The following is a 47228-nucleotide window of genomic DNA, read 5'->3' on the forward strand; positions in this document are numbered from 1 at the left end:
TGATAAAGCTATGATGAGCCAAAAATCCTCTCTTCTTAATTAAACCAGTTTTGTCTCAAAGGCGCTGATGTCGGACACTTGCATCATATGAAGCCTCTTCCGCCGCATTGAAACCGGCAAAGGAAACCGAGCGTCCGGTGTCGATATTGTACCAGCTATGGGTTGCGCCAAAGCGAAGCCCGACATCGCCTGCGCCGACCTTTTCGACGACCGTTCCGGCATAGGCCCCGAGCGTATAGGTATCGACCGAAGCGCTTGAGAAACGGTCATCGGCATCGAAGGAGGAATGGCCATAGCCTGCCATCAGGCCGGTGCGCCAGTTGCCGACCGGAATGTCGGCACCAATGAACATACCGCCTGCCGAAGTTGAGAGCTTGGCGGCATTGCCGTCGCCGTCATTGGAACCCCAGGCACCATAACCTTGCAGCCAGAAGGCGGTTTCAGCGGTATTGGCACAGGCCTGACCATAGACACCAGTGCTGCCTTTGCCGGTCCACACCGGATCGCCCGCTTTGCAATTTGCATCGAACGAAGCGCGCAGGCGGTCGCCGATGGCGTCACGTGCAAATCGATTTTCGTCGATCAATGCACCTTTGACGCTGGCGTGGATTTCGCCCGAAAGCGCATCGAAACCAGCGCGCGCCTCAGCGGCAGTCAGGCTGACAAGCGCATTATAAACTGCGCCGCTGCCCAGCCCGTCGGCAGCAAAAGCCACCGCTTTCTGGTTTCGCGTCTCGCCGACGCTGGCAAAGCTGGCATCGTTGCGCTCAAGACGGAGATCGATCGTCGTCGCACCGTAATTCAGGCTCGGCGTCAGAAACGCCAGATTGCTGTCGATTGTTGCAAAGGTTCCGCTAATACCGCCTGCCGAAGTCAGGATCGTATAATTGGTCTGCGGCGCCCAGCCGCCGTTTTCGCCAATAATCGAAAGGCCACCGCCAAGCTGTGCCGAACCGCCGACCACGAGCTTGCTGGCTTCTCCCGCAGGCGTCGTGTCGATCTGCAGGACACTGTTTGCCGTCTGCACCAGATTGCCGTCGATGGTCAGCGTTCCGACGGAACCACCGGGACGCAGCACACCGTCATTGGTGACCGATCCGAGAATTGCGCCGTGACCGCGCAAGGTGCCGCCTGCCCTGATGGCGACATCGCCACCCAAAACCGCAGCCGATGGATCGGCATCGCCGACCTTGAGCATACCGTTTTCAATGACAGTGGAGCCTGTAAAGCTCGCACCGTTGCCATTGAAAACCAGCATGCCCGAACCCTGCTTCACAAGGCTTCCGCTGCCGGAAAGGCTGCCTGCGAATATACCATCGTCCTGCTGGTCGAAGACAAGCCGCGCATTATTGGTGATGTTGCCTTGAAGGCTTCCCGCATCGCCTTGCAAGATGCCGCCGCCGACAAGCGTTCCGCCACTATAGCTGCTGATACCCGACAAGGTCAGCGTGCCGCCGCCCGATTTGACCAATGCGCCAGTGCCGGCAAGGTCGCCTGCAAATGTGCCGTCGCTCTGCTGGTCGAAGACGAGCCGTGCATTGTTGGTGATATTGCCCTGCAAGCTTCCTGTATCGCCCTGCAAGGTGCCGCCGCTGACGAGCGTGCCGCCGCTATAGCTGTTTGCGCCGGACAGGACCAATGTGCCGTCGCCCGATTTGACCAGAGCGCCGCTGCCCGAAAGAGCCTGCGAGACCGTAAAGCGTGCTGCCGCATCGGCAATGTCGAAGCCGCCGCCATTGCTGGTCATGGTCACGCTACGGGCGGTTTGCGAAAATCCGGTTCCTGTGATCCGCAGCGTGCCGCCGTCAAGGATGAGACCACTGATGGGAAAGCCAAGATTGCCGTCGTTCGATACGGAAAGTGTGCCGGCACTGATCCGTGTGCCGCCATTATAGGCATTGAAGGCATTGAGAACGAGCGTTCCCGCGCCGGTCTTGGCGATGCCCTCCGTGCCGATGATGACGTTATCGATGGTTGCAGCCCAGTTTGCGCTTGCAGCCGAACCGTCCCCCACGCGAATTTCAGATGCATTTCCGCTGCTGCCTATGAGGATCAGAGCACCGCCATCAAGCCGATAACCGTCGCTGGCAAACTGCATTCCAAGCGCGCTCACCGCACCACCGGTATTATCGACCCGAACGGTGCCGGGCGCGCCGCCGAATATTGCAAAGCCCGGCTGCGGGATCATGGGCGCGGTTACACTACCCTGCGAATCAGTCCAGTTACTACCGGCAACAGACCAGGTCCCACTGCCACCGCCCATCTGCGTCGGACTGGCTAAACCGTTTGCATTCCAGAAATTGAGCTGAAGTCCAGCCATCTTGATCAGATTGATCTGTTTGCTACCCGTAAGCGTCTGAATAACATCGCCCCCCGTAGACAGAGCAATCCCACCATTTGTTTCGATTAAGGCGCCACCATAACTGAATAGATTATACAGTCCCGGTCCCATGCCACCACCATCTATGATGTTAAGGACTACGCCATTCAAAGAGAGATTCCCTCCGACCCGGACACTATCGCTCTGGCCGAAAGTCGAGAAATTCGCGCCGGGTGCACCGATCTCGAAATCCAGTTGGCTGCCTTTCTCTGCCGTGAAGTCACCGCCGACCTTAAGCGTGCCGATGCTGGCGCCGGGACTCAAATGACTGCCCGAGGCGAGGGTCAAATCACCGCCAATGCGACCATGCCCGCCGATTGTTGCGCCGGCGGCAACAGTGACATCACCGGCAACTGATGCATAACTGCCGCTTGTATCTCCTATGATGAGACTACCGGCATTGACATTGGTAAGCCCCATATAGGTGTTGATGCCGTTGAAAATCTGCTGTCCGCTGCCCTGCTTGACGATACCGCCCGTACCGCTGATCGTCCCGGCGAAAATCCGGTTGGTCGCATCCCCGAACGTCAACGTGTTGGCGCCCAGTGATACGCCCGTATCGCTGACGCCATTCAGCGCACCGATGGTCTGGTTGCTGCCTGCCCCGCTAATATCAAAACTGGCCCCCGCGCTGCCCAGATTTACAGAGCCGCCAGCCGCGAGTGCCCCGCCAGCGCCAAGCGCCAGCGTGCCTGCATTGATCGTCGTGCCGCCTGTATAGGTATTTGTGCCGGTGAGCGTCTGCGTACCGGAGCCCGCCTTCGTGATTCCGCCCGTGCCGCCGATTGTTCCGCCGAATGTGGAGCTTGCGCTATCGCCGAGTGTCAGGGAATTCGCCCCCAGCGCGACCCAGCTCCCCCCCACGCCAGCCAGTCCGCCGATCGTTTGGGCCGAACCGGCCTGGCTGATATCCAAACTCGCACCTGACCCTGCGAGGCTCACGGCACCGGTAGTTGCAAGCGACCCACCGGCACCAAGCGCCAGCGTGCCTGCATTGATCGTCGTACCGCCGGTATAGGTGTTGGGAGCACTCAGAGCCAGTACGCCGGCACCATTCTTCGTTAATCCGCCGATGCCTGAAATCGTGCCGCCCAGATTGAGACCTCCGGAGCCGTCAATCGCAAGCGTCGCGCCACCTGTAATATTTATGTTGTTTACAAGCTGACGAGATGCACTGCTGTCAAGACTTGCATCTCCACTGACGGTAATGCTGCCGGTTCCAAATGCGTTGTTGCTGCCGACGACAACTCGACCGGCGGCAAGGTTTGTGCCTCCAGTGAAAGTATTGACTCCGCCCAGCGTGAGCGTGCCGGAGCCGCTTTTGCCGAGCGACCCGACACCTGAAATGGCGCCGTTCAGGGTTAAGTCGTATATACCGGAGACCGCCAACCCTTCCACTCCGCCAGCTATCCCTCCTCTTTGGAGACTTATATCGTTGGCCAATGTCAGCGACGGACTCAGCGACGTCATCCGCCCGCCGTCGAATACAACCGTGCCTATACCCAGGGCGCCCGAATTGCCGAGATTGACGGCGGCACCATTACCGACCACTGCACTGACGACACTTGACGCTCCCGAAAGATTCCAGGTTCCGTTTCGAATGTCGAGAAGATTGAAATTGATGTATTTGCTGACGTCGATTGTGCCTTCTGGTGTTCCGCCGGATTGCTGAAGGGTCAATGTATTGTTCCCACCAGCTCCGCCATCGACATATCCCGTTGCGGCGAAACCGACATTGCTAGAGACAAGGTCTACAGCCGGGGCGGTTCCGCCGTCTGCATCGACCGATGAACCCGTGTTGGCGATGAAATGATTATTACCGCCGGCGCCCAGGGACACGCTGCCATTAATGGTTCCAGAATTTACGAATAAGTTGCCCCCTACTGACCCGCCAAAGCCGATACGACCGGTGATAGTTCCATTATTCTGAAAATTAACCTGCCCTCCGCCATAGACGGCAACGGCAGCGGTATCGGCTGCTGTCACTCCGGCACCCAGAACAGGGTTCGCCATGATCGAGTAATTATTGATAATATTGGTCGTACCGCTTCGGTTCTGCGCCGCGAGCGCTAGTCCATTAAGACTAACACTCGATCCTGGCGCGCCAGCCAGAATGCCATTATTGATAATAGTGTACACACCGGCAGCTGCCGGACTGCCAACCACCAACCCCGAAGACACAATGCTCAAGTCCCCCATAAGAGCCGGATCTATTGTGCCATTATTGGTGACGGTGACATTGTCGCCGCCAAGCCTCAGTGCATTACCACCAACACCTAACAGTACACCGAGAGGTGCACCGGGATTTATTACCACAGTCAGATTGTTGGAATTGTTCGAATAGTTGGGCGACAGCGGATTTGCTGCACCCGAACAGGCCACATGCGCCTCGCTTTCCGTGCACATCGCTTGAGCGGAAGATGCGGCACACAAACCCGCCACTGCCGTCGTCATCAACAATATGGATTTGCGACGCAATACGCCCGCCATGTGAATCCCCCCGGATGCCCGCCTGCAATGCTTAGATTTTTACTGGACAACGCGAATGCGCATCACCGCTTCTACATTGCAAATTACAGAAACAAAAGATGAAAATATCAGTTTTCTAAGAGGAATATTGGCGCTCTCAGAGAATCTCTACTACGCTTTATGCAACCGATAGCTGTATATACATACAACCCAAGCATTGGGAGCATTTGCCAGACATAGGTGAAAGACTAATGTGGCCTTCATCTGGAGGACAAAAAAAAGCGCGCCCTCCAGATGAAGGACGCGAAAGAGGTGCAAGCTCGCTCTGATCGAGGAACCCGAACGGCAGGTTCACAAGGCTCGACCAGATGCCAGTCGGCCATTCTTGTCCAGAAAGCATTCGATAAAGGCAGGATCGGTTTTTATTCGTAGCTCGAAACGCTTCGCTTCGAGAGTAACCGTTATCGCCGCTTCCGCGCTATCCGGACTGGTTGGCTGCCTATCGACCCCGACTCCCCGCGGTCGATAAGCAGCCCCCGCCCAATTTTTGCGCCAGCCTCCTAAGCCCCAACAGGCCGGCGCTCATTTAGTGAACGCTCTAGTAGCTAAAAACAATTCCCCTATTCAGGGGGATGCACCACAAAGAAGAACCGGCCATTTCATCCAAAAATGACTTGTAACCACCGGTAGATATTGAAAGATCTCGTGAATCAGTTTGATATTTATTTGGAATTGGACCAAAATTTTTTAATGTTATGTGTGAATTGACGCTTTTGAAGGGGAATTTCGCTCGGCAAGTTCAAGACAATCTTGAAATTGTGCGCGTCCTCCCGTTTAAGCTTGGATACATTCGCAATTTTTCGTTTCTGGAGAACCTCACGTGTCATGCGCAAACTGGATGTTCGCTTTCCGGCGTATTCTGGCGCTCCCGGCACTGATCGCGTTTTTCGCCATCTGCCAAATCACATATTTCACCGGCGCGGTTGAAGCTGCGCCGCCCGTCACGCTGACCATCGTCGCTCCGGACGGAACGACACGCGTGCTGTCTGGCGAAGATTTCACGAAACTGCCGCAGAGCACGCTGCAGACGAACACCGCCTGGACCGAGGGACCGCAGAGCTTTGACGGGGTTCTGCTGCGCGACGTGCTGGCGACCGTGGGCGTCGACGGAAAAGATGCCACCAGCCACTCCATAACCGTGCTGGCGCTCAATGATTACAGCATCAGCATTCCGCTGGAAGACGCCTATAAATACGACGTCCTCGTTGCACACAAGATGAACGGCAAGGAGCTGAACCGGCGTGACAAGGGACCATACTGGATCGTCTACCCGCGCGACCAGCATGAGGAACTGAACGATTCGCGCTATGATCATCGCTGGGCATGGCAGCTGAAGCAGATCGAGGTGAAATGAAACTCAAGCGGGGCTATATTCTTTCCGGCCTGGTCATGGTGGGTTTTGCGGCCCTGCTCGCTTATGCTTTCATTCAGCTTCTCGTCATCCAGAAATCGCTCGCAACCTATGTCGGCGAAAACATGGTCTGGGCGATTACCCAGACCGAGCGCGACGCCGGGCGGCTGGGCGAAACGGCGCTGACATTTCCGAGCGGTAACGCCAACACCGCCGATCTCTCGCTCCGTCTCGATGTGCTTTACAGCCGTTTTGCGCTTCTGGCCGATGCCCCGCAGAAAAAATATTTCGCACGCATTCCGGGCGGCGCCCAAACCATCCAGCGCAATGCCGACCGGCTTCCCGAGATCGAGGCGATGATCGACGCGGAGCCGGAAAAATTCGACCCGATTGCCATTTACGAAGCACTGGTCCCCATGCGCGAGGAGCTGACCAAAGTTGCCAATGATGCGATGATCCTGGAGCGCGACCGAGGCGGCGCGCAGCGCGACCAGCAATTGCAATCGATCTATCTCATCATGTTTGCGGTGCTGGGCATCATGGCCACCGGAGGTATTCTGTCATGGCAGGTATTTTCCAACATGCGCAAGGCCGAGCGCGCCCACAAGGCGCTGCAAGAGTACAAGCAGCAACTGGAACACACCGTTGCCGACCGCACCGCCGCCTTACGTGAAGCGCTGGAGAACGAACGCAAAGCCAAGGAGCTTTACAAGAGTTTCATCACCACGGTGTCGCACCAGTTCCGTACGCCCGTATCGATCATCGACATCATTGCGCAACGCTTCATCCGCCGCGCCGACGAGTTCACACCTGAAATCATCATTGATAAGGCCAAGCGCATGCGCAATGCCAGCCGCCGCCTGATCCTGCTTCTGGAGAGCACGGCCAATGCGGAACGTCTCGATGAGAACGGCTTTCAAATCAACCGGCAACCGGTCGATTTTTCGGAACTGGTCCGCAACACCTGCGCCTACCATCAGGAACTGCATCCCGAGCTGGAGCTGGTGACAGACATTCAGGACAGCGAGACCTTCTGTTATTGCGACGGTATTCTGGTCGAGCAGATTCTGGTCAACCTGCTTGGCAATGCCACCAAATATTCCCCTGCCGACAAGCCCATCGAAGTCACGACGGAAGAAGACGAAAACGAGTTCCGCTGCATCGTTCGCGATTACGGCATCGGCATACCCGCGGAAGATGCGGATCGTATCTTCACGCGCTTTTTCCGCGCCAGCAACGCATCGCATATGGCAGGCACCGGCCTTGGCCTCAGTCTGTCGCGCGCATTGGCCGAATTGCACGGCGGAACGCTTGTCTTCACTTCGATTGAAGGACAAGGTACGGTGTTCATTCTGACTCTACCAAAGGTGGCCCAGCATGCGACTGCCTGAAATCCTCCCCATGCCCACCGTCCTGTGTATTGAGGACGAAACACACATACTGGAAGAACTGATCGATGAACTGAGTACTTCGGGTTTCAACGCCGTCGGCGCCGCCAATGCGACCGAAGCGCTGCGTGTGCTGGACACGACGACACCCGACATCATCATCTGCGATATATTGATGCCTGGCACCAACGGGTTGCAATTTCTGGAACAGATTCGCAGCTCCCGCGCAGACCTTGCCGGCACGCCGTTCCTGTTCCTGACCGCACTTGCCGACCGCAGCCATGAGCTGACAGGCCGGGAGGCAGGCGCTGACGATTATCTTACAAAACCGATCGACTTCGACGTTCTCATCCTCACGATCCGGGCAAGGCTCAATCTGGTCGCGCGGGTGAAAGCCATATCCGCCCATCCGGCACCTACGGAGCCGGAAGGCGAGTTCATCCATCTTTCGCGCCGGGAAACCGAAGTGCTGAAGGAGATAGGAGCCGGGCACCGGAATGGCGAGATCGCCCGCAAACTTGGACTATCGGAGCACACCGTCAGCGACTATGTGAAGGCCATCTATCAAAAGCTGAGCGTTTCTTCTCGCGCCGAAGCAACCCGCGAAGCCATAAAGCGCGGTCTGGTCGATATGAGATAAGCCACCGCAACGGTTCAAGCATATTTGTTTGGGGATGACCGGCAATGATCTCGACAATCCGAGAACCCCAAATTACGGTTTGCTCATGAAGCAACCGGTTCGACGACGCGCTGTCTTCTTCATTGGCGGCTACGACCCGAAAACGCCGGAGGCGTTCTTCGGGCGATTGAATAGAGAAATCAAACGGTTCGAAGCGCTCTGGAGCGTTCGTTCCGTCGTTTCGCCTGTGGATGTATCGCCTGAGCGCGAGGTCGGCACCGTTTCCATTGAAACGGCGCCCGACGACAAGAGCTGGACCACAGAGACAGACTTCAATTTTCTCGTACTGGACAGAATAGTGCTGGCGGATTTCGACCGCCCTCTTGCTGTCAGGCTGGCCAAATATCTCGTTGCATTCGGCGATTTTGTCCTAACGGGCACAGCCTTTCGTTTTTTTGCCAAGGCGTGGCGCTTCGGGCTCTATTTCCTCTACCCGTTTCTCGTCCTCGCCTTGTTTGCTGCCGCGGGCTATGCAGTGGCGCGTTGGACGGTCCAATGGCTGGGCGTTATCAGCTGGCTCGTCGGTCTGGTGGTTTTCTCCGTAGCACTCGCCGTTCTGGGCAAGCGCTGGTCGACCAACCATCTGATGGATTTGTGGTCGTTTTCACTCAATTTCATTCGGGGACGACGGCAGGACGGCGAATCCCTGATGCAGCGTTTTGCTGCCGGTATCGTCGAGCGTGTCACCACGAAACATTATGACGAGGTCATTCTGATCGGCCATAGCACCGGCGGCATGCTGATGCTGGACGTTGCAGCGCGCTGCCTTGCCATCGATCCGGCATTCAGCAGCCGTGCATCCAAAGTGACGGTGCTCACCCTTGGATCGACCGCGCTCAAGGCGGGCTATCACCCCGCAGGCAAGCATTTTCGCGAAGGCGTGCAACGGCTGGTGGACGACGGCAAGATCGACTGGGTGGAAATCCAGTGCCTGACCGATGCCATCAATTTCTACAAGACCGATCCCGTGGCTGAAATGGGCCTGAAACGCGAACCGCAACGGCCCTTTCCTGTCACAAAGACCGTGCGAATAAAGGATATGCTGCAGCCGGAAATCTACAAGCGTGTGAAGCGGAATCTTTTTCGCGTGCACTATCAATATGTATTCGGAAATACGAAGCCCTATTGGTATGATTTCTTTCAGATTTGCTGTGGGCCGATTTCGCTGAGAGACCGGACAGACGACCGAATAATTGGTGCCTTGCCAACGAAGGAAACTATTGCCGAATGACACCGACACTGGCCGCAATCGTTTGGGGCATCGGGCTTGTCGCCTGGGTCGTTATCCGCATTCCGCACCAGCGACGTGCGCGCAAGATCAAGGTTGCCAACAATGCAAAAACGCTGGCTGACAGGCTGGCGCTGGGTGCGGCGACCGTCGGCCTGTCGCTGATTCCGATCGTCTATGTCGCAACCGGCTTTCCCGCTTTTGCCGACTATGCTTTCCAGCCATGGCTGGCCTGGATCGGATTGTTTGTCGAAATCGCTTTCCTTTGGCTTTTCTATGCAAGCCATCGACAGTTGGGCAAAAACTGGTCCGTCTCGCTTGAAATCCGGCGAGAGCACAAGCTGGTCACCGACGGCCTCTACAAATATGTCCGTCATCCGATGTATCTGTCATTCTGGCTGTGGGCGATTGCGCAATTCTGCCTGCTGCCAAACTGGTTCGCCGGTCTGGCGGGGCTTGTCGGCGTCGCTATCCTTTATTTCCATCGGGTCGATCACGAGGAAGCGATGATGCGCGCGGCATTCGGTACATCCTATGACGAATATGCCAGCCGAACCGGCCGGGTCATTCCAAAACTCAAGTTCTAGTGATTTGGCTGAAACAATCCGGCGCTCTAGATATCTGCCTTGATGCACCTTGTTCGAAAGCCTGTTCATGGTTCTCGAACGCGCTCCAACAGGTAGTCGAAGATGATTTCAAAACCGAATACATTGCGTTCGAAAGCCCTGACCCGTCGTGGCCTGCTGTTTGCCGGGATTGCTGTTGCCCTTTACGGCAGCGCCACACAGGCAGCGCCCAAAATAACAACACCGTCCAGAAACTCGCCGCAAGCCGATGTCTACCTCCTGCGTGGCTTCGGGGATATCTTCTCCGCTGGCATCGACGAGATCGGCAAGCAATTGCAGGCCAATGGCGTCGATGCACATGTCAAAAGCCACGTGGCCTGGCGTCTCGTATTGAATCAAATACTCGCTGATCAGCAACACAATCCCCGAGCGCCCGTTATCCTGATCGGCCATTCGCTTGGCGCGAATGCCGTCATCGATGTTGCCGAGGCCCTTGAGAAGAAGGGCATTCAGGTTGACTATATGGCGACATTCGCCGCGACGGGTCCCGATCCGCTTCCTGGCAATATCAAGCGTGTCGTGAACTTCTATTTCAAGCAGCATGGCTGGGGTCTACCGCTGACCGCCGGTCCGCGTTTCAAGGGAAGTCTCGACAATCGCGATTTCTCGGGCATGAAGGATATCGGCCATTTCAACATCGAGAAGCAGCGTCCGCTTCAGGACGAGGTAGTGCGCAATGTGCTCAGCATCGTACGCTCAAGATGACCTGAAAAGCCGATTGGCGGAAGAGAATGGGAGTCGAACCCACCAAAGACCGTCTATCGGCCCCTCCCGGATTTGAAGTCCGGACATGCCACCGGGCATGCATCCCTTCCTGATATTGATCAGCTACCGTAGCGGCAGGCGGTTTTCCGCCCGGTTGCTACCATTTCATTCCTACAGCACCAGCAATCAGAGCGTCAATCTGGACGGCTGGATTCCAGCCGCCGGTCACTGAATGATGCAGGTTCCCGGCCATTCATTGCACGGGCGATTAGCGCAGCCACTGACGGCGACAAGAACGATTATCAGGCAGATGGTTGTCGAAAGAGATTTCATTTCGTTTCTCCAGCTTGCGCTGTTTCCCCTTGCGCGAAATCGCCGAACAAGTCCAGCTTGCGGCGGTTCAGGCGGCGCATGTCTCCGCGCCTTATCGTGACACTGTTACGATCGAAGAATTCCAGTATCTGGATCGCCACCTTGCGACCGCTATCCACCCGGTCGCGAAACCGCGCCGCAATGAACCAGCCACTATCAAATGCCGCATCCATATCCGACAGGATGCCGATCATTTCGGCAATTGTCGCCCGCAGGAAAAAATGGTCGTGCGCCACTTCATGCACCCGGCCCATGCGCCCTGAAAGCTTGAGCAGGCGGCGAATATCTTCCTCCCGTTCATCAAGCAGACCTGCAATATCGCGCACGCGTGGCGGACGAAAACGGGCATCGCTTTCCAGCAGCGGCGCGATGCGTTGCCAGAGCGTCTCGTCGGCATCGCTCATCGTCACTTCATGATCGCGGAGGCGAAGCCAGGCACCGTCCAGCCTCAGCAGGTCGGCCTCGATCAGCGCAGCGATGGCCGCGCGAAAGGCTGGTGCTGGCAGGCGCGGCTTCAACAGCAACCTCAGCCGCTCTACACCCATGCCGATCAGGTCTGGATTTTCTTCGTGGAAAGTGCCGAGCCGCGCCAGAATATCCTCGCGCAGAGCATCCCATCGTTCTGGTAACAGCAAGAGCACGGAGTTCGCCTGCGGGAGCATCACGGCATCGAGCGCCTGCGTCAGATCTTGTGGATCGTCCGGCAAAGCGCGGTCGCGCAGGAATACTGTCGCATCAAGATAATAAGGCTCGACAGACAGAAGTGCGCGTGCCGCTTCCACCGGGTCGTCAATGGAGTGGGCGTCAAGCTGCGCCATGCGCTCCGGGCTACGGCGCTTGCGTTGCGGCGGGCGCAGATCGAGAAAACGTCCGCCGCCGATGGTGCGTTGCGCGGAAACATCCCGGATGACGAAACGATCTCCGGCAGCAGCCGTAACAGGACGATCCAGCACCAGCTGCACGCGGTTTTCGGTGCCAGGCCGAAGCTCTTCTTCCCGCAGAAGCACGATGCGTGCTCCGACCTCGGTTGCGGCATGGTGCAAGCGAACCGGGAACCACTGACCAAGCGGCTTTTTCTCCGAGGACAGGATTTGCAACGATGCATCGATGCGGTCCGTCGGGCGATGCAGGCTGGGCTGCACCAGCATGTCGCCGCGATGCACCGCTTCTTTCGATATGCTGTCGCCTGCCAGATTGAGCGCGCAGCGATCACCCGCCTCAGCAGTTTCGCTTGGCCTGTTCTGCGCATGAATGGTGCGGACGCGCGCGTCCTTGCCAGACGGGCTGATGACCAGATGGTCGCCAATTGCTACCTTACCGGAAAGCACCGTACCCGTGACCACTGTGCCTGCGCCCTTGAGCGTAAAGGAGCGGTCCACCGCGAGACGAAAGCGTCCATTTGCCCGCCGCTCGCCGAATGCATGGGCTTCGGTTTCCAGCATGGTTTTAAGATCGTCGATCCCGGCACCCGACACGGTCGAGATCGCCAGAACGGGAATGTCGGCAAGCCCTGTCAGCGCCAGTTCATTGCGGATAGCGATTTCAACTTCGGCAAGACGGTCAGGCTCGACAAGGTCGGATTTGGTGATGACGGCAACCCCGCGCCGGATGCCAAGCAGATTGACGATTGCCAGATGTTCGCGGGTCTGCGGCATGATCCCGTCATCGGCGGCGACAACCAGCATGACGAAATCGATGCTCGCCGCACCGGCCAGCATCGTATGCACGAACTTTTCGTGTCCCGGCACGTCGACGAAGCCGAGTATATCCTTTTCGTCACCAGACAAGGGCAGATAGGCAAAGCCGAGATCGATGGAAATGCCTCGCGCCTTTTCCTCCTTCAGCCGGTCTGTGTCGATCTGCGTGAGCGCGCGCACCAGCGAGGTCTTGCCGTGATCGATATGCCCCGCCGTTCCGACAATCATGGCTTTTCATTCAGCGCATTGCGCGCTGCCTCGATGAAAGGAGCGGCAAGCGCGCTGCCGCCCGCCTCGGCGCGCATGAGACATTCGTAAGCCGCCACCGGGTCGCGGTCCACGCCCATGCCAAGATGCAGCGCCGCACCAAGCATGGCTTCTCCATCCGGGTCGCCCGCGGCGGACGCCTTCCGCCACCAGTGTACGGCCTGAGACGGATCACGCGGCACGCCGAGAGCATTATGATAGATCATGCCAAGCCGCGTCATGGCGCTCGCAACGCCGCCTTCCGCCGCCTTCAGCGCCCATTTACGCGCCTCGACAGGATCGGCAGTGATTACCTCACCTTCCATGATCATCCAGCTCAGCATGTCCTGCGCCTGTGGATCACCCTGTTCTGCGGCAAGCCGGTACAGCCTTGCAGCTTCCGGATAGTCAGCCTCGATATCTTCGCCCTTGAACAGCAGCGAAGCGAGATTGCGTTGGCCGGAAGCATCGCCAGCCGCAGCAGACAAGGCCAGCCAGCGCTGCGCGAGGTCGACATTTTTCTCAACGCCCATGCCGCCTGCAAAACAGGCGCCGATATTGTTCTGCGCGCGCGCATTGCCTGCACGTGCCAGCGGCTCCCAGATGAAAAGCGCCGTTGCGTAATCGCCCGCCTTTGCAGCGGCAAGCGCCTTCTCCAGCGCTTGCGCTGTCGTATCCGGCTTCGGTTTGCGGGCGAAAAAATCAGCGAGCCGCATAGGATGACAGGTTCCGAACAAAACTATTCTCGTCATCAAGGCAGCGCATATCGAGCACGAATGCGCCCTTTTCGATTCGCCCGATGACCGGCAAAGGCAGTGCACGCAATGAACCGGCAAGTGCTGTCAGTGCGGAGCCGCTGCCGTCCTTCGGCACAATCGACAATCCAGCACTTGGAACGGTCGAGAGCGGCAATGCACCAGAGCCGATCTGGCTGGCGCAATCTGTCACCGTCACGATAAAAGTCGGGCCGAGTATTTTCTCCAGCGCCGGCTTGAGCCGTGCCGCCTGCGCGGCAATTTCAGCCTGCAGACGCGCCAGATAGCGAATGGTCGGCAGCTTTTCGGCAAGCCGTTCTGGATTGCGATAGAGTTTCAGCGTCGCTTCAAGTGCTGCGAGCCGGATCTTGTCGACCCGCAAGGCGCGCTTCATCGGGTTCTTGTTGATGCGGGCAATCAGGTCGCGCCGCCCGACGATGAATCCCGCTTGCGGTCCACCAAGAAGCTTATCGCCGGAAAAGGTGACAATATCTGCACTTTCGGCGACCGCTTCGCGCACCGTCGGCTCGTGTGCGAGACCGAAGGCAGTCAGATCGGCAAGCGTGCCGGAGCCAAGATCATTGACCAGCGGCACGCCCTTGGCTTGCGCAATTGTGGCCAGTTCCGGTGCCGTGACTTCCCGCGTAAAACCTTCGATCCGGTAGTTGGAGGTATGGACCTTCAGTACCAGCCCCGTATCCGGGTTGATTGCGTTTTCGTAATCACGCGGATGAGTGCGGTTGGTGGTGCCGACTTCGACAAGCCGCGTCCCGGCACGGGTCATAATGTCCGGCATGCGGAATGCGCCGCCGATCTCGATCAGTTCGCCGCGCGACACGATGGCCTCCTTGCCCGAGGCAAGGCTGTTCAGCACCAGCAGCACGGCAGCGGCATTGCTGTTAACGACGGTGGCGTCTTCCGCCCCGGTCAGTTCGCAGACAAGTGCGCGCAGATGGTCGTCCCGCTCGCCGCGCCCGCCCGACGACAGGTCAAATTCAAGCGAAATCGCCTGCCGCATGGCTTGCGTAGCGGCCTCGATTGCGACTTCGGCAAGGAGGGCGCGCCCCAGATTGGTATGCAGAACGGTTCCGGTCAGATTGAACAGCGGGCGCAGGCTCGATTGCCCCGACGCTTCAAGCAAATGGAGAACCCGTTCAGCCAAATGCGTGTTGCTCGAAAGCGGGGTGCCGGATTTCACCGCCTCCCGCTCATCGCCCAGCGCCTTTCGCACGGCCTCCGTCACCGATGCGTGGCCGAAACGCTCCAATGCCCCGGAAAGCTCCGGCATTTGCAGAATGGAATCCACGGATGGAAGATGACGCAGCGAAGCCTTGATCTGGTCCATGACACCTCACAGCCCGGCAAGAAGCGGAGAGAAGCCGCCTCGCCCGTAAGGCGTTTCGCGCATCAATATATCTAGACCGAGGCTCGCAATATCGTCGGTCATCGGATCGGCATCCGCCGAAAGCTGCTGATAGATGATTTTGACCCAACGCTGGCATTCGTCGCAGGTTTCGGCCTTGATGATGCCGCCGCCTTCCTCGACTTCCTTATAGCCGATGCCCTTTGTGGAGCCGCAGCACACGCATTTGACCCGCACATAATGCCAGAGCGTGTTGCAGACGGAACAGGAGCAGAAGCGTGCGCCATGCGCACCGTGCCAGCCTACGACCATCGAGCTTGACGGTACGCTGCCGCAAGTCGGACAGACGCCATCGGCAACGGGTTTCACCGATTTCGGATCAAGCGCCGATGCAAGCCGCGTGAAATAGAGCTGCAAGCCTGCCCAGACATAGATATGTTCAGCAATTGCTTCCGGCGGCAAAACACCGGCGAAGAGTGCCTCGATCATCCGGCGACGTTCACCCGCACTGCTATTGGCCACACGCTCCAGCGCATCGGCTGCATCCTGCGGCTTGGCAATATTGCGAGCACGCTCGAACAGCCGGTCGAAGATGGTATCGAGCGCCGCTTGCGATATGGCATCCGCACGATCGATCAAGGGCATGCCGAACTCTCGTCCCCGCTCATCGCTCTGCCCCGCGACGACAGGACCGAGACCAGCCGCAATTTCAAACTGCGCCTCGCTCAGATCGGCTATGAATTCCAGATAGGGTTTCAGCGGGCTGACCGATCCCAAAAGACGCAGACGCTCTGCTCTTTTAGCAAAAAGCGCGCCGGGGTCCGGCAATTGCACGAAGGGTGGGGCCGATATTTCGCCGATGACCGTTGGGTCCGGCACCAGATCTTTCTTGCCTGCCATATCACTCCTCACGAACCCAACGGGCCACGTGGACCACTGAATACTGTCATTCTGAGGCGACCAACGGAAATTACAACCCGCTGGTGCGAACTTCTAGAGCATTTCCTGTTTTGATTGAATCATTGGAAATGCTCTATCTTTTTGTTTTTTCGCGCATCTTGTTCCGAAAACCGTTTCACACTTTTCGGGATGCGCTCTAGGCCGCAGGCTTGCTGCCACCCTGTTTCACTTTCTGCTTCGATGTCAGTTCGCGCAACCATTTGCGATGATGCCGCCATGCCCAGCCGCCAGTAACCGTGCCGCGTGTCATCGCATGGATTGTGCCCTTGACCCAGATCGCGGCATAGACATGCACGATCCAGACGCAGATCGCCGCCACCGCCGCCATGGAATGGACAAGCAAGGCCCAGCGCTGCTGGTTGATGCTGGTGAAGGAACCGAAATATTCGTTCCAGATCATCACGCCGGAAACGATCAGAATGATAATCAGCAAAGACATAGACCAGAAAACAAGCTTCTGACCGGCATTATATTTGCCGACTTCGGGCAGTTTTTCCTCATGGCCAGCAATCACGTCATTGGCCTGTGCCAGCCATTGGCTGTCTTCGCGCTTCCACAGATTGGCACTCCAGAAACGCACGAAAAGCCCAAGGAAGCTGAAAAACAACACCACGCCAATCCATGGGTGGATAGCGCGTGTCCATTGTCCGCCGCCAAACAGACCTGACAGGAAGAACAGCCAGGGGTGGAACATCGCAAGGCCCGACAAGGCCAGCAGCACGAGGCTGATGGCGGTGATCCAGTGATTGAAACGCGCGCCGCCTGAATAGCGGTGCACCCTGACCGGTTTGCCGGGTTCTATCCCGTCACCGCGTTCAACATCGTCAAAGTCGGTCTTGCTCATGAGCTTTTTTCTCCCGTGAGCTTTTCGGCCTGTTCCTCGTCATGCTCTGTCACGACGTTCGGACCCTTGAAGACATAATGCAGAAGACCTGCTGCTGCGGCCAGCCCCATTGCGGCCATGCCCGCATATTTGGTCATGCCTTTCCACGCCTCGACAACCGGGCTGATGCGCGGATTGTTCGGCAGATTGGCGTAGATTTCGGGCTTGTCGGCATGGTGCAGCACATACATGACATGTGTGCCGCTGACGCCCGGCGGATCGTAAAGCCCGGCATTTTCAAAGCCGCGCGACTTCAGATCCTTGATGCGACCGTCGGCCCATTCCTTCATCTCGTCCTTGGTGCCATAGACGATGGCCTGTGTCGGGCAGGCCTTGGCACAGGCCGGTCCTTGTCCAACCGCGATGCGGTCGGAACAGAGCGTGCACTTGTAGGCCTTGTGGGTTACTTCCGAAATGCGCGGAATGTTGAATGGGCATCCTTTGATGCAATAGCCGCAGCCGATGCATTCATCATGGATGAAATCGACGATGCCATTGGAATATTGCACAATTGCGCCCGGCGCCGGGCACGCCTTGAGGCAGCCGGGGTCTTCGCAATGCATGCAGCCATCCTTGCGGATCAGCCATTCCAGATTGCCGGTATCGGGATTGTCCCACTCGGTAAAGCGCATCAGCGTGAAGGTATTCGGCGTCAGGTCATGCGGATTGTCATAGACACCCACATTGATGCCGACTTCCTCATGCGTGTCGTTCCATTCGGCGCATGCCGACTGGCAGGCCTTACAGCCAATGCATTTCGACACGTCGATGAGCTTCGCCACCTCCGTCTGGCGCTCTGCAGGCGGCGTCACATTCGACGCCGACCGCCTGATCAGGTCCTTTTCACCGAAACGCGGCTGTTGCGGCTGGACGCTAGGATTGGGAACGGGTGGAAACATCTCTAATCCCTCCTAAGCTACAGGCGCGCTTGAGCGCTCGATATTGACCAGAAACGCCTTGAACTCCGGCGTCTCGATATTCGCGTCGCCGACGAAAGGTGTCAGCGAGTTCGGGCCGAAGCCCTTGCGGGCGGCACCCATGAAGCCCCAATGGAGCGGGATGCCCACTACATGCACCGTCTTGCCGTCGCAGATGAGCGGCTTGATGCGCTTGGTCACCACGGCCTTGGCCTTGACCGAACCGCGCTTCGACCACACGCGCACCCAGTCGCCCTTGGCAATGCCCTTTTCCTTCGCCAGCTCTTCGGAGATTTCCACGAAGAACTCGGGCTGCAGAACGGCATTCACCGTGACGTGCTTCGTCCAGTAGTGGAAATGCTCGGTCAAGCGGTAGGAGGTCGCCGCATAAGGGAACTCCTCCGAGGCCGTTTCCGCGAACTGCTTGAAGTCGTCGTTGAAAACGCGCGCCACCGGATTACCCCGGATTTTCGGTGCGATCACATTGGCGAGCGGCGATTCAAACGGCTCGTAATGGGCCGGGAACGGACCGTCGCGCATCATGCCGCGGCAGAACAGACGCGAGGAGCCTTCCGCATTCATGATGAACGGACCGACCTCTTCCGGCTTGGCGGTCGGCGCAATGTCCGGCACGTCATAGCCTGTCCATTTCGAACCGTCCCATTCTATGAGCTTGCGGCTCGGATCCCACGGCTTGCCGTTGAGGTCGGCAGAGGCGCGGTTATAGAGAATGCGACGGTTTGCAGGCCATGCCCACGACCAGTTGAGATAGGCGCCGGTCTCATCCGGATCATGATTGTCGCGGCGCGCCATATTATTGCCAGCCTCGGTGAAGCAGCCGGAATAAATCCAGCAGCCCGATGCCGTCGAACCATCGTCGCGCAGCGCCGCGAAGCCGGACAGAAGCTTGCCCGCCTCGGCAACAACCTTGGTCGGATCGGTCGGGTCGGTCACCGTGGAAAGAGCACGACCGTTCAGTTCCTTGGCCAGTTCTTCCGCCGTCGGCTCGCCTTCGTCCTTATAATCCCAGACGAGATTGAGGATCGGATCGGGGAAGGCCCCGCCTTCCTTGCTATAAAGCCCCTTCAGCCGCAAATATATCTGCGCCATGATCCAGTTGTCGGTCTTCGCGTCGCCGGGCGGCGTAGCACCAGGCCAGTGCCATTGCAGCCAGCGCCCGGAATTGGTGAGCGAACCCTCATCCTCTGCGAAGCAGGTGGATGGCAGCTGGAACACTTCCGTCTGGATGGAAGCCGAATCCACGTCGTTATATTCACCGTGGTTTTCCCAGAAACGCGAGGTTTCCGTTTCCAGCGGGTCCATCGTCACGAGGAATTTCAGCTTCGACAAAGCATCGGTCAGCTTCTTGCGGTTCGGCACAGCCATCAGCGGGTTGAACCCCTGACAGACATAGCCGTTGACCTTGCCTTCATGCATCATATCGAAAATACGAAGCATATCGTAATTCGGCACATCGAGCTTCGGCAGCCAGTCATAAACGAAGTCATTTTCGACGGTCGCGGCACTGCCCCACATCGCCTTCTGGAAACTGACGAAGAACTTGCGATAGTTCTGCCAGTAGCTCGTCTGGTTCGGGCGCAGCGGCTTGAAACCGCGTGTCGACATATAGATTTCGAGATCGGTTTCCTTTTCGACCGGGATGTTCATGTAGCCCGGCAGAAGATTGGACATCAGGCCGATATCGGTCAGTCCCTGAATGTTGGAGTGACCGCGCAGCGCATTCATGCCGCCACCGCGCACGCCGATATTGCCGAGGATGAGCTGCAGCATCGCCATGCAGCGAATATTCTGCGACCCCTTGGAATGCTGCGTCCAGCCGAGCGCATACATCGACGTCATCGTCTTGTCCGGCGCCGAGCATTCGGACATCATCTCGGCCACTTTCAGGAATTTCTCCTTTGGCGTACCGCAGATGCGTTCCACCATTTCCGGCGTGAAGATCGAAACGTGCTGCTTCAGGAGATTCCAAACGCAACGCGGATTCTGCAATGTATCGTCGATGACTGCATAGCCGTCATCGCCAATCACATAATCCCAGCTCGAACGATCATAGTCGCGCTTTTCCTCGTCATAGCCGGTAAACAGCCCGTCCTTGTATTCGAAGCCATCCTTGATGATGTAGCTGGCATTGGTGAAATGCTTCACATAATCCCACTGCACCTTATCATTCTGGATGCAGTAGTTGATGACGCCGAGCAGGAAGGCGATATCCGATCCCTGCCGGATAGGCGCGTAGAAATCCGCCACAGACGCCGTGCGCGTGAAACGCGGATCGACGACGATCAGCTTGGCGCCACGATTGGCCTTGGCCTCCGTCACCCATTTGAAGCCGCACGGATGCGCTTCCGCAGCATTGCCGCCCATGACGACGACGAGATCGGTGTTCTTGATATCGGTCCAGGAGTTGGTCATTGCTCCGCGGCCAAATGTTGGGGCGAGACTCGCCACCGTTGGGCCGTGTCAGACGCGTGCCTGGTTATCGAATGCTACTATGCCTGTGCTGCGCACCACCTTGTAGGTGAGAAACGCCGTTTCGTTGGTGGTCGCCGAAGCTGCGAGGAAACCCGTCGAGGTCCAGCGGTTGACCGTTGTGCCGGCCGCATTCTTCGCGATGAAGTTGGCATCGCGGTCGTCTTTCAGATGCCGCGCGATGCGGTCGAGCGCATCTTCCCAGGAAATCTGCTTGAACTCGGATGAACCCGGCTCGCGCACCTGCGGATATTGCAGGCGGGTCTTCGCCTTGACGAAATCCTTCAGCGCCGCGCCCTTCGGGCAAAGCGTGCCGCGATTGGTCGGGTGATCCGTGTCGCCTTCGACATGGATCAGTTCGGCCTTCTCGTTCTTCCTGACGTCACCCTTGGAGTAAAGAATGACGCCGCAGGCGACCGAGCAGTAAGGGCAGGTGTTTCGGGTTTCGGTCGTGTTCGTCAGCTTGAAGGGGCGGATGGATTCGGCATAGGCGCTTTCCACCGCACCAAAACCGAAGGACCCAAGCGCCGAAGCCGCCACTACCGCCCCCGTTCCGCCCAGAAACTGGCGGCGTGAGAGCTCCACATTCATTGCGCTGCACCTCCCTGATCGTCAGAAGAAAAATGCCGAAGCATATTCTTCTTTAAATTGGACTTGCCTGACCATCAGTTCACCGCAATAAAACCAAGTTGTCAACCGAACAGCAGGCTAAAAAATTTAATAATAAAGCACATTTATCAATAACATGACTTTCTTTGTCAGGTATTATTACATAGGCATTGTCACAAGAATGACTTGAAAGAGTGCAGACTGATTGACGTTCCTGTGCAAAAACGCCAAACTAACATCGTGGCTTCTTTTGTTGCTCCCGAGTTTCGGGGCCTGAATTTTGAGTGGCTCTTGCCTCGCGTCGGCTTCCTTGACCCGATGCGACGGTGTTTTGCGACCCTCAGCTCAGCCTCATTTCAATCGGGCAAAGCCGCATCCAGATTTCCTGCAATCATTGCATACCTACCGCTTTCCGGACCGAAGGCGGGCGGAACGATTTTTCTCGCGCAATTGCAACAAGAACAATTCAAAGCAAAAAGGGGATCGTCATGAACCGTCGGGAACTTCTTAAATCCGGTGCGGCTTGCGCCGCCTTCAGCATGCTGCCGAATTTTGCGTCTGCGGCCAACAACACATTCGCGCCGCAGCCGTCGGGCTGGCGCAGCTTCGAGATCACCACCAGCGTTACGCCTGCCGCTTCAGGAGAAGTCATTCGTGTCTGGGTTCCGATGGCGGGGTTCAATGGCAACGACTGGAACCGTCCCGAAGGCAATCGCTGGACGACAAACGCCAAGGTCGCGCGGCTCGACCGCGATCCGGCCAGCGGCACCGGCCTGCTTTACCTCGAATGGGACGCAAACGAAGCGAAACCGCAAGCCGAAATCATCAGCCTCATCTCCACCCGCGACCGTGCAAGCAATCTCGATGCCTCGGCAAAGGCCGTACCGCTGACCCGCGCGGAACGCGAACGCTATCTGGCCGGAACGCGCCTTGCGCCCGTCGATGGCATCGTCAAACAGACGTCCGACAAGATCGTTGCGGGTGCGGACACCGATGAGGAGAAGGCACGCCTGATCTATGATTGGGTCGTCGCCAACACCTACCGGCGCGCCTCGACACGCGGCTGCGGTGACGGCAATATCGTCGCCATGCTCGACAGCGGCGATCTCGGCGGCAAATGCGCCGACATCAATCCGCTGTTTGTCGCTCTGGTCAGGGCAGCCGGAATTCCGGCCCGCGACCTCTATGGCGTGCGCGTTGCGCCTTCCGCCTTCGGCTACAAGAGCCTTGGCGCGAAGAACGAAGTCATCACCAAGGCCCAGCACTGCCGCGCCGAAATCTATCTCGACGGCATTGGCTGGGTCGCGACCGATCCGGCGGATGTGCGCAAGGTGATGCTGGAAGAGGAAAAGGACGGGCTGACCGCCGACGATCCGCGTGTCATGGCCGTGCGGCAAAAGCTATTCGGTTCATGGGAAGGCAACTGGATCGCCTTCAATGATGGCAGCGATATCGCCTTGCCCTCCGCGCAAGGGCCGGAACTCGGCTTCCTGATGTATCCGCAGGCCGAAGTCGCCAGCGCCCGTCTTGATTGTCTCGATGCGGATGCTTTCCGCTACGCGATGACAGCACGCGAAACAACGATATAAATTTTGAGGACATCATGGATATCGCATCGCCTATTCGTCTCAGCACGCTTGCCCATGGTGGCGGTTGCGGTTGCAAGCTTGCTCCGGCCGTTTTGCAGGACCTGCTGTCGGACCAGCCGGTCATGCAGCCTTTCAGCCAACTTCTCGTCGGAACGGAAACCGGCGACGATGCCGCTGTCTGGCAACTGGATGACGAAAATTGCGTGATCGCCACCACGGATTTCTTCATGCCGATGGTGGACGATCCGTTGGATTTCGGACGTATCGCAGCCACCAATGCGATATCCGATGTTTATGCCATGGGCGGAACGCCGATCATGGCGCTGGCGATCCTCGGCATGCCGGTGAACAAGATGCCCGCCGAAATGATCCGCGAAATCCTGAAAGGCGGCTCCAGCATCTGTGCTGAAGCCGGCATTCCGGTTGCGGGTGGGCATTCCATCGACGCGCCGGAACCGATCTACGGATTGGCGGTCATCGGCACTTGCAGGCTTTCCAGCCTGCGCAAGAACAGCGGCGCACGCGCCGGAGACACGCTGATCCTGACCAAGGCAATCGGTGTCGGCATATACTCTGCTGCCTTCAAGAAGCAGGAACTCGACAGCGCCGGTTATGATGAAATGATGGCGTCCGTCACGCTTCTGAACCGGGTTGGCGCCGAACTTGGCAAGGATGATGCCGTTCATGCTGTCACCGACGTCACCGGCTTCGGCATTCTCGGCCATGCGCTCGAAATGGCTCGCGGTTCGAATGCAGGCGTTACCCTTGATTGTGCCGCTCTCCCCTTTCTCAAGCAGGCCGAACGACTGACGCAAGCCGGTTTCGTGACCGGAGCTTCCACCCGCAACTGGGCAAGCTACGGCCATGAGGTGCGGCTTCCGGACGATTATCCGCTCTGGAAACAGCAATTGCTGACTGACCCGCAGACATCCGGCGGCCTTCTCGTATCCTGTGCGCCGGAGGAAGCCGTAAGGCTTTTGAATAGTATTCGCGCCGCCGGTTATCCATCTGCCAGCATCATCGGAACGGTGACGGATGATAAGGGCCACGTGACGGTGACAGGCTGAAAACTGTGGAGAGCACTCATCAACAACTCGCTTGCCGATTGGGCTGTTCCCCACTGGAAATCGCCGCCATGAGGCGATAAAGGCAACAGGATAATATTTTCCAGAGGGACATCATGGGCTATTTTCCAAGTTGGCGTTTGACATCAAACGCCGTCGTGCTTCCTGACGAGCGCCTGCCAGCCGCCGCCGCCATACCGATGGGCGTGCAGCATCTTCTTGCAATGTCCGGCTCGACTATCGTAGCGCCATTGCTGATGGGTTTCGATCCCAATGTGGCCGTCTTCTTCTCCGGTATCGGCACGCTTCTGTTCTTCGTGCTGACGGCAGGCCGAGTGCCAAGCTATCTCGGTTCGTCCTTCGCATTCATCGCGGTCGTGATCGCCGCAACCGGCTATGGCGGCACCGGCCCCAATCCCAACATCGCCATCGCGCTCGGCGGCATCATCGCCTGCGGCGCGCTCTATGCCTTTATCGGCCTTGTGGTCATGGCCATCGGCACGGGCTGGGTCGAAAGGCTGATGCCTCCGGTCGTCACCGGCGCCATCGGCGTTTCCATCGGTCTCAACCTTGCGCCGGTCGCTGTCGGCCAGTTGAAGGGAAGCGGCACGCATATAACCATCGCGCTGCTCACCGTTCTCTGCATGGGGATGATCGCCGCCTATGGACCGCGTGGAACGAAGCGCCTGTCCGTGCTCTTCGCGCTGCTGTTCGGCTATCTGCTGGTCCTGATCCTCGGCAACGGCCTCGACATCGTGCCCGGCATCGATTTCACCGCCGTCAGCAACGCAGCCTGGTTCGGCCTACCGCATTTCACCACGCCTGAATTCAACTGGCAGGCGATCACCCTCATCGCGCCGGTCGCTGTCGTGCTGGTGGCGGAAAATCTCGGCCATATCAAAGCGCTCGGCTCGATCACCGGCCAGAACATGGACCGTTATATCGGCCGCGGCTTCCTCGGCGATGGCCTTGCGACCATGATCTCCGGTTCGGGCGGCGGCACAGGTGTGACCACCTATGCTGAAAACATCGGCGTCATGGCGATGACCAAGGTTTATTCGACACTGATCTTCGTGATTGCTGCCATCATGGCGCTGATCCTCGGCATGTCACCGAAATTCGGCGCGATCCTGCAGACGATCCCGGCCCCGGTTCTCGCAGGTCTTGCTGTTTCGGTGTTCGGCCTGATCGCCTCTGCCATGGCGCGCATCTGGATCGTCAACAAGGTAGACTTCGCGGATTCCCGCAACCTCTTCACCGCCGGTGTGGCGCTCATTTTCGGCGCTGGCGACTTCACGCTGACGATCGGCGATTTCGCCCTTGGCGGCATTGCGACGTCAACGCTGGCGGCCCTCGTCTTCTACCAGCTGCTCGGTATCGGCCGTAGCGATAAGCCAGCGGCATAAGAAACAATAAGGAGCGGGTGTTGGTCCCGCTCCTTCCATGCCGAAGCAATTCTTACTTGATCGACATCAATTACTATATTTCTATATCCGTCTATGTCTGAGAATGAAGATCATCCGGATGAGACGGGCTCATGATATCAGACCTCTTCGAACATAACCGGCAATGGGCGGCGGAAAAGCGCCAGGAAGACCCTGAATATTTCAGCCGCCTGTCATCAATGCAGCGTCCGGAATATCTCTGGATCGGATGTTCGGACAGCCGCGTTCCGGCCAATGTCGTCACCGGATTGCAGCCGGGTGAGGTGTTCGTACACCGCAACGTCGCCAACCTCGTTCATCGCGCCGATCTCAACCTGCTATCAGTGCTTGAATTTGCCGTCGAAGTGCTGGAGATCAAACACATCATCGTCTGCGGCCATTATGGATGCGGTGGCGTGCGTGCCGCCATGGCCGGTTATGGTCACGGCATCATCGACAACTGGCTCCAGCCGGTTCGCGATATCGCGCAGGCGAATGAACTGGAACTGGACGGCTTTACCGATCCCGAAGAACGCCTGAACAGGCTTTGCGAACTGACCGTCGCCTCGCAGGTGGAAAGCCTGTCGCGCACGCCGGTTCTGCAATCAGCCTGGAAGCAGAACAAGGATATCGTCGTGCACGGGTGGATTTACGGCCTCAAGGACGGCCTGTTGCGTGACCTTCAATGCGACTGCACGAAAAGCGTGCTGCATTTTTCCTGTCAGCCGGCGGGATGATCCGCAAGCAGCTTTTCTGCCCGGACGCGCATGTCCGGTTCGAGTTCGGCTGAGCGCCGCACAAGCTTGTCGAAACAAACCGTAGTCGTCTCGTTAACCGCGCGCAGTTCGCCGTCCAGCGAACCCACCATCATCTGGCGAAAGGTGAGCGACGAGCGCCCGATTTTCAGCACATGTGAACGGATCGTCAGCAGGTCTCCGGCTGGCACTTCCTGTTTATATTCGGTTGTCGAGCGCACGTCCGCCCAACCAAAACCGTCATCGGGAATTTTCCCGCCAATGTGGCCCAAAAGCTGAAAGCTCGCATCATCGAACATCCCGGCATAATGCCGGACGTTCATGTGTCCCATGACATCGCACATCCACGGATGCGCGACGCCGACAAAGGTAACAAGACCGCTCATCGCGCCACCGACTGATAGCCGCCCAGAAACGCCGTGAGGTTATCGCCCAGCGCGTCGCAGAGATAGCCGCCTTCCTGCACGATGACGGTTGGCAGCCGAAGCTTTGCGATTGCTTCTGCAATGCGGCCGAAACCACCGGTGGTGACCGACAATCCGCCGAACGGATCGCCTTCAAACGGATCGAGGCCAAGCGCCACCACCAGCGCATCCGGCGCGAAGGCTTCGATACGGCGGAAGGCCGCATCGAGTGACGCAAGGAACTCAGCATCGCCCGATTTGCGCGGCAGCGGCAGGTTGAGATTGTAGCCAAGCCCCGCGCCCTCGCCGCGCTCATCGGCATGGCCCCAGAAAAACGGATAGAAGCGCACCGGATCGGCATGGATCGAGACGGTCAGCACGTCGGGGCGAGCATAGAATATGCCCTGCGTGCCGTTGCCGTGATGCAGATCGACGTCGAGGATCGCCACGCGCTCGGCTTTCGAACGCAGGCGCTGGGCCGCGACCGCCGAATTGTTGACGAAGCAGAAGCCGCCCGCTACATCGGCAAAGGCATGATGCCCCGGCGGACGGCAGAGCGCATAGGCCGCGACCTCGCCGCCAAGTACCGCATCGGCGGCATCGACCGCGCTCCATGCGCTCCAGCACACGCTTTCCCATGTATGCTCGGCTATCGGGCAAGCCGTATCGGCCATGTGATAGCCGACCTGCCCCACGGCAGACGCCGGATAACGGCCATCACGCGCCAGCGGGTGGATGTTCGGGATTACCTCTTCTGACGCCTCCTCGATGCGCCGCCAACGAGCATAAATATGCTGCAGGAATTCGAGATATTCCGGCGTATGCACGGCTGCAATCGTGCCAAGGCCATGATTTTGCGGACGGATGATCTCGTAGCCTGCGGCCTTCGCACCGGCGAGCAGGCGCTCAACACGTTCCGGCTGTTCGGGGTTCGGCTGCGGCGCACCGCTGGAAAGAAAGGCTTTCGGGTCGTGACGCTTCTGCTCGACAGCGTAAAAGGCTTTCATGATTACTCCTTAGTTTTATTGATGCGCGCCAGACGGGCGAAATCATCGCCATAGGCTCCGTGATCGCGGTCGGTTTCGATCCAGCCGATACCCAGCCGGTCATAAAATCTCTGCGCTGCGACATTGTCCTGGTCCACGGCAAGCCGCAGATAGACACCGCCGCGCGCCATCGACCAGGAGGAGACATGGCGCAAAAGCACCTCACCGATCCCCCTTCCGCGAAAAGCTTCATCGACATAGAGGTCCTGCACGTAGACGCCGGGTTTGCCCAACCATGTCGAGAAGATCAGGAAGAACAGGGCCAGCCCGGCAAACCTATCGTCCACCTCAGCGATCAGGCTGGTAAAAGCCGCATATGGACCGAAGCCATAACGGCGGAAATCCTCAACTGTGCTGGTGATTTTGCCCGCAGCGCCAAGTCCCTCCCCCATCGTGCAGATTGCTGCGTGAATCTGTTCGGCATCGGCAAGCTCGCCAAGCCGGACCACAACGCCTGTTTTGCTGTCCAACACGATCTTCGGCATCAGATCATTTCCTGGTTTACGCATGTCTTTATCTCGTCGTAGCGGGGTCAGAAATCAGTCCAGTGGACTGATTTTCCCGCGGAAGCGGTTCCCACTTTCGCGAGACATGCTCTAGTGGTCTGATTCCAACATTTGCATCCCTCGGCTCAAGCGCTGAACAAATGCTGGAATCGAAAAGACCACTAGCAAGTATATGTATCTAGTGGATTTTTCGAATTTGACGTTTGAAACAGCATATGTGTCAGCCGGGATTCAAACTTCAAATTCAATCCACTAGAACGCCACCCTGTCTCCACCTTTGAGGCCCAGATATTCACGCGCCTCGTCGGGCGTCGCAACTTCCAGCGACAGGCCATCGAGGATGCCGCGGATGCGACGAACCTGATCTGCATTGCTCTTGGCAAGCTGGCCGCGCCCGTCATAGAGGCTATCTTCCAGCCCGACGCGAACATTGCCGCCCATGGCAGCCGCCATGGTAATCATCGGAATCTGATGCCGCCCAGCTGCCAGCACGGAGAAGGAATAATCGTCGCCGAACAGCTTGTCGGCGATCCGCTTCATATGCATGAGATTGTCCGGGTCGGCACCGATGCCGCCCAGCACGCCGAAGACGAACTGGATGAACAGATGACCGGACACCAGCCCCCGGTCGCGGAAATGCGCCAGCGAATAGAGATGGCCGACATCGTAGCATTCGAACTCGAAGCACGTGTCGCAGCCCTGCCCGAGACTGGTCAGAATGCCTTCCATATCCGCAAAAGTGTTCTTGAATATCGAATGGCGGGTAGCCTCCAGCAGTTCCGGCTCCCACGCATATTTCCACTCGCGCGGCTTGTCGAGCGCCGGAAACAACGCGAAATTCATCGAACCCATATTGAGCGAACACATTTCCGGTTGCGCTTTAAGCGGCGCGGCCAGCCGGTCTTCCAGCGTCATCAGCGACGAGCCGCCAGTGGAAATATTCACCACCGCCGCCGTCGATTGCTTGATGCGCGGCAGGAACTGCATGAACAGGTCCGGATTGGCGGACGGCCTGCCGTCGCGCGGATCGCGGGCGTGGAGATGCAGGATGGATGCGCCCGCTTCCGCCGCTGCAATGGCTTCGCTCGCAATTTCGTCCGGCGTCACCGGCAGATGCGGCGACATAGTCGGCGTATGCACGGAGCCCGTTACTGCGCAGGTGATGATCACCTTGCGACGCGTTTTCTTCTTGTCGGTCATGATCCGGTTTCCTTAAGCATTCAAAGGCAGGCTGAGTTCACGTGCCAGAACCTCCAGCGTATCGCCGAGGATGGCGGTGATCTCGCCGACCTGTTCGCGGCTCACGATCATGGGCGGGCAGACGAGGAAATGATCGCCTTCGACGCCGCCGCGTGTGCGGCGCGAATAGATGATCAGTCCGCGTTCATAGGCGAGATCGACCATGCGCTGATGGGCGTTCAGTTCCTTCGGCAGGGGCTTCATGGTTTCTGGATCGGACACGAATTCCGCTGCCAGCAGCAAGCCCTTGCCGCGCACATCGCCGATGAAGGGAAAGCGTTTTGCAAGCCCTTCCAATTCGCCCTTCAGAGCGTCGCCCATACGGGCAGCGTTGCCGACCAGATCAAGGCGATCAATCTCCTGCAGCACCGCCTTGCCCGCTGCGCAGGCCAGCGGATTGCCGGCATAGGTGAAGCCATGTAGGAAGCCGCCCGCATCCAGAACCGGCTGCACGATACAGGCTGGTGCCGCCATCGCGCCAAGCGGGCAATAGCCGGAGGCAAAGCCCTTGGAAAGCGCGATGAGGTCGGGCTTGCAATTCCAGTGGTCGCCGCCGAGAAACTTGCCGGTACGCCCGGCGCCGCTCATCACCTCGTCATGGATCAGCAGGATCCCATAACGGTCGCAGATTTCGCGGATACGCGGATAATAGCTGTCGGGCGCGACCAGCGCGCCGGTGGACGCCCCACCGATCGGCTCCATGATGAAGGCGAGCACGCTTTCAGGGCCTTCTTCCTGAATCTTCTCCTCCAGCATGTCGGCATATTTCTGGCCGCGCTGTTCCATCGTGAGATTGTCCCGGTCGAGATAGGCGGTCGGTGCCGGAACTTTCGGCATTTCGCGCATGATGGGCGCGAAGGGCTCACTCAAAGCCGCATAGCCGGTGACAGCCAGAGCGCCAAGCGTGCCGCCGTGATAGGATGGAAAACGCGAGATCACTTTCCAGCGCTTGCCCTGCCCGGTCGCGACCGCCCACTGGCGGGCGAGCTTGATGCAGGATTCAACCGCTTCCGAGCCGCCGGAAACAAAGAAAATCTTGTCCAGACCTTCCGGCATACGCTCGGCGGCCATCCGTGCCAGATCTTCCGCCGGTTCGTTTTCGAAATGCAGGCGATAGGCGAAGGTCACGCGGTCCATCTGCTCTTTCATGGCATCGAGCACGTTGCGATTGCCGTGGCCGATATTGACCACCATCGCGCCGCTCGACCCGTCGATGACGCGGCGTCCATCCTGATCCCAGATGTAGATGCCCTCGGCACGATCCACCAGCGGCCTGCGCAGGCGCGACTGGTAGAAAAGATGCGATGTCGGGCGTTCATTCTGTGCATTTGTTTTGAGCATGGCGTTACTCTGTCAGCGCTTGAGATATTGGTTGAGAACATTGGCGGTCACACGCTCGACCATGCGGTCGCCGCGTTTGAGAGCCGCTACCCACTCGCAGCTTCCGGCGTGGAAGACCTCGCCCTTGCCGCGCGGGAAATTGACGATCATGCCGCAGCCGCGCTTGATGCGTTCGACGGATGCATCCCCATTGTCGCCGATCAGCGTGTCGGCCACGAATTTGGCATCGGCGTCCGAAAGGAACTGATCGTCGGCTGGAATGTCCGCGCTCTCCTCCTTGAGAGACGACATGCCGAGCGCCAGAATCTGCAACCCGTCGGGCGCGCCGCTGCCTTCTTCCGGCTCCGGCAGTCCGCCCCGGATCACATAGTCGAGCCCGTCGACCTCATAGCCGAAGGCGTGACCATCCGCGCCGAGAAGATCGCCGTAATAGATGCCGGTGCCAGCAAAGGCCCAGTGTTCGGGGCGATAGACTGGGAAACCGCGCACGCCGCGCGGGGCGCAACCGCCCCAGCCCACATAAAGCCCGCGCAGTGCGTTGAGCCCGAATGTCTCCGCTGCGGGCCGTCCGGTTTCTTTCGCTTCCCAGCAGCCGCTGGTGCGGCGCGGATCGGCGGAGCGATAGACCGGGTCTTCGGCGCGGGCGCGATATTTGTAGCAGGTCTGGCGCTTGCCGTTGTCCTCAAGCCGTGTCTGCCACATGAAATTGCCCGCGAAACGCGCCGCACGACCGCCGCCATCGACATAATGATCAACGGCATCGCGCATTTCCCACGTCCAGTATTCGTCGTGACCGACAAAGGCCACGCAATCATAACCGTCGAGGATTTCCGGCGAAAAATGCAGCTCGTGCTGGCTGGCGAGATCAACCGCATAACCTTCCCGCTCGGCCCAGCGGAAGAACAGGCTGTCATAGCTTGCCCAGCCGGAAGAGGTATATTTCTTGGAATAGCCATTGGCATAGGCCCATTCCATATGCGGATAGCGCGGCGGCGCGGCAGGCGGCGTCACAAATTCCAACGGCACGCGAGGCGCGTCGGATGGCAGGACAACAAAGCCACGACAGAACGGGCGCTCGATGCTCACCGTTGTTGCATATTGATCGCCATTTTGCCCGGTAATGCCCTGATAATGGTTGGAACCGCCCCAGGTATTATAGGCGGTCCATGTGCCGGTCGCGGCGACCTGCAGGATACGTCCGGGCTTGCGGCCCGCCGCAGGACGCAGGATGAACAGGTGATGGCAATGGATCGGCTGTCCGTCATTGCCATGCGCCTTCAGCGTGATGCGATAAGCGCCGGAAGGCCAGTTTTCATCCGTCCTGAAGGCAAATGTCGTTTCCCAGCCGCAGCCAACAACCGAACATTGCGCCGGTGTTTCCTGCCATTTGCAGTCGATCCCGCGTTTGGAGAAGACCGGTGTTTCCACCGCCCCGTCCCGCACGATTTCGATATCGAAACGCGAGGCGGTCGCACTCACCTGCAGATGGACGGTCGCGCCCGGCAAATAGGAATAGGCATCGGTGTAGCACCAGATTTCGCCGCGCGGCCCGTCCATGCCGGGATATTCGTAATAATGGCCAAGGACTGCTTCGCGACGCTGCGCCGGGGTCAGCCCGAAATCAGGGAACTCGTTAACGTTTCTCTCGCTCATGCCGACACCTCACGCAGCCAGATATTTCTTGAGGAAAGAGCGGGTGCGCTCCTGCACCGGATTGCTCAGAATCTGATCCGGCGGTCCTTCTTCCACCACCACGCCGCCATCCATGAACAGGATGCGGTCGGCGACCTCGCCTGCAAAACGCATCTCATGCGTGACGATCAGCATCGTCATATGTTCGGCGGCAAGCTGCTTCATGACCGCATTGACTTCATCCACCAGCTCGGGATCGAGCGCCGAAGTGGCCTCGTCGAACAGCATCACCTTGGGCTGCATGGCGAGCGCACGCGCAATAGCCACACGCTGCTTCTGCCCGCCCGACAAGCGCGAGGGGTAGACGTCGATCTTGTCGGCAAGCCCCACCTTCGACAGAAGCTCCAGCGCCAGCGTGCGTGCCGCATCCTTGCCCAGGCCTTTGAGCTTGATCGGGCCGAGCGTGATGTTTTCGAGCACCGTCAGATGCGGGAACAGGTTGAAGTGCTGGAATACCATGCCCATCTGCTGGCGCACCGCGTTGATGTGCTTTTCAAACGCCTGCCCCGTCAGCGGCTGGTTGACCTGCACGCCATCGAGCCAGACTTCGCCGCCATTCAGCGTTTCCAGATGATTGATCGAACGCAACAATGTGCTCTTGCCGGAACCGCTGGGGCCGATGATCGCCACGATCTGGCCGCGCGCCACCGAAAGGTCGATGCCTTTCAGCACTTCCAGCTCACCATAGGCTTTGCGGGCGCCCTTCACTTCGACCATCGGTTTTGCGGCTTTGGGGCTGCTCATCGCGTGACCTCCACTTTTCTTTCAATGCGTCGCAAACCGGCCTCAAGGACGAGATTGACCACGTAGTAGATAGCCGCGACGGTGATATAGAATTCGAATGGGCTGAAGGTTTCGCTGATGGCAAGCTGGGCGCTATGCACCAACTCGGCAATGCCGATGATCGAAACCAGCGACGTATCCTTCAAAAGAACGATCATGTTGTTGCCAATCGGCGGGATCGTGTTGCGGATCGCCTGTGGAATGACGACATAGCGCAAAGCCTGACCGTGGCTGAAACCGATGGAACGGGCGCCTTCCATCTGACCCGGATCGACCGCCACGATGCCTGCCCGGATGATATCGGCATTATAGACGGCAAAGTGCAGGCTAAGGCCGATAATGCCGGCACCAAGGGCGGGAATATTGATGCCGATCTGTACCAGCCCGAAATAGATCAGGAACAGTTGCAGCAGAAGCGGCGTTCCCATGAACAGCCACATGAAAAACCGTACCGGCCAGGCAAGTATGGCAGGCGCATAAAGCACCACCAGCGCAAATGCGATGCCGAATACGAAGCTTAAGAACGCCGATGCAACGGTCAGAACAAGCGTCCACCACAGTCCGGTCAAAAGCAGATCCGTATAGGGAGTGACGATGCTGAAATCGAGAGCCTGCATCCAGTCCTCCCTCACTGCGCCGCGAAGCGTTTGTCGAGAAAATCGACCCCGCGCGCCATGACATAGATGATGATCATGTAGAGAACGGCAGCAACGCCGAAAATCTCGAACGGCTTGTAGGTCGAACCAATGAAACGCTGCGCCGTATAGGTCAGTTCAACCACCGAAATCGTAGAGACCAGCGCCGAGCCTTTCAAAAGAGCAATGGCGTTGACGCCGAGCGGGCGGATCATGAGGCGAGCCGCCTGCGGCAGCACAACGAGCCGCATGGTCTGGCCGCGCCCGAAGCCGATGGAGCGCGCCGCTTCGCTTTGCCCGCGGTCCACGCTCTGAATCGCGCCACGGATCGATTCCGACATATAGGCCCCGATGTTCAGCCCGAGCCCGATGACGCCAGCGGCAAACGGTTCCAGATTGATGCCGATCTGCGGACCGCCGAAATAGAGGATAAAGAGCTGGACAAGGCAGGGCGTACCGCGAAAAACGCTGACATAGGCGATTGCAAATCCCCGCAGAATGGGTGAGCGGGACAGGCGCGCCGCCACAAGTGTTGCAGCCACCGCAAGGCCCAGGATGAGGGCCAGCGCAGAAATTTGCACAGTTACCCATGCCGCCTCCAGAAAAAACGGGAGGACGCGCTGCATCAACGCAAAATCCATCGGAAAACTCCGGTCAATCGGTGCTCAACCGGCCCGGACATATGCCGGGCCGGGATGACGTATCAGCGAATGTCGCTGCCGACCCATTGCATCGAGATCTTCTCGTAGGTGCCGTCGGCCATGATCTCATCGAGAGCCTTCTGCATGGCAGCCTTCAGCTCCGGATTATTCTTGCGGATGGCGATGCCGATGGCGACGCTGCCGCCTTCAATGTCCGGCGTATCGAGCTTGCGGACCTTCTGGCCGGTTTCCTTGATCGCCACCATGACCGGGATGTTGTCGACAACGATGGCGTCAACACGACCCGAATTCAGTTCGAGCATGAGTTCCGGCAGGCCCTTATAGGTGCGAATGGTCCAACCGCCCTGTTCGCGCGCCCACTTCTCATGGGTTTCACCAAGCGTCACGCCCAGCGTCTTGCCCTTGAGATCGTCGAGCTTCTGAACGGCGGAGTCTTCCTTCACGAAAACCGCGCGACCTGCATGATAATACGGTCCCACGAAGTCCACCGCCTTCTCGCGCTCCGGCGTGATCGTCATGGAACCGACGACCGTATCGAACTTGCCCGCCCGAAGACCGGCAACGATGCCATCCCAGGCCGTGGTGATGAGCTGCGGCTTCAACTGCATACGCTCGGCAATCGCCGAACCGATGGAAGCGTCGAAGCCCACGACTTCGTTCTTCTCATTGACGAAATTGAACGGCGGGTACTGGCCGCTCATGGCGATCTTCAGTTCGCCCGATGCCTTGATCTTTTCAAGATCATCCGCCTGTGCGGGCGCAATCGCAAAAACTGCTGTGGCAGCAATCGCGGCAGCGGCAATGAAACCCGTGAATTTGTTAAACATGCTGTTCCCGACTTCCTCTTAATTGTTTTTCTGAGGCTATTTGATGCCTCTCAATATTCATGATTGCTTTTATGGATGCATTTCGCAAATAGATAATGGGAATGGATTGCATAGATTTCATGAATGGATAAAACCATGTCGCTGCATCGCCCCGAGCGTCTGGTCTGGGATCTGGACTGGAACCTTCTGCGTAGTTTCGTGGTGATCGCCGAAGTCAAAAGCATCACCCGCGCCGCCGAGCGCCTCAACCTCAAACAGCCAAGTGTAAGCAATGCACTGCGCCGGCTGGAAGACCGCATCGGCCAGCGGCTGGTGGAGCGTGACGCCACGCATTTCGAGCTGACCGAAGTTGGCAAACTGCTCTATGAACAGAGCATCGAAGTCTTCGGTGCCATTTCACAATTGCCGCAATTGGTGCGCGGCGTCGGTGACGATGTGACTGGCCATGTCACCATTTCAGTCGCCAGCCACATTGTTTCGCCCATTTTCGATCAAGCGCTTGCGCTTTTTCACGAACAGCATCCCCGCGCAACACTGACGATCAACGTATCCGCCAGCACCGAAGTCGCCCGGCTGGTGCGCGAGAAGCGCGCCTCTTTCGGTCTGGGACTGGTGAGCAATCGCGATCCGGCGCTGGATTACACCATGGTCTATCGGGAGTTCTTCGGCTTTTTTTGCGGACCCCGCCACCGCATGTTCGGCCAGTCGGGGCTGACGCTTGCCGATCTGAAGGGAGAACCATCGGTATCGTTCCAGACCGATCATATTGCCGACGCGCTGCGCCCTGTGGCCCTGCTGCGCAGTGAAGCGCGGCTTTCGCCGGATGTCGTCGGCACCTCGTCGAGCCTTGAAGAAGTGCGCCGGATGATTATCACCGGTCTTGGTATCGGCCCGCTTCCGCTGCATGTAGCGCGGCGCGAGATCGACGACGGTGTTCTCTGGCGTCTGCCACCTTACGATAACCCGCCGGCAATCGATGTTTTCTTGATCCACAATCCGGAAACCAATCTCAACAAGGCCGAAAAGGCCATGCTGGCCGGGCTGAAGGGATTGATCGCTTCCACACCGCTGGAAGAGCGTATTTACGGCGATTGACGAGCGGGAATTACCCGCTCGTCCCTGCATAGCTACTCTGCTGCTTCTGCTGCGCATAGCGTGCCACATTCGACAGCTTCCCGCCCGCCGGACAAGCTCGCCTGACCGAACGCGACGGTTGCAACCGCGCTGAGGCTGGCGACCACAGAAACCCAGAAGCCGTTTGCGGCACCGAAATTGTCGACCACCCAGCCGGAAACGAACGCGCCAAGCGCCATGCCGATGCCAATGCCCGTCATCACCCAAGTGATGCCTTCAGTCAGCATCGTTTCAGGTACGCGGCGTTCGATCAGGCCAAAGGCCGTTATGAATGTCGGCGAAATCGCAACGCCGCTGACGAACACCGCCGTTGCCAGAAGCGCTGTAGATGTTCCGGCAAAGGGTAGCGGCAGGGCAGTCAATGCCAGCACGCTGACGGCAATCATCAACTGGCGCTGCAGAGGCATACGAAGCGCCAGTGCCCCAAGCGTTATCCCGACAAGGAACGAACCGATTGCGTAGACGCCGATCACAAGGCTGGCGGCGCCGGGCTGACCAAGCTCGCTTGTGATCGCCACGGCGCTGACTTCGGCGGTCGCAAAGGTGGAGCCGACGAAGATGAGTGCCAGCGTGATGATCTGAACGGGACGCGACCAGATAGCGGAACGTTGCGGGCTGCTCTGGTCAAGCGCGCGAACCGGCGGTTCACTGGAGCGCTGCAGAAGGAAGGCGGTCGTGCCCGCGGCCAGGAAAGCCGTGCTAATAAGCATTCCCGCTTCGGGAAATAACGAAACCGCCAAAGCCACGGAAAGGGAAGCACCTGAAATATAGACCAGTTCGTCGGCGGCCGATTCGAATGCGAAAGCGGTATTCAATTCGGGACGGTTGCGGAAAATTTCGGTCCATCGTGCCCGCACCATTGCCGGGATGCTGGGCATGGCGCCGGCAAAGAATGCCGAGACGAACAATGTCCAATTCGCCCAGCCCAGATTTGTTGCCGCAATCAGAAGGGCGAAGGCTATCACCGAAACGATTGTGGCGGGCATGACGATGCGGCTTTGCCCGTAACGATCGACAAGCCGCGATATTTGCGGCGATATGAATGCATTCGTGAGCGCGAAAGTGGCCGAAACCGCGCCAGCCAACCAGTATTCGCCATGAGTCTGCGCAAGCATGGCTACGATGCCGACCGGCGCCATCGCAAAGGGAAGACGGGCGAAGAACGCAGCCGCCGAAAAGCCAATAGCGCCTGGGGCGCTGAAAATCTCTCTATATGGATTGGACATTGGAGTGGGTCCTTGAAAGGGGATTTACATCACTTGCATACGGTCCGTATGTTAATTAAATAATTGATACGCGGCGTATGTCAACTAATATACGCAGCGTATGCAAATAAAAGGAACCATGATGCGTAAACCGCGAAGCGAAATGATTGCCGAAACAAGGACGAAGCTGATGGCTGCGGGGCGCAAGGCCTTCGGGACCGCTGGCTATACTGAGGCTTCGATGGATGATTTTACCGCCTCCGCCGGGCTGACACGCGGCGCGCTCTATCACCATTTCGGTGACAAGAAGGGTCTTCTGCAGGCCGTGATCAACGAGATCGATTGCGAGATGGCCGCGAGACTATGCACGATTTCTGCGAAGGCACTCGACCGCTGGCAGGGCTTTGTCGACGAGAATGTGGCCTATATCGAGATGGCGCTTGAGCCGGAAATCCAGCGGATCATGTTTCGCGACGGGCCGGCAGTGTTCGGCGATCCTTCGAGCTGGCCGAGCGCCAATGGCTGTATCCGCACGATAGCCACAAGCCTCGATGCCTTGCGTGAAGAAGGTATCATCGTCGATATCGACTCGGAAGCCGCCGCGCGGCTGATCAATGCGGCGAGCAGCAGCGCCGCGCAATGGATCGCCAATTCGGACGATCCCGAAGCCACGTCAAAGCGAGCCGTCAAGGCGTTCAGGACGTTTCTGGAAGGCCTGTTGAAGCGAAAAAATTGAGCTATCTTTTGTATTATCTGAGGGATGCAAATGTCGGAATCAGACCACTAGCCCGACACGATCGACGTGAAATCAGCCGTACCTGCAAAACGCGCGGCCCTTACCTTGCCGTATTTGCTCTTGTCGATGACGAGATGTTTCTCGACGGCGCGCTGCATGGCCATCTGCTTGATCGGCACTTCATGGAAGTGCGAGCAGGTGACCCCATGCTGATCATCAACGCCGCCAGCCGACAGAAAAGCCTTGTTGATGTTGACGCGCTTCAGGACGTCGATCCCCTCGTCACCTGAAAACGATGCCGCTTCCGGGTGATAGAGCCCACCCAGAACGATAAGGCGCACATCGCTGCGCTGCGACAGGATTTCCGCAATATTGAGAGCGTAGCAGACAACCGTAATGTGCTGGTTCTGCGGTATGCGGTGAGCAAGGTGCGGCATCGTCGTGCCGCAATCGATGAAAACCGTATCATAGGGTTCGATCAGCGCTGCGGCTGCGGCACAGGCCTGCGCCTTGGCATTGGCATGACTGTCTTTTTCAAAATCAAAGACATAATCGCCATTCACACCGTCTTGCGTGGGGATAATGTAACCACCCAAACAATTCAGCATCCCGCCATCGCCGCCGATATCGCGGCGGATCGTCATTTCAGAAACGCCGAGACGCGCTGCCGCATCGCGCAGGCGAAGCACGCCGACTTCATCGACCAGCGCCGCCAGTTCGGCAATCCGCTCTTCCTTCCGGCTGATTCTGCTCACGCTGTCCCCATTCCTTGCGGTCCGCTCACCCCGTTTATACGTCCGTCACATTTCACGCAATGCGATCATCCGATCTTGACAGGCTGAACATAAATGTGAAACGATCCAAACATAATGATCGGATTGTAACATTATAATTCGCATTGTTGGGAGGATATGACAACAGGGTTTTGCGCGCCTCGAACAGAATTCCATTCTTCGAGGACGTCAGACAGGCGGGAAAACAGATCGAATTTTCGCCCGGCCGGGAAGCCGGGCATGGAGGAGAACGCCGACGCACTCACCGTTCCTGAGATGCGTCGGCGTAGCAACAATTGTGTTTGTCCGAGCCATCAAGGGTGGGCGACCAAAGAATTCCCAGGGAGGAAACACCGGTGAAAAAATTTCTAGCATCCGTGGCGATTGCCATGTCCGTTGCCGTTCCGCACGCTTTCGCGGAAGGCGTCGTTGATACGTCGAAGATTAACAAGGAACTGATTACCACTGCCAATGACAAGAAATACACCATCGCAACCGTTGTGAAGGTAGACGGCATTGCCTGGTTCGACCGCATGCGCGATGGCGTCGACCAGTTCAAGGCTGACACCGGCAATGACGTCTGGATGGTCGGTCCGAGCCAGGCGGACGCTGCTGCACAGGTACAGATTGTCGAGAACCTGATCGCACAGGGCGTTGACGCTATTGCTATCGTGCCGTTCTCGGTTGAAGCCGTGGAGCCGGTTCTGAAGAAGGCGCGCGAACGTGGCATCGTCGTCATCAGCCACGAAGCATCCAACATCCAGAACGTCGATTACGACATCGAAGCCTTCGACAACAAGGCCTATGGCGCCAACCTGATGAAGGAACTCGGCAAGTCGATGGGCGGCAAGGGCAAATATATCACCACCGTCGGCAGCCTGACCTCGAAGTCGCAGATGGAATGGATCGACGGTGCCGTCGAATACCAGAAGGCCAACTTCCCGGAAATGGCCGAAGCTACCGGTCGTCTGGAAACCTATGACGATGCCAATACCGACTATAACAAGCTCAAGGAAGCGATGACCGCCTATCCGGACATCAAGGGCATTCTCGGCGCGCCGATGCCAACTTCTGCCGGCGCCGGACGCCTGATCGCCGAAGGCGGCCTCAAGGGCAAGGTCTTCTTCGCAGGCACGGGCCTCGTTTCGGTGGCTGGTGAATATCTGAAGAACGACGACGTCCAGTACATCCAGTTCTGGGACCCGGCCGTTGCAGGCTATGCCATGAACATGCTGGCCGTCGCAGCGCTTGAGAAGAAGAACGACCAGATCAAGGCCGGTCTCAATCTGGGCCTGCCGGGCTATGAAAGCCTGCTGGCGCCGGACGCTGCCAAACCGAACCTGCTCTATGGCGCAGGCTGGGTCGGCGTGACCAAGGAAAACATGGATAAGTACGACTTCTAATATCCATGGCTGCCTCTGACGGGAGGGGTGCCTGCCCCTCCCGCCGGACAAATTGCATTCCAGCCTTGCACGAGGCCCCTCATGAATGAAAACCTGATTGAACTGCGCCATATCGGAAAACGCTTCGGTGGTGTCAGGGCACTGGACGACGTTTCCTTTGCCATAAAGCCGGGCGAAATCCACTGCCTCGCAGGCGAAAACGGCTCCGGCAAATCCACCATCATCAAGGTCATGTCGGGCGTCTACACGCCGGAAGACGGCGAGATACTGATCGACGGCAAATCGGTCGGCAAACTCGACCCCGTCAAGTCGGTTCACCACGGCATTCAGGTGATCTATCAGGATTTCTCGCTGTTCGGGAACCTGACCGTTGCCGAGAATCTGGCAATCAATACTTTTCTCATCGAAGGCCGCAAAGGCGTCGACTGGAAGCGCGTGCGCGAGCTGGCGCAGAAGGCGCTGGACCGGCTTGGTGTCAGCATCGACCTCGATGCGGATGTGGACAGCCTGCCGACATCGGGCAAGCAGATCGTGGCGATTGCGCGCGCCGTCATGGCTGACGCCCGCCTCATCATCATGGACGAACCAACCACCGCACTGACGCGGCATGAGGTCGATGCGCTGTTCAAGATCGTGCGCGATATTCAGGCACAGGGCATTGCTGTGCTCTTCGTCAGCCACAAGATGCGCGAGATGCTGGAAATCAGCGAAAGGCTGACCGTCTTCCGCAATGGCAAAAAGGTTGCTGAAGGCCCGATTTCCGATTTCGACGAACCGTCGATCACTCGCGCCATGACCGGTCAGGAACTCACGTCGGACCATTATCACTGGATCCCGCGTGAAGGCGCTTCGGCCAATCCCACGCTTGAAATCAAGAACCTTTCTGTTCCGGGCTCGGTGGAAAATGCCAGCCTCACTCTCAATGCGGGCGAAATCGTCGGCATATCCGGGCTGATCGGCTCAGGCCGTACGGAACTGGCACTAGCGCTCTTCGGTATGAAGCCGGATTTCACCGGTACTGTTCGTATCGATGGCAGGCAAGTTCACCCGAAAACAGTTCAGCAAGGGATCGCCTGTGGCGTCGCCTATGTGCCGGAAGACCGCCTGACGGAAGGTCTGTTCCTGACGCAATCGATCGAGCGGAATATCATCGTCACATCGATCGAGAAATTCGTGCGCGGCCTCTTCATCGACCGCAGGAAAGCTGACGCCACCACCCGCGACATGTTTTCGGCGATGCATATCGTTGCCCCCGGGCCGCATACGCCGGTCAACCACCTGTCGGGCGGCAACGCGCAACGTGTGGTGCTGACCCGCTGGCTTTTGACAGGCGCAAAAGTGCTGATCCTCAACGGGCCGACCGTCGGTGTCGATGTCGGCTCCAAGGCACAGATCCACAATATCATCCGCAAGCTTGCCCGCGATGAAGGGCTCGCTGTTCTGATGATTTCCGACGATGTGCCCGAGTTGGTGCAGAACTGCAATCGTGTGCTCGTGATGCATCGCGGACGTTTCGTCGACGAACTTTCCGGTGAAGCCATGACCGAAGATGCCGTCAATGACCGGCTCAAGACGCTGAATTGAGGAACCGGCACATGAAGTTTTTCCGCAGTACCGAATTCATCATTGCCTGCGTGTTGTTCGCGGCGATGGTCATTATCGGCCTCATCAATCCGGCGTTCTGGTCGCTGGACAATATCTTCGGCCTTCTTCGCTCCAATGTCGTGATCGGCATCATGGCGCTCGGTGTGTTGCTTGTGATGATTTCCGGCGGCATCGACGTCTCCTTCACCGCCTTTGCCATCGCGGCCATGTATCTGACCGTCCGCGCCATGGTCTATCTCGGCTATGACGGCGTGCTCATTCCGTTTGTGGCGGCAACGCTGATCGGCCTGCTGCTTGGCGCTTTCAACGGTTTCATCATCCATCGCTTCAAGATGATCCCGCTGATCGTGACGCTCGGCACCGGTTCCATCGTGCGCGGGCTGGTGCTGGGCCTTGTCGGCACCAGCATCGTCAACATCAACAAGATGCCGAAGGAACTGATCGAATTCGGCAAGACAGATGTGATCTCGCTGACATCGGCGTCCGGCACGGCATTCGGACTGACCGCGATGTTCGTCGTCTATCTGGCGCTGGCCCTGCTGATCCACCTGATCCTCAATTATACGATGATCGGGCGTAGCGTTTATGCCTATGGCGGCTCACCGGAAGCAGCAAAGCGCGTTGGTTTCAATACGCGCCGCACGATCTTCTTCGTCTATTGCGTGGCCGGAGCGCTTGCAGGCTTCGCTGGCCTTCTGCATTCCTCGATGATCTGGCTTGCCAATCCGCGCGATTTCGTCGGGCTTGAGTTGGACGTGATCGCAGCCGTGGTTCTGGGCGGCGCGTCGATCTTCGGCGGACGCGGCACCGTTCTCGGCACGTTGATGGGTGTCTTCATGCTCGTCATGGTCAAGAACTCACTCATCATCATGAAGGTGGACACCACATGGCAGCGCGTCGTGGTCGGTCTCATCATCATCGTCGCCACAGACGATATTTTCGCCGACAACACCATCCGCAACCTGAATGAATTCGGCGTCGATACGCGTCATGTGCGCAAGGTTCCCGGCAAGTCGAGCGGCGTTGCGCCAATCTTTGTCGAACCATCGGGTGAAAACTCGATCCTGATCGTCAAGGGCGCCAATGCCGATCTTCTGCCTGCCGAAGTCGATAAGGCTGCCGACGATCTGAAAGCTTGCGGCCTTATCCTGATGCAGATGGAGGTTCCGGTTGAGACCGTCTATCACACCATCGCTTTTGCGGCTGAAAACGGCATCGAAACTATTTTGAATCCTGCGCCTGCCGCCGCTGATCTTGATCCCGAGCTTATCCGGCAGGTGACCTTTCTCGTGCCGAACGAGAGCGAACTGGCAATCCTCTCCGGCCTGCCGACCGGCACGGACGACGAAATCGTCACCGCAGCGCGTTCGCTCATCGCGCGCGGCATCCGCACCGTCATCGTCACGCTCGGCGGACGCGGCGCGCGCATGATTACGGCAAGCGAAATCGTCAATATTCCACCGGTCAAGGTCACGCCAAAAGACACGACCGGCGCGGGCGACGCTTTTATCGGCTCCTTTGCCCGCTTCTACGCCGGGACCGGCAATGTGGAAGCGTCGCTTCGCAAAGCAGCGCTCTACGCTGCCCATTCCATTACCCGGCCCGGCACGCAGAAAGCCTATGCCAGCCGGGAAGAATTCGAAACGTTCTGCCGCGATCACACTCCCACGATCGAATGCGCCTGAACGCATCTGAACTTATGAACGGACAATGAAATGACCGAAGCCCTCCCCCGTAATACCGGGACACCGCTCAAGCCGGAATGGTTTGAGGACGTGTCCGTCAATCGCAGTGCTTCCGAGCGCCGCGCCGCCACAATCAGCGCCCGCCGTTCGGTGAAAAAGGAATATCAGGCGGCGTGGCTCATCCGTGCCATCCAGTGCATCGACCTGACGACACTTGCAGGCGACGACACGGCGGGCCGTGTGCGCAGGCTCTGTGCCAAGGCGCGCCGTCCGGTGCGCGAGGATGTTCTGGAAGCGCTGGGCCTTGCAGATGCGGGCATCACCACCGGCGCGGTCTGCGTTTATCCGACCATGGTTTCCCATGCGGTGAAGGCACTTCAAGGCTCCGGCATTCCGGTTGCCTCCGTTGCAACCGGTTTTCCGGCCGGTCTGACACCGCTGCCACTTCGCCTTGCAGAAATCACCTACGCCGTTGAACAGGGCGCGCATGAAATCGACATTGTGATTACCCGCGAGCATGTGCTGACACAAAACTGGCCGGCTCTCTACGACGAGATTGCCGCTATGCGCGAAGTCTGCGGGGATGCACATATGAAGGCGATCCTTGCCACTGGCGATCTCAACACGCTGAGCAATGTTTATCGCGCCTCGATGGTGGCGATGCAGGCAGGCTCCGATTTCATCAAGACCTCGACGGGCAAGGAAGACGTCAACGCGACCCTGCCGGTGAGCCTGACCATGGTGCGGGCACTGCGCGATTATGGCGAGCTGTCCGGTCAAAGCGTCGGCTTTAAGCCGGCGGGCGGCCTCAAGACGGCCAAGGATGCGCTCACCTGGCTCAGCCTCATGAAAGAAGAGCTCGGTAATCGCTGGCTGGAGCCCGATCTTTTCCGCATCGGCGCAAGCTCGCTTCTCGGCGATATCGAACGGCAATTGGAGCACTTCGTGACCGGACGCTACTCCGCTGCCAACCGTCACGCCGCTGCTTAAACTTGGAATTTCGCATTCTCCTACGCAAAACCGCTTCGCACTTTTGCTGGAAATGCTCGTAAGGAATATAAATATGCGACCCATCAAGGACATCCTGAAGACCATGGAATATGGACCTTCCCCCGAAGCAAACGGCGATGTGAACCTGTGGCTGGAACAGCATGGTCGTTCTTTCGGCCACTATATCAACGGCGCTTTTGTCAAACCGGAGGGTCGCAAGACGATTGCGGTTGCCAATCCGGCCAATGGTGACAAGCTCGCTGAAATCATCTGCGGCAATGCGGAAGATGTCGATCAGGCGGTGAAAGCCGCCCGCGCTGCCTTCGGCAAATGGTCCAAACTGTCTGGCTATGAGCGCGCCAAATATCTCTATGCCATCGCACGCCACATTCAGAAGCGCGAGCGCTTTCTGGCCGTGCTGGAAACCATGGACAACGGTAAACCGGTCCGCGAAACCCGCGATATCGACATTCCGCTCGCCGCCCGCCATTTCTATCATCACGCAGGTTGGGCCGAGATGGTGGAAGACGAATTCAAGGGTTTTTCGCCCGTTGGTGTCTGCGGTCAGGTCATTCCGTGGAATTTCCCGCTTCTCATGCTTGCCTGGAAAATCGCGCCTGCTTTGGCTGCCGGTAACACGGTCGTTTTGAAGCCTGCCGATCTGACACCGCTTTCAGCCATTGCCTTTGCTGAAATCTGTCATGAGGTCGGCCTGCCCGCCGGTGTCGTCAATATCGTGCAGGGCGATAGCACCACGGGCGCGCAAATCTGCGGCCATGACGGCGTGGACAAGGTAGCCTTCACCGGCTCGACGCAAGTTGGCCGCGTCATTCGCGAGCAGATTGCCGGATCAGGCAAGAAGCTGTCGCTGGAACTGGGTGGCAAGTCGCCCTTCATCGTCTTCGAAGATGCCGATCTTGATGCCGCAGTTGAAGGTGTCGTCGATGCCATCTGGTTCAATCAGGGCGAAGTCTGTTGCGCAGGCTCGCGCCTGCTCGTGCAGGAAGGCGTTGCCGACCGCTTCTATGCCAAGCTCAGAAAGCGCCTTGAGACACTGCGTGTTGGCGATCCGCTCGACAAATCCACCGATGTCGGTGCCATCGTTTCGCCCGGTCAGGTAAAGCGCATTTCCGATCTCATCCAGAAAGGTATCGAGGAAGGCGGCGAGCTCTGGCAGACGCCGTACCCGCTGCCAGCAAAGGGCAATTATATCGCACCCGGCTTCTTCACCGATGTGGATCAGGCCTCGACCGTCTGTCAGGTTGAAATCTTCGGCCCGATTGCAGCCGCCACAAGCTTCCGCACGCCGGATGAAGCCGTAGCCCTTTCTAACAACACGCGTTATGGCCTTGCAGCCTCAATCTGGTCGGAAAACATCAATGTCGCGCTTGACCTTGCCGCGCGGGTGAAGGCCGGTGTCGTCTGGATCAACTGCACCAATATGCTGGATGCAGGCGCAGGTTTCGGCGGCTACCGCGAAAGCGGATTCGGTCGCGAAGGCGCACGCGAAGGCATGTACGAATATCTTGTTTCCGATTGGGAGAAAGCGCTCCCCTCGGCCAAAGTTGCGGACGCCTTCGTGCCATCGGCTTCGCCCTCCGGCGATGACAAGATCACCAACGACGGTATCGACCGCACGATGAAGAACTATATTGGCGGCAAGCAGGCCCGCCCGGACGGCGGTTACAGCTATTCGGTCACTGGCAAGGGCGGTGCGGTCATCGGCCAGGCTGGTATCGGCAACCGCAAGGACATCCGCAATGCGGTGGAAGCGGCGACCAAGGCCGGAAGCTGGGGCACAGCCACGGCGCATAACCGGGCTCAGGTGCTCTATTATCTTGGCGAAAACCTTGATGCGCGCCGCGCGGATTTCGTGGCACGGCTGATCGAAAGCACCGGCATCAGCCAAAAGAAAGCGGAAGAGGAATTTGAAACCGCACTGCGCCGGATTTTCTATTATGCCGCGCAGGCCGACAAGTTCGACGGAGCGGTTCATTCCACCAAGTCGCGTCATGTGACACTGGCGATGAACGAACCTTGGGGCGTGATGGGCATCGTCTGCCCCGACGAAGCGCCGCTTCTTTCGCTTGTCTCTCTGGTCTTGCCGGCAATCGCCATGGGTAACCGAACGGTCATTGTACCGTCGAGCCGTCATCCGCTGATCGCCGGTGATTTCTATCAGGTACTCGACACATCCGATGTACCGGGCGGCGTGGTCAATATCGTCACCGGTGAACGGGATCTTCTGACGAAGACGCTTGCCGAGCACGATGATGTTGCCGCACTCTGGTATTTTGGTTCACGCGAGGGCAGTGCCATGGTCGAAAAGGCGTCAGCAGGCAATCTCAAAGCCACTTGGGTCAGCAATGGCCGCTTGCCCAATTGGCTCAACAAGGCGGACGGGCAAGGCCTGGACTACCTGCGCCGAGCAATCCAGGTGAAGAACATCTGGGTGCCTTACGGGGCATAATAGACAATCGGGTAGGAGGGCATTTTAGGCCCTCCTCCCACACCACCGTACGTACGGTTCCGTATACGGCGGTTCATGAAGC

At 58.1% G+C, this 47228-nt stretch carries 36 protein-coding genes, 1 tRNA gene and 2 pseudogenes; 18 read left to right on the top strand and 21 right to left on the bottom strand.

The window, feature by feature from the left end; all coding sequences use genetic code 11:
- Positions 1-55 precede the first annotated feature (55 nt).
- Complete coding sequence (locus HWX93_RS23225) at positions 56-4870, bottom strand: beta strand repeat-containing protein (RefSeq protein ID WP_176038410.1); 4815 nt, start codon at positions 4868-4870, stop codon at positions 56-58.
- Positions 4871-5729: 859 nt separating this feature from the next.
- Between HWX93_RS23225 and HWX93_RS19510 the strand changes: the two genes are divergently transcribed.
- From HWX93_RS19510 to HWX93_RS19535, 6 genes are all read left to right on the top strand, one after another.
- Positions 5730-6263 (top strand): molybdopterin-dependent oxidoreductase, encoded by a 534-nt coding sequence (locus tag HWX93_RS19510; RefSeq protein ID WP_235969149.1) that lies wholly within the window; start codon positions 5730-5732, stop codon positions 6261-6263.
- A complete protein-coding gene (locus HWX93_RS19515) occupies positions 6260-7651 on the top strand; it encodes a sensor histidine kinase (RefSeq protein WP_109988077.1) in 1392 nt (463 codons plus the stop codon). Before HWX93_RS19510 ends, HWX93_RS19515 begins: the two co-directional genes overlap by 4 nt.
- On the top strand, positions 7638-8288 hold the full coding sequence (locus tag HWX93_RS19520; RefSeq protein ID WP_176038411.1) for a response regulator transcription factor: 651 nt from the start codon (positions 7638-7640) through the stop codon (positions 8286-8288). The genes HWX93_RS19515 and HWX93_RS19520 overlap by 14 nt, the downstream gene beginning before the upstream one ends.
- A gap of 85 nt (positions 8289-8373) precedes the next feature.
- Entirely contained in the window at positions 8374-9558 is a 1185-nt protein-coding gene (locus HWX93_RS19525; protein WP_176038412.1) for an alpha/beta fold hydrolase, read from the top strand.
- Complete coding sequence (locus HWX93_RS19530; protein ID WP_176038413.1) at positions 9555-10142, top strand: protein-S-isoprenylcysteine O-methyltransferase; 588 nt, start codon at positions 9555-9557, stop codon at positions 10140-10142. Before HWX93_RS19525 ends, HWX93_RS19530 begins: the two co-directional genes overlap by 4 nt.
- 102 nt (positions 10143-10244) lie before the next feature.
- Positions 10245-10886 carry a lipase gene (locus HWX93_RS19535; RefSeq protein ID WP_176038414.1) on the top strand — a complete coding sequence of 214 codons (642 nt, stop codon included), beginning with the start codon at positions 10245-10247 and terminating at the stop codon, positions 10884-10886.
- A gap of 14 nt (positions 10887-10900) precedes the next feature.
- Here HWX93_RS19535 and HWX93_RS19540 read toward each other — a convergent pair.
- The 8 genes from HWX93_RS19540 to fdnG form a co-directional block, all read right to left on the bottom strand.
- A tRNA-Sec gene (locus HWX93_RS19540) sits at positions 10901-10996 on the bottom strand.
- Positions 10997-11215: 219 nt separating this feature from the next.
- Complete coding sequence (selB, locus tag HWX93_RS19545; RefSeq protein ID WP_176038415.1) at positions 11216-13183, bottom strand: selenocysteine-specific translation elongation factor; 1968 nt, start codon at positions 13181-13183, stop codon at positions 11216-11218.
- The gene (locus HWX93_RS19550) at positions 13180-13917 is read right to left on the bottom strand and encodes a tetratricopeptide repeat protein (protein WP_176038416.1); all 738 of its coding nucleotides are present in this window, start codon (positions 13915-13917) and stop codon (positions 13180-13182) included. Before HWX93_RS19550 ends, selB begins: the two co-directional genes overlap by 4 nt.
- Positions 13904-15301: an L-seryl-tRNA(Sec) selenium transferase gene (gene selA, locus HWX93_RS19555; RefSeq protein WP_176038417.1), complete on the bottom strand. Its 1398-nt coding sequence runs from the start codon at positions 15299-15301 to the stop codon at positions 13904-13906. Before selA ends, HWX93_RS19550 begins: the two co-directional genes overlap by 14 nt.
- 6 nt (positions 15302-15307) lie before the next feature.
- Positions 15308-16219, bottom strand: coding sequence for a formate dehydrogenase accessory protein FdhE (fdhE, locus tag HWX93_RS19560; protein WP_176038418.1), 912 nt, complete (start codon positions 16217-16219; stop codon positions 15308-15310).
- A 196-nt stretch (positions 16220-16415) separates the two neighbouring features.
- Entirely contained in the window at positions 16416-17123 is a 708-nt protein-coding gene (locus tag HWX93_RS19565) for a formate dehydrogenase subunit gamma (RefSeq protein ID WP_109988098.1), read from the bottom strand.
- Positions 17120-18061, bottom strand: coding sequence for a formate dehydrogenase subunit beta (gene fdxH / locus HWX93_RS19570; RefSeq protein WP_109988099.1), 942 nt, complete (start codon positions 18059-18061; stop codon positions 17120-17122). Before fdxH ends, HWX93_RS19565 begins: the two co-directional genes overlap by 4 nt.
- Positions 18062-18073: 12 nt before the next feature.
- Positions 18074-21160 carry a formate dehydrogenase-N subunit alpha gene (gene fdnG / locus HWX93_RS19575; RefSeq protein WP_109988100.1) on the bottom strand — a complete coding sequence of 1029 codons (3087 nt, stop codon included), beginning with the start codon at positions 21158-21160 and terminating at the stop codon, positions 18074-18076.
- Between the two features lie 506 nt (positions 21161-21666).
- Between fdnG and HWX93_RS19580 the strand changes: the two genes are divergently transcribed.
- The 4 genes from HWX93_RS19580 to can all read left to right on the top strand — a co-directional run bounded on the left by HWX93_RS19580 (position 21667) and on the right by can (position 25992).
- Positions 21667-22767, top strand: a complete 1101-nt coding sequence (locus HWX93_RS19580; RefSeq protein WP_176038419.1) for a transglutaminase-like domain-containing protein — start codon at positions 21667-21669, stop codon at positions 22765-22767.
- 14 nt (positions 22768-22781) lie between these two features.
- Positions 22782-23834, top strand: coding sequence for a selenide, water dikinase SelD (selD, locus tag HWX93_RS19585; RefSeq protein WP_176038420.1), 1053 nt, complete (start codon positions 22782-22784; stop codon positions 23832-23834).
- Positions 23835-23947: 113 nt separating this feature from the next.
- Positions 23948-25237, top strand: a complete 1290-nt coding sequence (locus tag HWX93_RS19590; protein ID WP_176038421.1) for a solute carrier family 23 protein — start codon at positions 23948-23950, stop codon at positions 25235-25237.
- Positions 25238-25368: 131 nt separating this feature from the next.
- A complete protein-coding gene (can, locus tag HWX93_RS19595; protein WP_176038422.1) occupies positions 25369-25992 on the top strand; it encodes a carbonate dehydratase in 624 nt (207 codons plus the stop codon).
- On the opposite strand, the gene HWX93_RS19600 is transcribed toward can, so the two are convergent.
- From HWX93_RS19600 to HWX93_RS19645, 10 genes are all read right to left on the bottom strand, one after another.
- Positions 25977-26396 (bottom strand): acyl-CoA thioesterase, encoded by a 420-nt coding sequence (locus HWX93_RS19600; protein WP_176038423.1) that lies wholly within the window; start codon positions 26394-26396, stop codon positions 25977-25979. The genes can and HWX93_RS19600 overlap by 16 nt on opposite strands.
- On the bottom strand, positions 26393-27421 hold the full coding sequence (locus tag HWX93_RS19605) for a histone deacetylase family protein (RefSeq protein ID WP_176038424.1): 1029 nt from the start codon (positions 27419-27421) through the stop codon (positions 26393-26395). The genes HWX93_RS19600 and HWX93_RS19605 overlap by 4 nt, the downstream gene beginning before the upstream one ends.
- A gap of 2 nt (positions 27422-27423) precedes the next feature.
- Positions 27424-27945 carry a GNAT family N-acetyltransferase gene (locus HWX93_RS19610; RefSeq protein WP_176038435.1) on the bottom strand — a complete coding sequence of 174 codons (522 nt, stop codon included), beginning with the start codon at positions 27943-27945 and terminating at the stop codon, positions 27424-27426.
- A 273-nt stretch (positions 27946-28218) separates the two neighbouring features.
- A complete protein-coding gene (locus HWX93_RS19615) occupies positions 28219-29166 on the bottom strand; it encodes a 3-keto-5-aminohexanoate cleavage protein (protein ID WP_176038425.1) in 948 nt (315 codons plus the stop codon).
- Positions 29167-29178: 12 nt separating this feature from the next.
- A complete protein-coding gene (locus tag HWX93_RS19620; protein ID WP_176038426.1) occupies positions 29179-30546 on the bottom strand; it encodes an aspartate aminotransferase family protein in 1368 nt (455 codons plus the stop codon).
- A 12-nt stretch (positions 30547-30558) separates the two neighbouring features.
- On the bottom strand, positions 30559-32199 hold the full coding sequence (locus tag HWX93_RS19625) for a N,N-dimethylformamidase beta subunit family domain-containing protein (protein ID WP_176038427.1): 1641 nt from the start codon (positions 32197-32199) through the stop codon (positions 30559-30561).
- Between the two features lie 9 nt (positions 32200-32208).
- A complete protein-coding gene (locus HWX93_RS19630; RefSeq protein ID WP_109988130.1) occupies positions 32209-32955 on the bottom strand; it encodes an amino acid ABC transporter ATP-binding protein in 747 nt (248 codons plus the stop codon).
- 23 nt (positions 32956-32978) lie between these two features.
- Entirely contained in the window at positions 32979-33638 is a 660-nt protein-coding gene (locus HWX93_RS19635) for an amino acid ABC transporter permease (RefSeq protein WP_109988111.1), read from the bottom strand.
- Positions 33639-33649: 11 nt separating this feature from the next.
- Positions 33650-34297, bottom strand: a complete 648-nt coding sequence (locus HWX93_RS19640) for an amino acid ABC transporter permease (protein ID WP_109988112.1) — start codon at positions 34295-34297, stop codon at positions 33650-33652.
- Positions 34298-34359: 62 nt separating this feature from the next.
- On the bottom strand, positions 34360-35145 hold the full coding sequence (locus tag HWX93_RS19645; RefSeq protein ID WP_109988113.1) for an ABC transporter substrate-binding protein: 786 nt from the start codon (positions 35143-35145) through the stop codon (positions 34360-34362).
- 135 nt (positions 35146-35280) lie between these two features.
- On the opposite strand from HWX93_RS19645, the gene HWX93_RS19650 reads away from it, so the two are divergent.
- Positions 35281-36240, top strand: coding sequence for a LysR family transcriptional regulator (locus HWX93_RS19650; RefSeq protein WP_176038428.1), 960 nt, complete (start codon positions 35281-35283; stop codon positions 36238-36240).
- A 32-nt stretch (positions 36241-36272) separates the two neighbouring features.
- Here the strand turns inward: HWX93_RS19650 and HWX93_RS19655 are convergent, their stop codons facing one another.
- Positions 36273-37505 (bottom strand): MFS transporter, encoded by a 1233-nt coding sequence (locus tag HWX93_RS19655; protein ID WP_176038429.1) that lies wholly within the window; start codon positions 37503-37505, stop codon positions 36273-36275.
- A gap of 121 nt (positions 37506-37626) precedes the next feature.
- On the opposite strand from HWX93_RS19655, the gene HWX93_RS19660 reads away from it, so the two are divergent.
- On the top strand, positions 37627-38220 hold the full coding sequence (locus HWX93_RS19660; RefSeq protein ID WP_109988115.1) for a TetR/AcrR family transcriptional regulator: 594 nt from the start codon (positions 37627-37629) through the stop codon (positions 38218-38220).
- 47 nt (positions 38221-38267) lie between these two features.
- On the opposite strand, the gene HWX93_RS19665 is transcribed toward HWX93_RS19660, so the two are convergent.
- Entirely contained in the window at positions 38268-38975 is a 708-nt protein-coding gene (locus HWX93_RS19665; RefSeq protein ID WP_176038430.1) for a DeoR/GlpR family DNA-binding transcription regulator, read from the bottom strand.
- 374 nt (positions 38976-39349) lie between these two features.
- Between HWX93_RS19665 and HWX93_RS19670 the strand changes: the two genes are divergently transcribed.
- From HWX93_RS19670 to HWX93_RS19695, 6 genes and pseudogenes are all read left to right on the top strand, one after another.
- Positions 39350-40396 (top strand): autoinducer 2 ABC transporter substrate-binding protein, encoded by a 1047-nt coding sequence (locus HWX93_RS19670; RefSeq protein ID WP_176038431.1) that lies wholly within the window; start codon positions 39350-39352, stop codon positions 40394-40396.
- A gap of 81 nt (positions 40397-40477) precedes the next feature.
- Positions 40478-41980, top strand: coding sequence for a sugar ABC transporter ATP-binding protein (locus HWX93_RS19675; protein ID WP_176038432.1), 1503 nt, complete (start codon positions 40478-40480; stop codon positions 41978-41980).
- 65 nt (positions 41981-42045) lie between these two features.
- A pseudogene (locus HWX93_RS19680) lies at positions 42046-42915 on the top strand (ABC transporter permease); the annotation flags it as partial.
- A 15-nt stretch (positions 42916-42930) separates the two neighbouring features.
- Positions 42931-43686 (top strand): annotated as a pseudogene (locus HWX93_RS19685) (ribokinase); the annotation flags it as partial.
- A gap of 30 nt (positions 43687-43716) precedes the next feature.
- Complete coding sequence (deoC, locus tag HWX93_RS19690) at positions 43717-44676, top strand: deoxyribose-phosphate aldolase (protein ID WP_176038433.1); 960 nt, start codon at positions 43717-43719, stop codon at positions 44674-44676.
- 73 nt (positions 44677-44749) lie between these two features.
- Positions 44750-47146 (top strand): aldehyde dehydrogenase family protein, encoded by a 2397-nt coding sequence (locus tag HWX93_RS19695; protein WP_176038434.1) that lies wholly within the window; start codon positions 44750-44752, stop codon positions 47144-47146.
- Positions 47147-47228: the final 82 nt, after the last annotated feature.

The organism is Brucella tritici (assembly GCF_902825325.1).
Lineage (GTDB): Bacteria > Pseudomonadota > Alphaproteobacteria > Rhizobiales > Rhizobiaceae > Brucella.

Bases quoted from the DNA above. Each gene is read 5' to 3' on its own strand.
- fdxH (WP_109988099.1), bottom strand. From the start codon at position 18,061: ATGTTTCCACCCGTTCCCAATCCTAGCGTCCAGCCGCAACAGCCGCGT.
- can (WP_176038422.1), top strand. From the start codon at position 25,369: ATGATATCAGACCTCTTCGAACATAACCGGCAATGGGCGGCGGAAAAG.
- selB (WP_176038415.1), bottom strand. From the start codon at position 13,183: ATGATTGTCGGAACGGCGGGGCATATCGATCACGGCAAGACCTCGCTG.
- HWX93_RS19530 (WP_176038413.1), top strand. From the start codon at position 9,555: ATGACACCGACACTGGCCGCAATCGTTTGGGGCATCGGGCTTGTCGCC.
- HWX93_RS19620 (WP_176038426.1), bottom strand. From the start codon at position 30,546: ATGCTCAAAACAAATGCACAGAATGAACGCCCGACATCGCATCTTTTC.
- HWX93_RS19655 (WP_176038429.1), bottom strand. From the start codon at position 37,505: ATGTCCAATCCATATAGAGAGATTTTCAGCGCCCCAGGCGCTATTGGC.
- HWX93_RS19630 (WP_109988130.1), bottom strand. From the start codon at position 32,955: ATGGTCGAAGTGAAGGGCGCCCGCAAAGCCTATGGTGAGCTGGAAGTG.
- HWX93_RS19580 (WP_176038419.1), top strand. From the start codon at position 21,667: ATGAACCGTCGGGAACTTCTTAAATCCGGTGCGGCTTGCGCCGCCTTC.
- HWX93_RS19645 (WP_109988113.1), bottom strand. From the start codon at position 35,145: ATGTTTAACAAATTCACGGGTTTCATTGCCGCTGCCGCGATTGCTGCC.
- HWX93_RS19675 (WP_176038432.1), top strand. From the start codon at position 40,478: ATGAATGAAAACCTGATTGAACTGCGCCATATCGGAAAACGCTTCGGT.
- selA (WP_176038417.1), bottom strand. From the start codon at position 15,301: ATGGACCAGATCAAGGCTTCGCTGCGTCATCTTCCATCCGTGGATTCC.
- HWX93_RS19550 (WP_176038416.1), bottom strand. From the start codon at position 13,917: ATGCGGCTCGCTGATTTTTTCGCCCGCAAACCGAAGCCGGATACGACA.
- HWX93_RS19650 (WP_176038428.1), top strand. From the start codon at position 35,281: ATGTCGCTGCATCGCCCCGAGCGTCTGGTCTGGGATCTGGACTGGAAC.
- HWX93_RS19600 (WP_176038423.1), bottom strand. From the start codon at position 26,396: ATGAGCGGTCTTGTTACCTTTGTCGGCGTCGCGCATCCGTGGATGTGC.
- HWX93_RS19565 (WP_109988098.1), bottom strand. From the start codon at position 17,123: ATGAGCAAGACCGACTTTGACGATGTTGAACGCGGTGACGGGATAGAA.
- HWX93_RS19535 (WP_176038414.1), top strand. From the start codon at position 10,245: ATGATTTCAAAACCGAATACATTGCGTTCGAAAGCCCTGACCCGTCGT.
- HWX93_RS19615 (WP_176038425.1), bottom strand. From the start codon at position 29,166: ATGACCGACAAGAAGAAAACGCGTCGCAAGGTGATCATCACCTGCGCA.
- selD (WP_176038420.1), top strand. From the start codon at position 22,782: ATGGATATCGCATCGCCTATTCGTCTCAGCACGCTTGCCCATGGTGGC.
- fdhE (WP_176038418.1), bottom strand. From the start codon at position 16,219: ATGGCAGGCAAGAAAGATCTGGTGCCGGACCCAACGGTCATCGGCGAA.
- HWX93_RS19610 (WP_176038435.1), bottom strand. From the start codon at position 27,945: ATGCCGAAGATCGTGTTGGACAGCAAAACAGGCGTTGTGGTCCGGCTT.
- HWX93_RS19590 (WP_176038421.1), top strand. From the start codon at position 23,948: ATGGGCTATTTTCCAAGTTGGCGTTTGACATCAAACGCCGTCGTGCTT.
- HWX93_RS19635 (WP_109988111.1), bottom strand. From the start codon at position 33,638: ATGCAGGCTCTCGATTTCAGCATCGTCACTCCCTATACGGATCTGCTT.
- HWX93_RS19625 (WP_176038427.1), bottom strand. From the start codon at position 32,199: ATGAGCGAGAGAAACGTTAACGAGTTCCCTGATTTCGGGCTGACCCCG.
- HWX93_RS19515 (WP_109988077.1), top strand. From the start codon at position 6,260: ATGAAACTCAAGCGGGGCTATATTCTTTCCGGCCTGGTCATGGTGGGT.
- HWX93_RS23225 (WP_176038410.1), bottom strand. From the start codon at position 4,870: ATGGCGGGCGTATTGCGTCGCAAATCCATATTGTTGATGACGACGGCA.
- HWX93_RS19695 (WP_176038434.1), top strand. From the start codon at position 44,750: ATGCGACCCATCAAGGACATCCTGAAGACCATGGAATATGGACCTTCC.
- HWX93_RS19525 (WP_176038412.1), top strand. From the start codon at position 8,374: ATGAAGCAACCGGTTCGACGACGCGCTGTCTTCTTCATTGGCGGCTAC.
- HWX93_RS19640 (WP_109988112.1), bottom strand. From the start codon at position 34,297: ATGGATTTTGCGTTGATGCAGCGCGTCCTCCCGTTTTTTCTGGAGGCG.
- HWX93_RS19520 (WP_176038411.1), top strand. From the start codon at position 7,638: ATGCGACTGCCTGAAATCCTCCCCATGCCCACCGTCCTGTGTATTGAG.
- HWX93_RS19605 (WP_176038424.1), bottom strand. From the start codon at position 27,421: ATGAAAGCCTTTTACGCTGTCGAGCAGAAGCGTCACGACCCGAAAGCC.
- HWX93_RS19660 (WP_109988115.1), top strand. From the start codon at position 37,627: ATGCGTAAACCGCGAAGCGAAATGATTGCCGAAACAAGGACGAAGCTG.
- deoC (WP_176038433.1), top strand. From the start codon at position 43,717: ATGACCGAAGCCCTCCCCCGTAATACCGGGACACCGCTCAAGCCGGAA.